Below are 56918 nucleotides of genomic sequence, written 5' to 3' on the forward strand. Positions count from 1 at the left end.
GGTCTGGGCTGGGACATCCAGCGACTTCGCGGCCGATGGTGATGCTCCGGATAAGCGCGCCGCTAGGGCTGTGATCAGTCACTTTTGTCGTACATTTGCCGATCCGGACCCACCTGCCGGGGCCGAGTCCGGGGTTCTGGCCGCCAGTGGGTCCTCGGGCTCTGGCTGCGGCCAGCCCGTCGCGGGCGTGTTCGGACATCAGGGCGAGCGGAACCCGACCCCGTGCTTCCAACTCTGGGAGGTGGATAGCCTCCAGCGAGAACGGACGGCTGATGGGAGTGGACGTGAACATCGAGGAAATGCTGGACCGGCTCGGCTCGGTGATCGGGCCGCCGCCTGTGGGCGGAGTGGTCCCGGTTCCGTGGGAGCTCGGGCCCGAGACGATCGGTTTCCAACTGCCCGCGGACTACCGGGCGTTCGCCGACCGGTACGGGATGGTGAGCATCAGGGACGAGCTGCACATCTACACACCATCAGCAGCGCCCAGCCCCCAGATCGGGGCGCCGCTGGGTTTCGAGGGATTCTTGTACTTCACGACGGAGCCCTACGGATACTGCGCCATGCTGGCCCAGGCCTACCAGGGCGGGGACTACGACGAGTGCCCGTATCCGCTGTTCCCGGCCGAGGGCGGGCTTTTGAAGTGGGGCAACAACTGGAGTTCCGACCAGTTCTTCTGGCTGATGCGGGGCCCGGACTCGGACCGGTGGCCGGTCGCCGCGAAGTTCGACTCGATGCGGGAGTGGGACCTGTTCGAGGGCGGCTTCCTGGAGTTCGTGCTGGCGGCGGTGACGGAGCAGTACCCCTACCACGGGGATGTCGTTCCCGGCGGGACGACGCAGATCGGCGATGGCCGTGCCTATCGCGCTCGGGGTGACTGGTCGAAGCAGTTGTGGCAGTGAGCCCGCGAACATCGACCACCGCGGGTCGGGGCGGCTTCGCGCCGAGCGCGCAGGCGTGAGTGGCAGGCCGGATGCCTGCCATCCGTCAAGGATGCTCCGACGATCCGGCTCGGCACTCCAGCTCAGAGCGCGGGGCGCTCGCGGAACGAGCTGTGGGCGGTGGGATCCGGAGCCGGGGGTCGGCGTTCGTCCGCGCTTTCGCGCCTTGGACACTCGGGTCGGCGGGACGCGCGATGCCGCCGAGCCGGCCCAGCCCCCACAGCATCAGTGCCGACAGGGCGTAGATCGCGCCGACCCAGCAGGAGCCCAGCCATCCCCACGAGCTGTATGCCCAGGTGGTCGTGATGGCGCCGAGGGCGGATCCCAGGGAGTAGAAGGCCATGTAGACGCCGATGACGCTGCTGGCGCGGTTCGGATGGGCGGTGGTCAGCAGGTGCTGGCTGCTCACGTGCACGGCTTGGACGGCGAAGTCGAGCAGGACGATACCGGCGATGAGCGGCCAAAGGCTCGATCGGGCTTGGGCGATGAGCAACCAGGAGCCGGTGAGCAGAGCAAGTGACCAGCCGGTGATCGTTTGCGCGCGACCGGAATCGGCCCACCGTCCCGCACGGGCGGCCCCGAGCGCTCCGGCCAGCCCGGCCGATCCGAACAGCCCGATCTCGGTGGTGCCCAGTTTCCACGGCTCGGCGCCGAGTGGCAGCGCGAGCCCGCTCCACAGGGTCCCGAAGGACGCGAACAGGAACAGGGCGATCAGGCCCCGGCTCAGCATCAGTCGATCTGTGCGCACGAGCCGTCCCATCGATGCCAGCACCTGCGTGTATCGCACCTCGCTCGTCCTGTGGTCCGGGTGCAGCCTCGCTCGGGCGGTGATGGCGAGCACCGCACAGGACGCGGCGAGCAGCGCGTAGACCGCTCGCCAGCCGACCGTATCGCCCAGCGCGCCCGCGAGGACACGGACACCGAGAATGCCGATCACCACGCCCGAGGTGACGGCCCCGATATTGCGGCCCCGCTCGCCCGGCTCGGAGACAGCAGCGACATACGCGACCGTCACCTGCACCACGACTGCGAAAAACCCCGCGATCGCCAACCCCGCCATCACGGAAACACCGTTCGGTGCTGCGGCCGCGATAGCGGTGCCCACCGCGGTGAGTGCCAGATGCGCGGTAATGAGGCGGCGGCGGTTCACCACGTCTCCGAGCGGCACCAAGACCACCAGACCGGCGAAGTAGCCGATCTGTCCGGCGGCGACCAGCCCGCCCAGCGACTGCGGCGACAGCCCCAGATCCCGTCCCGCCGCTTCGGTTACGGGCTGGATCGCGTAGATGGTCGACACCGCCACGGCGCAGATCAGCGCCAGGATCCATCGCTGCGATCGTGTGACTCCGGTCGACACCACACCTCCATCATTGGTAGCAAAATGAAACCATTGAAGCGTAGGCATAATGGTTTCGTATTGCAACCGATAGGGAGGAGTGCGATGACGACGCCGCTCGGTTCCGCACGCGAGTGGACCGACCCCACCTGCCCCGTAGCCCGAACGATCGACCTGGTGGGCGATCGGTGGAGCTTGATGATCGTGCGCGAGGCCATGGACGGCGCGGCCGCGTTCACCGAGTTCCAGCGGCGCCTGGGGATCGCGCGGAACATCCTCGCCGACCGCCTCCGTCGGCTGGTGGATCACGGCATCCTCACCAGCAGCCCGAACCCCGGCGGCAAGCGGCACATCTACGAACTCACCGAAGCCGGGCAGGACCTCTTCACCACGATTGTCGCGTTGCGCCAGTGGGGAGAACGCCACGCCTTCACCGGCAACGAGCCGCGCTCCACACTCCTGGACCTCGACGGCAGCCCGGTCGCCGAACTGCGCCCGCAAACCCCGGCAGGCAAGACCCTCACCGCGGCAACGACCCGAGTCGACAAGGTCGGCTGAGCAGGAGTTGGCGGTACCAGCGGCTCGCGGCGGGTAAGTTCGATCGACCGCCCATCCGAAACAGGAGTCAGCAGTGCCCATCGAGCACGAAGCCAAGATTCTCGACATCGACCCCGGCGCCATCGAACAGCACATCATCGACAAGGGCGGCCGGAAACTCGGCGAGCGATTCATGCGCCGCTACGTCTACGACATCACACCGGGCGATGACTCGAAGTGGATCAGGCTGCGCGACAACGGCAATGGGACCACACTCGCCGTCAAGCACATCACCAGCGACGCCATCGACGGCACCCACGAAGTCGAGGTGAGCGTCGACGACTTCGCCGCCGCCAATGCCCTGCTCGAGATGCTGGGTTTCACCGCGAAGTCCTATCAGGAGACCAAGCGGATCAGCTTCGTCCTCGACGGCGCGCAGCTCGAGATCGATACCTGGCCGCGGATCCCGCCGTATCTGGAGATCGAAGCCGCGACCAAGGACGACGTCATTCGGATCGCCGGACTGCTCGGCTACACCGAAGCCGATCTGACCGGCGAGAACACGATCAAGATCTACGCGCGGCACGGCATCGATCTCAACACTGTCGGCGAACTACGGTTCTGAGTGTTGGGGGTTCTGGTAGTAATCGCGCGAAAAACAACGAAGTTGTCTTCACCAGCGGTGATCGACTGATTCGGACTGCGGCGCAGCATGTTTGGTGCTCGGCTCGGGTGCCGATGAGGTTGGTCGGCGTGGTGGAGGTCGGGTTTCGTGGCGACGCAGGTGTTCGCGGCCGCCCGCAGCCCGAACCGATCACAACGCCATCGCCGCTGGTCCAGCCATATGAGGTGTTTTCCGCGCGATTACTACAAGTGTTGCCTATTGCGGTGGGTGCAAGCCAACTGCGTGAGGTCCAGACGTCGCCACGAGGGCAGAAATCACGGTGCCTGCCAGGGAGATCCATAGGGATCCGCTGCGGCGGGAACTTTCGAGGAGGGCCTGGGTTCTGCTGCGCACACCTCGACCCGTCGGCGAGCGACCTCATGCCTGTTACCGCCACCGGCCCGACCACAAGCTCCGATGCCAGGCTGGGGCTCGCCCGGTGAGCGGCGGCAGCGGCCACTTCAGGTAGGCGAGACGCGCGCTTATGGGCCGACGGTGAACGACTCACCGCAGTCACCTTCCAACCCTGACCTTGCTCGGGAAGCTACTCGGCAGCGCACGAGCAGGGAAACCGCTCATACTGGGCCGGCCGCCGTGGTGTCCGGACCGAGTGGCGGCACCGGCACAGCGAGCGCGAGGCTGGAAGCGCGCCCGGTCATGACGGTTCAGTGGCTGCGGCGGGCAGACTGAGGCTCCGCTCTGACCGGCTAACGCACTGTCATGCCGCATATCGCGCGCCAGGACAGCTTGGCCGGTGCCTCGGAGGCAGGCGCGCTCGTACCAATGTCACATCAGTTCAACCGACTCCAGGCCAGCCACTGCTCGCGGTAGGCGTGCTGTTGCTCGACAGTCGAAACCTTCGACGCGGGCGCGGGCGAAAATATGTACCGGTAGCCGCGACCTCGCGACACACCTGCGATCGCAGTACGAAAAACGTTACGAAGGCCACACCGGTAGCGGGCCCACAACTCGAACCCACCACCCATCCCACTGCTCATCGGGGTCGGCCAATACTCCGGCCGTGCGCCGACAACGAGAAATCGAAAACCACTGCCCTCCGGAAGTTTTCGCACCGCCGCAAACCCATCGAACACATCGTCGCTCTCAGCGACCCATTCCCCGCCGGCCCCATCGGTCAACATGACTCGCCACCGACCTGTGTCAAGGGCTCGCGCTGTCACCGACCAGCGCTGGATGTGTCCGTCGGGCGAACGCACCGCCACCAGATCGCGGCATTCGCCGCGCAACTCATCGGACGTCACAAGTCCCCCTGTCCACCGCCATTTCAACGCTCGGCGACGCACCATTATGCCGTCAAATTGTGTCGTAGGACCGGGTAGTGACAAGCGCACCCGTTGCGCGAAGCGCAATCGCTAGAACTTCCAATTCGCCCCGGTTCCGTTGAGCCCCCGGGTGACAGAGCTCCTCGGCCATCGCAGGGGCTTCGGCGAGGGAGAGCGCTCCGAACTTTCGAAGAGACTGCATCACCGCCACGGGCGTGGCGCTACCCGCGGCAAGCTGCAGATCGGTCGGGCCGTCGGCGGCCAGGATCGTGACCGTGACCTCTATCAGCGACCCGGATTCCGATGCATTCGGTCGTGTAGGTCGCGGATTCGAGCACGGTGTTCACCTGTCGAATCCTGGATTCGACGCTCCACCGGGCGTGCCGAGAACGCACGCTCATGCCGCATGCCGCGCTGCCTGAAGCGGCCAGCCAGTCGGCGGAACGCACGATCATGCTCCGCATACTGCCTACATGTTCGGTGGGCTGGGCCTGCGCATCTCCTTCCCCGGATGACAGTCTGCTATCCGGAGAAGTGTCAGTGCCGTACTGCGGCGATCGGACTGCGACGCAACATGCCCGGTCCCCTTATCCGGGGCAAGCCAGGGGAGTGGGCCGATGGCCGCGACCGTGACCCGGCTGCGCACCCCGCCGGCCCGGGCCCGGCAAGTACCTCGCCGAGCGCGACCTCTGCCTGACACCGGCCCGGCGCAGCTGTCCTACGACCAGGCCCGGCACCTGCTCGACCCTGCCACCGCGATCGAGGGACCCGCAACCGGCTGGGATCTGCACGAACTCCGGCACTCCGGCCTGACGCACCTCGGGGAGTCCGGGCCAGCCTGCTGGAACTGATGGCCAAGTCCCGGCACCGCAAAGCCGAGAACCTGCGCCGCTACTTCAAACCGTCGCCGCAGGCGATGCGCGATCTCACCGCGTTGCTCGGTCCGGGAGCCAACCGCCGCCGCTGAACTGCGCCTTCGCCGTATCCGTTGCTTTTCGCGCGGTTACTACCGGAACCACTGTTGATCTCGTCGCGCGTGGCGACAGTCGCATGACGGCCACGATCTTCGTCTCTGGGGCCCGGGACCACAAAGCGCTGTGGACCCGGGCGTGATGCTCTGGGCCACAGCGCTTTTCGCCGGACTTACTTGACGCTGACCACCTGGCCGGAGGGTTCCTTGGCGTACAGCGCCTCGATCTCCGCGCTGTACTTGGCCGCGATGGGCGCGCGTTTGAGCGACATCTTCGGCGTCAGTTCGTCGCCGCCGGGTTCCCAGACCGCGCCCAGGACGGTGAAGCGTTTGATCTGTTCCACGCGGGACAGTTTGGCGTTGCCCGCCTGGACCGCGGCGAGTACTTCCTCGACGATCTGCGGCCGGGCGGCCAGGGCGGCGATGTCCTCGCCGGTGGCGTCGAGTTCCTTGGCGCGCAGGGCGGCGACGTCGGGGTCGAGCACGATCAGGGCGGCGATGTAGGGCTTGGCGTCACCGATGGCCACGACTTGACCGATCAGCGAGGAGGCGGCCTTCACCGAGTTCTCGATGTTGCTGGGGGCGATGTTCTTGCCCCCTTCGTTGATGATCAGTTCCTTCTTGCGGTCCACGATCCGCAGGTAACCGTCGGCGTCGAAGGTGCCGATGTCGCCGGTGTGCAGCCAGCCGTCGGAGTCGATGGCCTCGGAGGTCTTGTCCGGCATGTTGCGGTAGCCGCGAGTGACGATCGCGCCGCGCACCAGCACCTCACCGTCGGCGTCCAGTCGCACCTCCACGCCGTCGGCCGCGCGCCCGACCGAACCGGGGCGAGGCTTGTCCAGTTCGGTGTAGGTGCCCACGCCGGTGGTTTCCGACATGCCCCACACCTCGCTGACGGTGAAGCCGAGGCCGAGGAAGTACTCCAGGGTCTCCGGCGGGATGGGCGCGGCGCCGGAGGAGGCGACTTTCAGGTGATCCAGGCCCAAGGCGTGGCGCAGCTTGGACAGCACCAGCGTCTCGGCGATCCGATGCTGCGCGCTCAGCAGGGGACTGCGTCCTTTGCCCGCCAGATCGGCGCGTGCGGCGGCGATTCCGGTGCTGATCGCCCAGTTGGCCAGCGCTTTCTTGACCGGGCTCGGTTCTTCGGCGAGTTTGCCCTCGACACCGGCCTTGATCTTCTGCCAGACGCGCGGGACGCCGAAGAAGGTGGTCGGGCGCGCGTCGGGCAGCGCGGCGGCGACTTCGCGCGGGTCGGGGACAGTGGTGATCTGGATGCCGGTGAGCAGGTTGAGCGCGTGGGCGGAGATCCGGTCGGCGACGTGCGCGGCGGGCAGGTAGGACACCACCCGGTCGTCCAGGCCGACCTGCAGCGGGCCGCTGACCAGGACGATGATCTGGGCGAGCACGTTGCGGTGGGTGATCTCCACGCCCTTGGACGGTCCGGTGGTGCCGGAGGTGTAGATCAGGGTGGCCAAATCGTCGGCGCCGACGGCCTGCCAGGCGGCGTCGAAATCGAAGTCGGCGGCGGGCGCGGCCTCCACCTCTTCCAGGGTGACGGTGCCCTCGGCGGGGCCGTCGACCAGGATGATGTGGTCGACCGGCACGCCGGAGGCGGTGATCCGGTCGAGGAAGACCTGTTCTGTCACCACGATTTTGTTGCCCGCGTTGGTGAACAGGTGGGTGATCTGCTCGGGGGAGCTGGTGTTGTAGACGGAGAACGGGGTGGCGCCCAGATGCAGGGCGGCGGTGTCGACGAGATTGAACTCGGGGCGGTTGGTGAGCATGATGCCGACGGTGTCGCCGTGGCCGACGCCGAGCCCGGCCAGGCCCGCGGCGATCGAACGCACCCGTGCGGCGTACTCGCGCCAGGTGTACTGCTGGGTGCCGCCCACCTTGCGCAAGGCGATCTGGTCGGGGCGCAGCCGCGCGGTCTCTTGGAATGCGGCGGGAACGGTGTACACCGTTTTGCCCGACTGATGCGCGTATCCGATTTCTGTTGTCGTCATATCCCTGTTCCCGATAGCGCTGGCGTGAACCGGGCGCCGGTCCGCGCCGACGCCCGATCCAGGACTCGAAGCCGTGACACAGCGCGATGAAGGCGCTGTCAGTCCTACGAGTCGGCGCGCCACATGTGGCGCGGCTCACTCATGGTAGCCACAGGCGGGAAGCCGGGTGGGGCAAACTTCAACAATCCTTCAGGCACCGATCAGATCCGGCGCGGCGCCGGGCCCTGGACGCGGACGGACGTTCTCACCGGGTGCGAGCACGACCGCGTCCACAGCCCCCCGCAGTTCGCCGGTGGGAGCGCTGTCGTGCTCCTCGAACGCCCACGGCGCGGAGTCGGTCGGGATCCAGTGCTTGCGCCGGGTGCGCTTGGCCTCGAGGTACTCGCGGGCGCGTTCGCTCAGCGCCCGGGTACGCAACGGCACGGGGGTGACCCGCAACCCTTCCTGCCGCAGGGCCTCGACCTTGGCGGGATTGTTGGTCAACAGTTGCACCGAACGCAGTCCGAGTTCGGCCAGTGCGCGAGCGGTGGCCACGTAGGTGCGCCCGTCGGCTGGGTAGCCGAGGGCTTCGTAGCTCGAGAAGGTATCCGCGCCCGAGCGCTCGCTTTCCCGGTAGCCCAGCGCTTTGGCGATCAGGCCCGCGCCGCGGCCCTCCTGTTCCAGGTAGACCAGCACGCCCGAGCCCGCGGCCTGGATGAGATCCAGCGCCTTGTCCAGTTCCGGCCCGCAGTCGCAGTCCTGCGACCGCAGCGCCTCTCCGTAGAGGCAGCGCGAGTGCACCCGCACCAGGCAGCCGTCGGCGACCGCGCCGAACAGCAGCAGGTGCCCCTTCTCGCCCTCCCCGGTCAACTCCACCACCCGAACTCGCAGATCATGCCCGTTGCGACGGAACCGATGCTCGGTGTCGGCAGGATCCACAACTTTGGTCAATGCTCCTCCGTAGCGAGTTTGTAAATTCGCTCGACCTCACTCACCAGTGGCATTGCCCCGGGGACATCCCCGATCGATTGCGTCGCCACCATTGCGGCGGTCGCCCAGACGTAGTCGTTGCGTTCGGCGGGGCGGCGCGTCGAAACGAGACGATATACCAGGGCGGCGGAGAAGGCAGCGTGAGCGCCCACCGAGTCCTCCAGCGCCGTCGGGAACGGCTGGAATCGGTCGCTGACCTGGTCCGACCACACCTCGCACCGGAAATCCTGGATCGCGCAGACCGCGCCGACGCCGAGCGCGCGCAGCCGTGTGGCGGTCGGCTCGCCACACCGGGTCGCGTCATCGCCGGCCATCGCCAGCGCTTGCAGGTCCTTGTCGCCGCCGACGAGGTAGTCCACCGCCCCGAGATGCTGATACAGGTACTGCGGGCGTTCCAATCGCGGCGCCGGATGCACCACCACCAGCGGCCGCCGCGGCAGTTCGCGCAGCTGCCCCATGATCTGCTCGATGACGCCGGTGGGTTGCTCGAACGTCAGCAGCACCGCGTCCGCGGTGGCGATCGCCGAACGGATCGCGTCGGTGCGCAATTCCTGCGCGCTCAACCGGATTCGCTCGTCCTTGCAGCCGATCGTGCTCGCCGCGCCGGTGCGGGCCACGATCACCGCGGTCACGGGCGTCGGCGCGAAAGGCACCACTTTGACGAGTTCGGTCTCGACGCGTTCGCTGCGCAGGTATTCCAGGATGCGATCGCCCGCGTCGTCGTCGCCGACCGCCGAGATCAACCGCACCCGCAGCCCCAGCCGGGCCGCGGCCACGGCGCGGGTGAGGCCCTTGCCGCCGGGATGCTCCCGGTAGCTGCCGCGCGCGGTCGCGCCGGAGCCGGGGATACGGTCGACCACGTACATGTGGTCGATGACCGCGTCGCCGATCACCGTGACCACACTGCGGTCGTCCACCGGAACCGTTTCGGCCGCAGCGGTTTCCGTCGCGGCACCGAAGTCGACGACGTGCGCGCCGTCGAACACCGATGCCGTGGCCAGTTGCGCGGCCAGTTCGGTGAACGCCCGGCGCTCGGGGGCGCCACGCAGTGAGCGCACCGTCAGTGTGCCGGGAATCGGTTGCGCCCCAAGGGCTTCGTGCAACACCGCCCATCGCTCGGCGAGATATTCGCGCCGCTCACCCAGGTCCGGCGCGTAGAGCTGGCCGGGATCCACTCCGGCAGGCGGGTTTTCGCGCAACAGCCCCAGTGACAGTTCCGCGTCGACGACGAGCCGGTGGGTGGGGTCCAAGCGCAGCGCCAGTTCGCGCACCAGCGGCAGCACCGCCTCTTCCCGGTCGACGCCCGCACGCCGGGCGTACTGCCGCACAGCCAGCAGATCCAGCAGGGGCAGTACGTCGATCTCGGTGCTGCGCAACCGATCCGAGCTCAGGCCGGAGCGTTTGCACAAGCGGGTGAGGATATTGCGAACGGCAACCATTCCCGAATCCTGCGGGACCATGGCGATGCCACCCTCCTCTATCGGCGCGACACCGGGCCGTCGCGCGCATGTTGGCCACGCAAATCGGGTTTAGCCAGCGGGCAAATTGTCAATTACCAAATTACAACGGCAATTGCGCGCGGGGAACGGCAAATGCCACACTGTATGTGGCGATCCCCATCGCACCACCAGGCACATCGGGAGGGCTGGTGATGAGAATGATTCTTCAGATACGGCAGCCGCGACGGCGACGGCAACACCGCTCCGGCGGATCCGATACCGAGCTGGTGCCCAAGCAGGTGAGGGACTGAACCAGCCGCCGGACGCTCCCCGCGGCAACGCACCGGTCATCACCCGCCTCGCGGCGGCACACCGGTACGCCGACCACACGCCGTAGCGCCCCCGGCCCCTCGGCCCGACGGCCGCTACCCACTCCGTTTCCCGAATCCCACAGCCGTGGCGCCTGCCACCGCGCCGATCCAGCCTCGCACGCCACCCTCGGCGCGCGACGCCCACCGACTCGCCCGATACCGCGGCGCCCCCGGCCGCCGCACAGCAGCGAGCCACCCACTGGACCACCCGGCCCGGCAGCGGACTTCTCCGGCCCGGGCACACCCACCGCGCCCGCCGGACCGGCGGAACACACGATGCGGCGCCTGCACCGCGCCGCACCAGCGGATGCACGACAGGAGGCATTCGTGATCATCGAACTCAGCACCCTGGAGCCGGCCTCACTCCACCTGTTGCACCGGAGACCGCGATGACCATACACACCACCGAATGGACGATGACCAGTGACATAACCCCGGAATCGGCCTACCGCGACACCGACGCGACCGACAGCTGGCGGCTGAGCTGGCTACCGGACCGGCGGCTGACCCGGGGCCAGGCACTGGCCGGGATGTCTTTGGACGAACTGCTCAGCGACCCGCACGTCGTGCACGACCGCATGACCCAGGCCCGCGTCGAGGCCTATGCCGACCAACTAGGCATCTTGCGCGACCACGCGGTGATCCTGCTCGCCAAGCGAATGGCCGCTCGGCTGGGCCAGCAATTGCGGCCGAAGGGAGATCCGACACCGCCGGGGCATCGACCACGATCCCGGCGAGTGCGCACCCGCACTGCCGAACCACCGTTCGTGCTCGGCCAGCTCACCTGATTCAGGCGTGGGCTTTGTGCTCCGCGCCGACGGCCTCACCGATGCTGCGATAGCCCCCGGCACGCAACCGCTGCGCCAGCCCACGATGGATCCTGCGCATCCAGAACGGGCCACCGTAGATGAAACCGGTGTAGCCCTGCAACAACGTCGCCCCGGCCAGGATGCGTTCCCACGCCTGGTCGACGGTTTCGATACCTCCGACCGAGATCAGCACCAGCCGGTCACCCACCCGCCGGTACAGCCGCCGCAGCACCTCGAGCGAACGGTCGGCGACCGGCGGACCGGACAAGCCACCCGCCCCCATGGCGGCCACCTGCGCCGCGTCGGTGCGCAGACCGTCCCGGCGGATGGTGGTGTTGGTGGCCACGATCCCCGCCAAGCCGAGTTCCACGGCCAGATCGGCGACGGCGTCGATGTCCTCGTCGGACAGATCCGGCGCGATCTTCACCAGCACCGGCACCCGCACACTGTCCAGCACCGCCCGCAGCAGCGGCCGCAGCGATTCCACCGCCTGCAGATCCCGCAGGCCCGGCGTGTTGGGGGAGCTGACGTTGACCACGACGAAATCGGCCAGCGGCCCCAGCAGCGCGGCGCTGGTGGCGTAGTCCGCGGCCGCGGCCTCGGGCGCCACGATCTTCGTCTTGCCGATGTTCGCGCCGATCGGCACCCCACCACGCCGGTCACGCAGCCGTTCGGCGGCCGCGGCGGCGCCGTGATTGTTGAACCCCATCCGATTGATCAGAGCGCGGTCGGCGGGCAGCCGGAACAGCCGCGGCGCCGGATTGCCCGGCTGCGGCTGCGCGGTCACGGTGCCGATCTCGGCGAAACCGAACCCCAGCGGCGCCCAGGCATCCACACCGTCGGCGTTCTTGTCGAAACCGGCGGCCAGTCCCAGCGGCGCGGGGAACTCGACCCCGAACGCCTCGGCGCGCAGGATCGGATCGCGGCTGACGAGGACCTTGCTCATCGCCCAGCGCAGCGGCGCGAGCCAGGCGGCCAGCCGCATGACCGCGAAGACCAGGTGGTGGATGCGTTCCGGCGCGACCAGGAACATCAGTCGGAGTAGCAGGGCGTACATCGGCTCACATTCCGGGTTCGGGCTGGGGTAGTAGTGCGGATTTTCGCCGCCGCAGCAGCACCCGCCTGCTGCCGTCGGTGTAGGCGCGCACCCGCGAGAGTTCCCAGCCGCCGAACTCCGCCTGGATCGCCAGCCGCATGGACGCGGTCACCCGCGTGACATCCGGCGGCAGCCGCAACGGCACGTACTCGTAGTCGTCGCTGGTGGTTTCCCAGCCCGCGGGCAGTGCGCGCCCGCGCCCCCGATGTGCTGCCGGTTCGGTAGATGCCGCGGAATCCTCGTCCGCATGTGGTGTCCGAGCCATCAGTGCCCTCTCTTCCGATCGTCCGCACCGATCCGTTGCAGACCGTCGCCGGTCGCGGACCCCACGAACAGATCACCGGTGCGTTGCTCGACAGCCACCGAGTTCGGTTGCCTGACGGTGGCGTAGCGGCCCACTTCCTTCGGTATACCAGTCGACAGGTCGAATCCGACGACCTCGTTGCGCTGCGTGCACGTCACCCACACGGTGTCCGACCGCTGGTCGTAGGCAAGTGCGTAAGGCGAAGATCCTACCGGGAAACGCTGCCGCAACACGAGTGGTCCCGCGGTGTAGACCAGCAGTTCGCCGCCCGCGGTGTCGGTGACCACGAACCGTCCGCGCGTGTCGCCGATCAGCTGCGTGGCCCCGTCACCGGCGCGCAGCGCCAATCCGGGGCGCTGTTCGCCCGGGTCGAGTTCGAAAACGGCGGTCTGATGCCGGTCGAGCACGGTCAGGTTCCCGTCGGCTTCGGCCAGCACGTCGGCGGAGACGAGCCCGGACACCGTGCGGGTCACCGCACCGTCGGGTGCCAGGTCCAGCACCCGGCCGTCGGCGGTGCCGACCAGCAACCCGCCGTCGGGGCGTGCGCGTACCGACCGCACATCGCCGTCGACGGCCACCGCGGACACCGCCCCGGAGGCGAGGTCCACCCGCAGCACCCGCCCCGGTGCGGCCGCCAGCATCTCACCCGGCTTGCCCGGCGTGAGACCGCCCGCGCGATCGGGCAACGTCACCGTGCGCACCACCGGCGCGGCGGCGGCGGGATCGAGCACGGTGAGGACCGAACCGTCCAGACCGGCCAGCAACCCGCCGCCGGAATCGGCTTGCAGCTCGGCCAGCGGACCGGCGGGCAGCACCCGCCCGACCGGCGGCGTCGTCACCGCAGGCGCGACCGCGGGGGTGGCCGGTTCCCTGGTCGGCAGATCAGGGCCGCCCGAGCCGGAGGAGCAGCCGGCCAGCAACACCAGCACCGCCGCACCCGCGAACACCGAGACGAGCGAGCCGCGAGGACGCATCCACCGAACTCCTTCTACCGACGAATTTTCCGCAACCTCACCATCTGACCATGATGCGGCAACCAACCGACCGACCGGGGTGGCGGCTCGAGCGGAATGTCGGCGGCGGCGGCTACGGTGGAGACCACACTGTCCGATACAGGGAGATCCGGGTTGAAAGCCGACCATACGTCGGGATTTGTCATCGACGACATCACCGTAGGCCCCCACGCGCACGGCTTCGGGACCACCGCCGAGGGCCACCCCTTCGCGTTCCGCACCATCCGCGCCACCCTGACACTGGAGATCTACCGCCGCGATCTGGGCGATGCCGTCCCCGGCCCGGAGGACGTGCTCGCCACCGCCGACGCCACGGTCACCGACATCGACCTCGACGACGAGCGCAGTGTCGCCGCCCTGGTGCGGGATATGATCCCCGACACCGCGACGATCGAGGCCGCCGCGGGACGGGACGTCACGACCGTGCGTGCCCTGCTGGGACGGATCAGCTCCGTCATCGAAGGTATGTAGGAAGTGATGACCCACACACCACTCGCCCGCGCCGCGCTCACCGCCGCCGGTCTGCTGCTGACGGCGGTCGTCGCCGCGTGCGACACCGGAACCGACGAGGCCGCCGTCGATGCCGCCAGGTCCTCGGCGAACGCGTCGCTGTCGTCCTCGATCGCCGTGTCCTCCCGTGCCGCCCACCCGCCGCTGCCCACCGCCGCCGACCTGGACGCCCAGATCAAGCGGGCACTGGACCCTGCGCTGCCCGACAGCGAACGCACCGCCCTCATCGAGGACGGGGAATCCTTCCGCCGGGCCATCCCCGACATGTACAAGGCGCTGCAGGACAACCCGCGCGCCGTCTACGGCGTCACCGACCCGGTGTTCGACAACCACGACGGCACCCTGACCGCCACCATGCGGCTGGACAAGGACGGAACCGGCGCCGCGGTCCGCACCACCGTCGTGCACTTCGTGCTCGTCGACGGCAAGTGGAAGATCTCGCGCACCGACCTGTGCGGCATCCTGCGCTCGGCCGACTACCGCACCCCGGCCTGCGGCTGACCCGCGACGCGATGCGCCGTTCCGGATCACTGCGGTGGGGGCGGTGGGTCCACCGCAACCGCTACCTCGTTCTCGCCCTGTTCGTACTGTTCGTGCTGGTCTCCGGCTGGTACGGCCGCGACCTGGCCGGGCGGCTGACCCAGGAGGGCTGGTTCGACGAGAGCAGCGAATCGGTGGCCGCGGCCGAACTGGCCGACCGCACCTTCGGCCGCGACACCGACAGCGACCTGATCCTGCTCTACACCGCACCCGACGGCGCCACCGTCGACGACCCGGCCGTCCGCGGCCCGGTCACCCAGCACCTGGCCGGATTGCTGGCCGCCTACCCCGACCGCATCCAGAAGATCGACAGCTACTGGGACAGCCCGTTCTCCGCCCAGGCCACCGACGCCACGCACACCCACGCCTTCGCCAGCGTCGGCCTGCGCGGTTCGGGCACCGCGACGGTGCAGAACTACGCCGCGATCGAAGACCATCTCGGCGCCGGACACGCAGGCGGCGGCCCGGGCGGCACGACCGTGCAACTGGCCGGATTGCAGCCGATCGTCGAAGGCATCAACACCGGCATGCAACGCGACATCAAACGCGCGGAAATGATCGCCCTGCCGTTGGTGGCGATCCTGCTGTATTTCGTGTTCGGCGGCGTGATCGGCGCGCTGCTGCCGGTGCTCATCGGCGGCATGACCATCCTGGGCACCCAGGGCGCGCTGCGGGCGCTGACCGACCACCTCGACGTCAACGTCTTCGCCAGCGCCGTGATGACCCTGGTCAGCCTGGGCTTGGCGATCGACTACGGCCTGTTCACCGTCACCCGCTTCCGCGAGGAACTCGCCGCGGGCCACACCGTCGAAGAGGCCACCGCCCGCACTGTCGCCACCGCCGGGCGCACCGTGCTGTTCTCCGCGGCGATCATCGCCCTCAGCCTCGGGGCGCTGTTCATCTTCCCCAACGGGGTGCTGCGCTCGGTGCCGCTGGGCGGTATCAGCTCGGTGCTGCTGGCGGCGCTGCTGTCGGTGACCGCGCTGCCCGCGGCGTTGAGCATCGTCGGACGCCGCATCGACTTCCTGGGGTGGAAACGCTTCTCCCGCAGCAAGACCGAGGCCCAGATCGACGCCGGTTTCTTCTCCCGCCTGGCGCTGTGGGCGATGCGCCGCCCCCTGGCGGTGGCCGTGCCGATCGTGCTGGCCCTGCTGGCGTTGAGCATCCCGATACGTCACATCGAATTCGGCGGCCTGAGCGAACGCTATCTGTCCGACGACAACCCGGCGCGAGTGGCGCAGGAACGTTTCGACGCCCTGTTTCCCAGCTTCCGCACCGAGCCACTGAAACTGGTGGTGCTCGGCGCCGACCCACAGCAGTTGAGCGACATCCGCTACGCCGCCAACCAGATCCCCGGCCTGACCGGACGCTTCGAACCCGCCGCACCCACCAAGGACGGCATCAACGTGCTCGCCGCCGGGCTGACCGACAAACGCGACGCCGACCGGGTGATCGCCGCACTGCGCGCCATTCCCGAACCGCCCGGCACACAGGTGATGGTCGCGGGCGTGCCGGCCCTGGAACGCGACAGCATCAACGGCCTGCTCGACGGCCTGCCGGTCCTGCTGGCCATCCTGGTCGCCGCGGCACTGGCGCTGATGTACGCGGCGTTCCGCTCGCTGGTGCTCGCGCTGAAAGCGGTGGCCATGAGCGCGCTCAGCCTCGTGTCCACCCTCGGCATGCTGACCTGGATGTTCGTCGAGGGGCACGGCGCGGGGATCTTCCAGTTCACGCCAGGACCGCTGATGTTCGCGGTGCTGGCGCTGATCGTGACGGTGGTGTTCGGGCTGTCCACCGACTACGAGGTATTCCTGCTGTCGCGGGTGTCGGAAGCGCGTGCCGCCGGCGCGGACGCACCCGAGGCCATCCGCTACGGCATCGCCCACACCGGCGGCGTGATCACCTCCGCCGCCGCGATCCTCATCGTGGTCACCGGTGCGTTCGGGTTCTCGGATCTGGTGCTGATGAAATACATCGCCTACGGCATGATCGCCGCCCTGATCCTGGACGCCACCGTCATCCGCATGCTGCTGACACCCGCGGTGCTGAAACTGATCTGGCGGTAGGACACCGGCAATCGTTTACGCTCTCGGGCATGTCCGGCACGTTGATCGGCTACGCCCGCTGTTGCACGGGCACAAAGGATCTCACCGCTCAGCGCGACCGGTTGTGTGAGCTCGGCAGCAGCGGGCAACGCAGCTGTCCCGTCCACGGATCGACAGGCACCAACCGTCAGCGTCCCGGACCCGACCAGACGCGCGCGGCGGCCCGCGCCGGGGACGCTTTCGTGGTCCCGGTACTCGACCGGCTCGCCCGCTCGGTCCCGCCCGCGCGAGCGGTCGATGACGACCCCGCCGCCCGCGGCCTCCGGGACGCGACGACCAGATCTCCCTGACGGCAGCTTTGGGCTCGACCCGGCTGTATCCCCGGCACGGCTGACGGTCGCGAACACAGGACCACACGGACGTCGGCGACGGTGCCGGGAGAAGACGAGGAAGCTGCGGTGATCGAGCCGAGGGCGTTGACTTGCTGACCAGATCCGAGGTGATCGCACGGGCATACGCCCGATTCGCCCAGCACTTGAGCAACGAGATCAGGAGATTGGCCAGAGCTGATGCCGAACACGGCGTCAGGCCCGTCGCTGGTGAAGCCGCGGCGGCAGCCCGAGTATTTTCCGACGCCGACAGAGGTTTTCGCCATGCTTTCGATACCGGCGACCCGTCGTTCCCGCGTCCGCTGCTGGAACCCGGTTCCGCGCCGCCGGATCGTTTCTACAACGGAGCACGCCTGTGGCAGGTCGACCAAGTTTTTCCCCGAGCTTTCCGTGGACCAGAAACCACAGCCGAGGAAGGCTATATCCGCACAGCGTCGCACAGCACCGCCGGAGACGTTGTCTACCTGACCGACGGCCCCGATATCGCCGGCGTGTACGGAACGATCACGAGCTGGACCGATGTCCGCGACGGCACGATGCGGTTCCATCCCGCGGGCATGGTACTGGGTATCGACGCCACCCGCATCCGGGTGAATCCGATGGCCGCAGAAGGGCATTCGGCGGCCGATTACGTCGAAGGCGTCAGCGACCGCGTATTCACCACACCGGGTCGAGTCGACACATCCAAGATCGTCAGCGTGGAATTCCAAACCTACGACGACATCATCACCAACCCCGAGGTAAACCTGGTCGCCGACGGGTTCCCCGGCTTCGACGGCCTTGGGCAGGATTCGTTGCGCGACCCCGCAGTAGTCGCCGATCGACTCACCGGCATCGCCGAGGCCGTGCGCAGAAACTACCCGACGATCGACGTCACCATCAGTGCCAACCACCTCTCCAGCGACGAAGCCATCAGAACCTTCCTGGCGACATGAGCACTGCAACAGCGGTGGTCACGGTTCGTCATGTACCCGAGGACACGATCCCTGACCGCACCCCCGGCAGGCGGTGCCGCTGCCGCGGTCAGCGGCGCACCGGCAGCACCAGTTGTGCCCCGGTGACCGGGTGGTCGAGCACTTCGACCGGGTGCTGGTAGACCCGCGTGAGCAGTTCGGTGGTGAGCACCTCACGGGGTGGACCGTCGGCGGCGATGCGACCTGAGTCCAGGACCGCGACGCGGTCGGCGTAGGCGGCCGCGACACCCAGATCGTGCAAGACGACCACCACCGCGGCGCCGTCGTCGGCGCGCTCGGCGGCCAGACGCAGCACGGCCTCTTGATGGCCGAGGTCCAGCGCGGCGGTCGGCTCGTCCAGCAGCAGGGTGGCGGTGTCCTGCGCCAGCACACGCGCCAACGCCACCCGGGCGCGTTCACCACCGGACAGAGTCGGGAACGATCGCGTGGCCAGATGAGCGACATCGGTGGCGGCCATCGCGGCGGCGATCTGTTTCTCGTCGTGTTCGCGGCGTTCGGTGCGCACCCACGGCGCGCGGCCCATCGCCACCACTTCCCGCGCGGTGAAGGGAAACCCGACGGTGTGGGTCTGCGGCAACACCGCCCGCCGCCGGGCCATGTCCAACGTCGTCCAGTGCGCCAACGGCTGCCCGTCGAGCTCCACCGTCCCCGCACTCGGCGCCAACTCACCGGCCAACGCGGCCAGCAACGTCGACTTACCGGCCCCGTTGGGCCCGACGAGAGCGACGACCTGCCCCGCCACCGCCTCGAAATCCACACCGTCGAGCACCCGCCGCGCCTGCCCGCCCCCGCGCCGCTCCACACTCACCCCCGACGCCCGCACCGTCACATCGCCCCGACGCGGCCACCCCGGCACCTCGTGCACAACCCGCACCTTCACCCCACATCTCCCGTCGAGTGGCACACCATCGAGAGGTCTTCTCGGCGTTCACCGCAGCCATGCGCCACTCGGCGCGGCCCGCTCATGCCCAGCCTCCGGCCCGGGCGCGGGTGCGGCGCAGCAGGTAGAAGAAGACCGGGCCGCCGATGAGGGAGGTGAGCATGCCCAGCGGCAGGTCGGCGTTGTCGACGAGGGAACGGGCGGCGACGTCGGCGGCCAGCAACACCACCGCGCCGACCACGGCGCTGAGCGGGATCAGGATCCGGTGGGCAGGGCCGACCAGCATCCGCACCAGATGCGGCACGATCAGACCGACGAACAAGATGATGCCGGTGAACGCGACACCGGCGGTGGCCAGGATCGCCACCACCACGATCACGTTGCGCCGCAACCGCTCCACGTCGACACCCAGATGGCGGGCCGCCGACTCTCCGAGCGCCAGCAGATCCAGCCGCGGCGCCAGCAGCACCGCCGCCGCCACCCCGACCGCGGCCAGCGGCGCGACCACACCCACCGACTCCCAGGTGGCCCCGTTGAGCGACCCCAGTTGCCAGAACACGATCTGATCGCGCGCGGCGGGGGAGGCCACGAACAGCAGCAGCGCGATCAATCCGCCCGCGAACGCGTTGATCGCGACACCGGTCAACACCAGCGTGACGACCTCGGTGCGCCCGCCCGAGCGCGCCAGCAGATACACCAGCAACGTGGTCGCCAGCCCCGCCACGAACGCCGCCGCGGCCACCGACCACGCCGCCACGAACGCCCCACCCACCACGATGACCGTGCCCGCACCGACCGCGGCCCCCGCCGACACCCCGATCACGCCCGGCTCGGCCAGCGGATTGGCGAACACACCCTGCAACAACGCACCCGCTGTCGCCAGCGCCGCACCGACCAGCATCGCCAGCACCACCCGCGGGAACCGCACCTGCCACAACGTCACCTCACCGGCAGGATGCGCGGGCATCGGCCCCACATCCAGCCCGATCCGGTGCAATACGCTGCCCGCGACCTCGGCGGGCGTCGTCGGCACCTGACCGATCGCCGCCGACGCCACCGCCAGCGCGACCAGCCCGGCCACCGCCACCGCGAACACCAGCAGCACCCGCGATCGGCCCCGCGACTTCGGCAGCGGCGGCACCGGCGGCCGCGCGGTGTCCGTCTCCGAGACGCTCATGCGTGCCCGGTGCCGTACACCGCCGCGCTCAACGCCGCGATCACCCGGCCGGTGTTCGGCCCGAAACTCAGCAGCACCGCATCCGACATGTCCACCACACGCCGGTCGCGGCCCGCCGGGGTCTGCGCGATCCCCGGCACCTTTTCCAGCCCCTCCACACCGCCGACGGACTTCAACCCGTCCGACATCACCAGCAGCACATCCGGCGCCGCGCCGATCATGGCCTCACTGGTGATCGCCGTGAACGGCTCCTTCACCCCGGCCACCGCGCCCGCGTCCCGCGCCCGCAGCGCCGCGATCAACGCGTCCGCACCCGACCCCGGGCCGGCGAGCATCGTGATCGCGGTGGAACGCAGATACAGGAACGCGATGGTCAGCTGCGGGTCCTGCGCGGGCACCGCGGCGCTCGCGGCGGCGATCTCGTCGCGGGTTCGCTGCGCCAGCGCCTGTCCCCGCTGCGCCACCCCCAGCGCGCCCGCGACCGCCTCGATCTGCGGCACCACCCCGTCCATCGTGCGCTCCGGATCGAAGTACACGACCGTGACCCCCGCCGCACGCAACTGCTCACGCACCGCGGGCGCCGCGCTGGTGGTGTCGGTCAAGAACACCGACGGCCGCATCGCCAGCACCGACTCCACATTCAGCGACCCGTTGCCCCCGGCCACGTTCGGCACATCCCGCACCGCGGGAAACGCCGCCGAGGTGCTGCGGCCCACCAGCTTGGGCCCCAGCCCCAGCGCGTACACGATCTGGGCGAGGGTGCCGTAGCGATCCACGGCGATGATGCGGGAGGCGTCGGTGACGGTCACCTCGGCGCCGTCGAACGAACGCACCGTCACCGGCAGCGTGGGCGTGGGCTCCGGCCCGATCGGCACCGGATCCAGATCGGTCAGCGTCGCCGTCGTCGGCCCGTGCCCGCCGTGCGAGGACCCGGCGTCGCTGCCACACGCGACCACCACCGCCAGCAAGCTCACCGCGAACAACATCGGCAGGGCGCGCCGCCATCCGGTTCGGATCCGACTCCCACCCCTGGCCGCTGCAGTGCTCATGCAGGCAAGGCTAATCTGTGTCACTCCGCGCGTGCACTGACGTCGTCCAGGGCCGCGGCGATCGCCCGCGGCAACTCCAGGGTCTCGGCGGCCAGCACGCCGGTGAGCTGCCCGATATCGCGGGCGCCGACGATCATGCTCGCCACACCCGGCCGGTCCCGGATCCAGGCCAGCGCCACCGCCAGCGGCGAGGTGCCCAACCCGTCCGCGGCGGTCACCAGCGCATCCACCACCCGGGTGGCGCGGTCGTCGAGACCACTGCGGATCTCCGCCGCGGTCGCCTCGTCGGCGCCGCGCGAATCAGCGGGAACACCGTCGCGATACTTGCCGGTGAGGATGCCGCCCGCCAACGGCGCCGAGGCGATCACCCCGACACCGTGGAACCGCGCGGCGGGCACGACATCGGTCTCCGCCCCCCGCGCCAGCAGCGAATACGGCGTCTGCGCCGCGGTCACCGGCGCCACCGCGGCCAGACTGGCCAGCTGCCAGGCCCCGAACCCGCGCACCCCCGCGTAACGCACCCGGCCCGAGCGCACCACCTGCTCCAACGTCGAGGCGACCTCCTCCAACGGCGTCCGCGGATCCCACACCGCGACATTCCAGATGTCGAGATGGTCGGTGCCGAACTCCAGCAGCGTGCGGTCCAGCTGCCGCAGCAGCGCCCGCCGCGAGGTGTCCACGGTGACCTGCGCCGCCTCCGGCATCCCCGCCGCGGCGAATCCCCACGGCGCGATCCCGGCGCAACCGCTGAGTACCAGCTCGTCGCGGGAGACCAGGTCACCGAGCAATTCGGCCAGGATCCGCTGCGCGGCCCCGCCCGCGTAGGCGGGGGAGGTGTCCACCAGTGTGCCGCCCGCCTCGACGAACGCCACCAGTTGCCCCGCCGCGTCCTCGGCGTCGGTGTGCGCACCCCAGGTATGGGTCGCCAGGCCCATCCGCGACACCCGCAGGCCGCTGCGGCCCACCGTCCGCTGTTCCATCACCGTGTCCGCGCATTCGTCACGGCGCCAAGCCTAGAGTGTGGATACGCGACTCGGCGGCCACCAGCACAGTGGGTCGCGCTCGGGTGCGGCGAGCACACCCGCGACCCGCGCGGCGGCGGCAGCGCCACGGCCGGGCACGCCGCCGCGGCCTCGACACTGTACTGTCGCTGCGTGATTGGCGCGGTGGTCAGGAAGAATCGACCGATCGCCGCACCAATGCCCAGGTAGCAACGCGTATTCCGCGCGGAAGTGGAGGATGGTTCGTGGTCGGCGAGTCGATGACCTGGGTGCAGGCCTTGGTGCTGGGTCTGGTGCAGGGACTGACGGAGTTCCTGCCGATCTCCTCCTCGGCGCATCTGCGCATCGTCTCGTCGGTCTTCTTCGGCGACGACGCGGGCGCCTCGTTCACCGCGGTCACCCAGCTGGGCACCGAGGCCGCGGTGCTGGTGTACTTCGCCAAGGACATCTGGCGGATCCTGTTGGCCTGGTTCGCGGGTCTGCGCGAGCAACTGACCACGCGCGGTCGCCAGCAGATCCCGCTGCACGATCAGCCCACGACGAGACTTCCGGTCATCACCGCCGACCACAAGCGCGTCTTCGACGAACAGGCCCAGCGCGAACTCGACTACCGCATCGGCTGGTATGTGATCATCGCCACCATCCCGATCGGTGTGCTGGGATTCTTGCTCAAAGACGAGATCCGCACCGGCGCCCGCAATCTGTGGCTGGTGTCGTTCATGCTGATCTTCTTCGCCCTGGTCATCGCCGCCGGTGAACACTTCGGCCGCAAGGATCGCCCGATCGAGCAACTGACCACCCGTGACGGGCTGGCCATGGGTTTCGCGCAGTGCCTGGCGCTGATCCCCGGTGTCTCGCGCTCGGGCGCCACCTCCACCGCGGGCCTGTTTTTGGGCTTGGAGCGCGAAGCGGCCGTACGGTTTTCGTTCCTGCTGGCCATCCCGGCCGTGACCGCCTCGGGCCTGTTCAGCCTGCCGGACGCGTTCGAACCCGCTGGTGAGGGCCTCAACGCCAGCGGACCGCAACTGCTGGTGGCCACCGTGCTGGCGTTCGCGGTCGGCTACGCGTCGGTGGCGTGGCTGCTGCGTTTCGTGGCACGGCACTCGCTGTACTGGTTCGTCGGCTACCGCATCGTGCTGGGCGCGATCCTCATGGGTCTGCTGGCGGGCGGGGTGGTCTCGGCGACATGATCGCTAGGCTGACCGCATGACGGTGATCCTGTTGCGGCACGGTGTGTCGACCTCGAACACCGCCCGCACCCTGGCCGGTCGCAGCACCGGCGTCGAGCTCACCGAGCGCGGCGAGGAGCAGGCGAGGGCCGTGGCCGAACGACTGGCCGGGCTGCCGATCGAACGAATCGTGCACTCCCCGCTGCTGCGCTGCCAGCGCACGGTCGCGCCGCTGGCGGAAAAGTTCGGGCTGGAACCGGTATTCGACGACCGGCTGGTCGAGGTGGACTACGGCGAGTGGACCGGGCGGCCCATCGCCGAACTCCTGGAGGAACCGCTGTGGAAGGTCGTGCAACGGCACGCCTCCGGCGCGGTGTTCCCCGGCGGAGAAGGGCTGGCGCAAGTACAAGCCCGCGCGGTCGCCGCGATCCGCGAACACGACCGCGCCCTGGCCACCCAGCACGGCCGCGACGCGCTGTGGGTGGCGTGCACCCACGGCGACGTGATCAAGTCGGTACTCGCCGACGCCCTGGGCATCCACCTCGACGGCTTCCAGCGGATCCTCGTCGAACCGGCCTCGCTCAGCGTCGTGCGCTACACCCCGACCGCACCGTACGTGTGGCGGCTCAACGACACCGGCGCCGACCTGTCGGCCCTCGCCGCCTCCGGCGCTCAACAGCAAGCGGCGTCGTCGTCGACGCCGGGACCCGAGGTCTCCGGACCAGTCCCCGGTGGCGAGCTCGGCAATAGCGCAAGTGCGGATAATGGGAATGCGGAGCGTCGAGATTCCTTGTAAACAACCGAGCGGTCGTTGTATGGAATCCCCGCGCCGCGGGTAGTCGATCAGGGTCATATCAGGAGGTGCATGTGTCACGCGCAATCCATGTATTCCGCACCCCCGATCGTTTCGTCGCCGGGACCGTCGGTGAGCCGGGCGATCGCGCGTTCTATCTGCAGGCCGTGCAGGAACCGCGCGTGGTCAGCGTGCTGCTGGAAAAGCAGCAGGTCAAGGTGCTCGCCGACCGGATGGGTCTGCTGCTGGACGAGGTCGCGCGCCGCTTCGGCGCCGAAGTGCCCCCGCAGGCCGAGGACGTCGCCGACAACGCACCGCTGGTCACCCCCATCGACGCCGAGTTCCGTGTCGGCACCATGGGCCTGGGCTGGGACGCCGACGCGGGCGCGGTGGTGGTGGAATTGCTGGCGATCACCGAGACCGAGGTCGACGAGTCGGTGGTCCTCGACGACACCGAAGAGGGGCCCGACGCGGTGCGGGTGTTCCTCACCCCGATCCAAGCCCGCGAATTCGCGCTGCGCTCCACCCGGGTGATCGCGGCGGGCCGCCCGCCGTGCCCGCTGTGCGGTGAGCCGCTGTCGGCGCGCGGGCACATGTGCGTGCGCACCAACGGCTACAAACGCGGTGAGATCTTCGGCGCGGCCGAAATGGAGGAGTGATTCGGTGGCCGAGGCCGGGGACGGATTCCACAACGGTGAACTGACCGTGATCGGGCGGGTCAGCACCGCCAGCAACGTCACCCTGGTCTGCGACGTGAACGACACCGCCACCGGCGAGACACCCCTGCGGGTGGTCTACAAACCGATCCGCGGCGAACGACCGCTGTGGGATTTCCCCGACGGCACCCTGGCCGGACGCGAGGTGGCCTCGTATCTGATCTCCGAGGCGATCGGCTGGGGCGTGATCCCCGAAACCATCTTGCGCGACGGCCCTTTCGGCTTCGGCATGGTGCAACGCTGGGTCGTGGGCGTCGACAACCACACCGACCGCGGCGACCGCCTCGACCTGATCGACCTGTGCCCGGCGGGCGCGGTGCCCGACGGCTTCCGCGAGGTGCTGCGCGCGGTGGACGACGTCGGCAACGAAGTGTCGCTGATCCACGCCGACGATCCGCGGTTGCAGCGCATGGCGGTGCTGGACGTCCTGCTCAACAACGCCGACCGCAAGGGCGGGCACGCGCTGGAAGGGGTGGACGGGCAGGTCTACGGCGTCGACCACGGCATCTGCTTGCACACCGACCACAAACTGCGCACGGTGCTGTGGGGCTGGGCCGGGCAGCCCATCGACGACGGGCTGATCGCCGACATCACCGCCTTCGCCAAGCAGTTGCCGGGCGCGTTCGCCGACACGCTCGGCGAGCACATCACCGACGCCGAGATCGACGCGTTGATCGAACGCACCCAGCAGGTGCTCGACGACCCGGTGATGCCGCTGCCGCGCACCTCCCGGCCCATTCCGTGGCCGGCGTTCTGATCGCGACCGCTGCCGTGCGCGGGGTTTCCTGGCACAGTTGAAGCTTCGAGCGCTCGGCGCGACGACGAGGAGGACGCGATGCCCCACTCCACTCCCGATCGCGCGGCACCGGTGGTGCGGGTCGCCGTCGGCGCGCCGACCTACCGCATCGCATTGCACTACGTGCACCTCTACGACAAGAAGCCCTACCCCGACACCGACCTGCACCTCTACGACAACGGCGTCTACTGGCTGAGCTCGGCGGGGGAGAACCACTTCGGCGTCTACGTCATGACCGAGGGTTCGGTGGACTCCGGGCGGTTCACCATGCGGTTCATCTCGTTGCCTTCCGCGGACTGGGGCGATACGGTCGCCTATCACGAACTCGAGTTCGACGTCGCGCGCGGCGAATTCACTCAGCTCGCGCTCGCCGACACCGATCCCGACATCCCCGAACTGGACGGGACGTTCGCGATCGGCCCCAACACCGTCACCGATCCCACCCGCGGCACCGACAGCTGATTCAGCGAAACCGTAATTATTGACATCCCACGATTTGCTGGAAGACGCAGGTCGCGGCAGGCGACCCTACCGGCCGCATGGGCGCGGCGACCGGGCCGGGGCCCGATGACCTCCACCACACCTTTACCCTCGTAAGCATGCAGTCCTGGTCCGATACCGTCCTCCCCACCGTCCCCGGAGCAGGACCGCCGTTGCGGTTGTACGACACCGCCGACCGTCTGGTGCGCCCGGTCACCCCCGGCCCCACCGCCACCATGTACGTCTGCGGCATCACCCCCTACGACGCCACCCACCTCGGGCACGCCGCCACCTACCTGACCTTCGACCTGGTCAACCGGCTGTGGCGCGACGCGGGCCACGACGTGCACTACGTGCAGAACGTCACCGACGTCGACGACCCGCTGTTCGAACGCGCCGCCCGCGACGGCGTGGACTGGCGCGACCTCGGCGCGGCGGAGACCGACCTGTTCCGTGAGGACATGGCCGCGCTGCGGATCGTGCCGCCCCGCGACTACGTCGGCGCCGTCGAATCCGTCGACGAGGTCGTCGAATTCGTGCAGAAACTGCTGGCTTCCGGCGCCGCCTACGTCGTCGACGACGCCGAGTACCCCGACATCTACTTCCGCGCCGACGCCACCGACCAGTTCGGTTACGAATCCGGCTACGACCGCGCCACCATGCAGCGGCTGTTCGCCGAACGCGGCGGCGACCCGGACCGTCCCGGTAAACGCGACACCATCGACGCGCTGCTGTGGCGCTCGGCGCGGCCCGGCGAGCCGTCCTGGCCCGCCCCCTTCGGCCCGGGCCGACCCGGCTGGCACATCGAGTGTTCGGCGATCGCGTTGAACCGCATCGGCCCGGAATTCGACATCCAGGGCGGCGGCAGTGACCTGATCTACCCCCACCACGAATACTCCGCCGCGCACGCCGAGTCGCTCATCGCCGGCCGCCGCTTCGCCCGCCACTACGTGCACGCCGGCCTGATCGGGCTGGACGGGGAGAAGATGTCGAAGTCCCGCGGCAACCTCGTGCTGGTGTCCACGCTGCGCCGCGGCGGCGTCGACCCGTCCGCCATCCGCCTCGGCCTGCTGGCCGGCCACTACCGGCAAGACCGGATGTGGACCGACGCCCTGCTCGAGCGGGCGCAGCAGCGCTTGGAGCTGTGGCGCGAAGCCACCGCGTTGCCCGCGGGCCCGTCGGCCACCGACACCGTCGCCCGCCTGCGCCAGCACCTGGCCGACGATCTGGACACCCCCAAGGCGCTCGACGCCCTCGACAACTGGGCCCGCCAGGCACTGGACTACGGCGGCCAGGACACCGACGCCCCCACGCTGATCACCACCGCCGTCGACGCCCTGCTGGGCGTACGCCTGTAGCCGGTCTCTTGCCCGCATCCCCCGCACGTGATGGGGTACGGGGGTGTGCAAGCTTCCCGGCCTCGGCCTGTTCGGCCCCGGCGGCAAACTGACCTCCCTCAGCGCAGGCGTCTTGCGGCCGGCGGCCGATCCCGCCGACCCGCGCACGATCGCCGCGCGCGCCCGCTTCTTCGGCGCCGACACCGTCGACCCGCAGACCGGCGCCCTGCGCACCGACCGGGTCGTGCTGTCGTGGGTCGGCTGCACCACCTTCGCCCTGGCCATCGGCGGTTCGGTGTTCCTGCTCGACGCGTGGGTGCCCCGGCTGACCAGCACAGGTTACGTCCCCGCCACCCCGCAGGACCTGGTGGACCTGGCACCCGCGGCGATCTTCATCGGCCACGGCCACTTCGACCACGCCGCCGACGCCGGACGCATCGCCCAGGCCAGCGGCGCGGTCGTACACGGCACCGCCGAGCACTGCGCGAGCATCGCCGCACAGGTCACCGATCCAGCGTTCCCCACCGCCGTGCACGGTGACGCGGGCACCGCGATCGGCACCCGGGAGGATTTCGCTGTGGGCGCGGTCGAGGTGACCGTCGTGCGGCACCTGCACTCCGCACGCACCCCGTCCGATCCCGTCGGCGGATCACCGCGCTTCTTTCCCCGCCCGCAACCGGGCATCGTGCTGACCCACCCGCCGACGCTGAGCGGTCTGCTGCAAGGTGTGCCGCGGCTGCGCGACCCCGAAGGAGGGGTGCTGCTGTACCAGTTCCGGGTGCCGGGCTTGTGCCTGGTGTGGCACGACTCGACCGGACCGCTCACCGAACGCGCCCCGCAGGTCTTCGACACCCTCGCCGCGCTCCCGGCCACCGACGTGCAGATCGGCGCGGTGCAGGGCTACAACCAGATCAGCAACGGGCTGCGCGATCCCCGCACCTACATCGAAGCCCTCACCCCCGCGCTGTTCGTGCCGAGCCATCACGACAACTGGCTGCCCGGACTCACCGCGAGCGCGGCGACCTACGACGCACCGTTGCGCGCGGAACTGGAACGGATCACCGCGCCACGGCGACCGGAACTGCGCACCCTGCACGATCCGGCCGACTACGTGCGCCCACAGCGGCTCACCTTCCAGCTGTGAGCGTGTCCGCGCCGCCGGCGCGGGATCGCTGCCCGTCGGGTTCGTGCACGGTCGCGGCGAGGTCTTCGGCGTAGAGCTGTGCGATCTGTTCGGCGTACTTGTCGGCGATCGGCTTGCGCCGCAACTTCATCGTCAAGGTGACCTCGTCGCCGCCGGGCTCCCAGAACACCGGCAGCACGGTGAACCGTTTGATCTGCTCGACCCGCGACAACGTGGCGTTGCCCGCCGCCACGCCGCGCGCGATCGCGGCGATCACCCCGTCCTCGGCCGCCAACGCCGCCGCCGAGGCATCCGGCAGCGCGTGCTCGGCGGCATACAGTGCCGCGGTCTCGGCGTCGATGACGATCAGCGCCGTGTTGTACGGGCGCGCGTCCCCGATGGTGGCGATGGCGCCCACCAGCGGCGTCGAGGCCTTGATCGCGTTCTCGATGTTGGCCGGGGACATGTTCTTGCCCGCCGAGTTGATGATCAGCTCTTTCTTGCGGTCGACCACCCGCAGATACCCCTCGGCGTCGACGGACATGATGTCGCCGGTGTGCAGCCACCCGTCCGGGTCGAGCGCTTCGGCGGTCTGCCGCGGCTGTTTGCGGTAGCCCTTCATCACCAGTGGCCCGCGCACCAGGAATTCCCCGTCCTCGGCGATCCGCCACTGCATTCCCGGCAGCATCCGGCCCACCGAACCCAGCCGCGCCTGCTCCGGCGAGCAGGCGCTGGCCACGCAGGTCAGTTCGGACATGCCCCAGATCTCCGAGATCGGGATGCCGATGCCGAAGAAGAACCCGAGGGTCTGCGGTGGAATCGGCGCGGCGCCCGACATCGCCCACTTCAGTCGGTCCAGGCCGATTCCGGCGCGCAACGCCGACAGCACCTGCTCGTCGGCCCGCGCCCATTCGGCCGCCAGCTGGTCATCGATCGGTTCGCCACGCAGCTGGGCGTCGGCCTTGCGCGCCGCCACGTCCAGCGCCCACCGCAGCGCACCGCGCCGGGCGTCGTCGGGTTCGGCGGCGACGGAGAACTCGATGGCGGCCTTCAGTTTCTCCCACACCCGCGGCACCGCGCCCCAGATGGTGGGGTGCACGTCGGCCAACGCGGCCGGCAGCAGCGACCGGTCGGGCACCACGGTGATCTGCGTGCCGTACACCTGCTGCAGATACAGCGAGCAGAACCGGTCGGCCATGTGCGCCGAGGGCAGGTAGGAGGTCTGCCGGTCGCCGAACTCCACCGGCAGCACCGCGTGGAACGCTCGCGCTTCGGCCAGCAGATTGGCGTGGGTGATCTCCACACCCTTGGGGTTGCCGGTGGTGCCGGAGGTGTAGACGAGGGTGAGCACGTCGTCGGGCCGCACGCCCCGCCAGGTCGCCTCGAAGTCGAAATCGGGGCGGCCCATGGCTTTCAGTTCGTCGAGCCCCACGGTGCCCTCGGGCGTGGCGTCGATGCAGACGATGGTCTCGATCGGCGTGCCGCAGGCACGGATCCGCTCGAGGTACTGCTGCTCGCAGATCACCACCCGATTGCCCGCGTTGGCGAACACGTAGGTCAGTTGTTCGGGCGAGAGGGTGTTGTACACCGAGAACGAGGTCGCGCCGGTGTGCTGCGCGCCGACTTCCAGGGGATAGAACTCCACCCGGTTGCCCATCATCAACGCCACCGTGTCGCCGCGGCCGACACCCAGCGCGGCCAGGCCCGCCGCGACCGCGCGCACTTCTTCGGCGTACACCCGCCAGGTGAGCGTTTGTCCGCCGCCGATGGACCGGACGGCCACCGCGTCCGGATCGATCGCGGCGCTGTGCTGGAATGCGGCGCAGGACGTGTTCGGTTCGGTCATCGCACAACCCCGTTCGGTACACCCGGCTTTCCCAGACCGTAGGTGTCCGACCGTGCTCGGCGGGGCGTTTTCGCCCGTTTCCGGATCCACGACCGGTTCGTCCGCGCACGACCGAACCACTTCTCCGGCAACGGGATCGGCGGTTCCGGCCGTGCGGATTGCGCTGCCCGCCGCGCCGGGCGATGGGGTCGCGGACCGACCGCCGCGGCGGGGCGGGTCAGGCCGCGCTGCCGCTACCGGCTTGGAACACGGCGGTCATGAGGTCGGCGAGAACTGTCAGCAATTCCACGATCGCTCCCTTTCAGTAGAAAACACGAAGTCAGCAGCGTGTATGACGCGATCGTCTTTCTCGTGAACGAGGAATGAATAAACAGAAACCGGCCTGCACCGGGCGGGGTGACCGCCGGTGTTCCACCTCTGATACGCGCTGAGCTGGGATTTATCGCCATCTCTCCGGCTTCGGCCATCACCCGGTCCGATGACAAGATTCCCGCTCCCACCGTGCCGCATTCCGTCGACGACTTCACCGTGAAGCCGAGGAAAAGGCGTGACACAGCAATCCATCAGGAATTACCAACCCACGGAATGAGGGAGAATTCTTGCGACGCAGCAATTTCGAGTGCGCCCCGCACGGTGGCCGGAGCGCTAGGTGGTCAGTCCCGTGACGGCGGCGGCGGCGTACATGGTGTTCTCGATCGCACCGAGAGTGCCGGGGGTCCTTGCCGCCCAGCGGGGCCAGCAGCGCTACCGCGGCGTCGACGCCGCCGAAGCGGCGGCCGGTGGTCATCGAGGCGACGGCGCTTTTCGGGGTGAGCTCGACCTGGATCAGCGCGGCCATCGCGGGGTGAAGGGAATGGTGAAGACAGGGGTCAAAGGGGTGGGGGAGCGACGGCGAGTACGGCCCGCACGCCGCTGCCGGGCACCTCGCTGAGCAGATCCGCGCGCGATCCACCCACGCGCGCTAAATATTTCAGCAGGTAACAGGTACCGAAGCGTCTTCTCGGCGTACGCATCGGTACTTCCCGAGGTCGGTCCAGCCGACGCTACGATGGGGTACTGTTCGGTCCCTCCCCCTGACCGAACGAAGAGAACGGCGCGCGTATGTCACGAGTGGTCACCAAGGAGCAGTACTTCGACACCGGCTTGGAAGTGCTCGCCGAACTCGGCTTCAAAGGTCTCAACATCGGCGTCCTGTGCCGGCAGCTCGGCGTCACCAGCGGATCGTTCTACCACCACTTCGGCAGTTGGCAAGGATTCGTCGACGCCCTGCTCGAACACTGGGAGAACCGCCAAGTGCGCATCCTGGGCACCATGCCGTTCAACCAGGGCAACCCCGATGACGACATCCGCGCCATGTCCGACCTCGCCGCCGGACTGCACCATTCCGCCGAAGCCGCCATCCGCGCCTGGGCGGCCAACGACGAATCGGTCAACCTCGCACTCAAGCGCGTCGACGAATCCCGCAGGCGCACCGTGCACAAAGCGATCAAGGGGGTCGTCGGCGACGACGACACCGCCGCCGTGGTCACCTCACTGGGCATGGCGATGCTCGTCGGCTACCAGCAGATCGCCGCGGGCGGGGAGAACCTGTCACTGGACCAGCTGCTGGCCGAATACGCGCGCCTGATCTACTCCCACGCGCAGCGCTGACCCACTCCGGCTAACCGAGCAGCTCGTCGACATAGCACCAGCGCCACGCCTCTCCCGGCTCCACACTGCGCATCACCGGATGCCCGCTGGCGCCGTAGTGCTTGGTCGCGTGATTGCCCGGAGAAGAGTCGCAGCAGGCGATGTGCCCGCACGACAAGCACATCCGCAGATGCACCCACGCCAGTCCCTCCGCGAGACATTCGCCGCATTCGTCCGGCCCGCCGTGCGCACGCACCAGCGGCGCGTCCCGCAGATGCGCGCAAGCGTCGTCGGCCCCCGCCGCCGCCAGCGGTTCGACCCGTTCTTCCTCGGTCTCGTCGTAGCGATCGATGATCGACTCCTCGAGATCCAACTGCGCCAGCACATGCTGCAGGATCTCGTAGTCGACGGCGCCCGAATCCCGTACGCGCAAGACGGTTTCCCGTTCGGCCTGCAACATCGCCAACCGCAGCCGCCGGTACTCCGCGGTGGGTGTCACCAGCTCCGACTCCGCCCGCCCCAACCGCTCCCAGGCGGCGTTGGCCTTCCACAGGACCCGATCACGCAACGTCTGCACCACCCCCGGCGGCGTGTCCGGCGTAACTTCCCGCTCGAGAGCGGCCAAACCGGCCGCGGTCGCCTGCTGCAACACGTTGGCCTTCTGCAACGCGTCCTCGGCGCGACTGGGCGCGCGCAACCGCAGCCACCGCACCAGCCACGGCAACGACGTGCCTTGCACCAGCAGCGTTCCCGCCACCACCACCAGCGCCAGCAGCCGCAGCACGGCCAGCAACGGAGTGTCCTGCGGTAGCAGCAGCACCGCCGCCAACGTCACCACCCCCCGCATCCCCGCCCACGACACCACCACCAGATGACTCACCGGCACCGCCTCGCCACCACCGAGACTGCGCGACAACAACGACGACCCGAACACCCAGACCGGACGCGCCAGCATCGTCGCGGCCAGCACCGCCACCGCCGACCACAGCAGGGTGGCGTGGTCGAGCTCGCTGTGCCAAGCACCCTCCACGATGCCGCGCACCTGCAACCCGATCAGCACGAACACCGCGCTCTCCAGGATGAACTGGATCGTGCGCCAATTGATGCGCTCGGCGATCCGCGACGCGGCGCTCTGCCACACCGGCGCGTTGTGTCCGAGGATCATCCCGCACACGACCACCGCGATCACCCCCGAGGCGTGGATGCCCTCAGCGGGCAGATACGCCGCGAACGGCGCCAGGAACGACAACGTCGTGTCCATCACCGGGTCGGTGATCCGCCGCCGCAACATCGCCAGCAGATAGGCCACCACCACTCCCACCGCCGCGCCGCCACCGGCCGCCAGCGCGAAATCGGCGCCGGCCGCCCACACCGACACCGTGCCCACCATCGCCGCCAGCGCCGTCCGCAACGCCACCAGCGCGGTCGCGTCGTTGAACAGCGACTCGTCCTCCAGGATCGTCACGATCCGCCGCGGCATCCCGATCCGCCGCGCCACCGCCGTGGCGGCCACCGCATCCGGCGGAGCCACCACCGCACCCAGCGCGACAGCGACCGCGAACGGCACCGGCAGCAGCCACCACACCACCACCGCCACAGCGAAGGTCGTGAACAACACCAACCCCACCGACAACAACCCGATCGTGCGCGCATTCGCCCGGAAATCCACCAGCGACGTGCGGATCGCGGCGGTATACAGCAAAGGAGGCAGGAAACCGAGCAGAATGATCTCCGGCTCCAAATGGATCTCCGGCACGAACGGCAGATACGACGCCGCCACCCCGCCCACCGTCAGTACCAGCGGTTCGGAGATCCCGAACCGTCGCGCCAGCGCCGCCAACGCGGCCGCCGACGCGACGAGAACAACCAGGCCGATCGCGACATGCACGGTGAAATTCTCGCAGAGCGCACGATCGGCTATCGGCCGGCGCGGTAGATGACACGTGCACGGCCGACCGAACTACTGTGCCCGGGCGCACACACGCGCCATGCTTGTCGACGACAAGGAGGTAGACATGGAGGAGTTCGCGTCCTGGCGGGCGAACGGACGACGCCACACTCATCGCGGCCACCAGATCTTCTGGCGCGACGGAGGCGCAGGCACCCACGGGACGCTGGTGTGCATCCACGGATTTCCCACCGCGTCCTGGGACTGGCATCGGATCTGGCCGGGCCTGTGCGAACGATTCGCCAGGGTCATCGCCCCCGACATGATCGGCTTCGGCTGGTCGGCCAAACCCCGCCACTACGACTACCGCATCACCGACCAAGCCGACATCCACGAGAACCTGCTGCGGGAACAGGGCATCAGCCGGTACCACATCCTCGCCCACGACTACGGCGACACCGTCGCCCAGGAGCTTGTGGCCCGCGACGCCGAACGCCGCGCCGCCGGCGACGAATCCCTGGTGATCGAGTCGGTGTGCCTGCTCAACGGCGGCTTGTTCCCCGAAACACACCGCCCCCGCCCGGTGCAGCGGCTGCTGGCGAGCCCGCTCGGCCCGCTGGTCGGCGTCCTGGGCAGCGAACGCACCTTCCACCACAGCTTGGCCGCGGTATTCGGGCCCGACACCAAACCCACCGACATCGAACTGCACCAGTTCTGGCTGCTGTGGTGCAGCAGGCACGGCAAGAGCAACGGCCACAAACTCATCCGCTACATGGCCGAACGCCGCAAGCAGCGCAAGCGCTGGGTGGGCGCACTGCAGCAGGCCCAGGTCCCCGTCCGGCTCGTCGACGGCCTGTCCGATCCCGTCTCCGGCGGCCACATGGTGCACCGCTACCGCGAACTGATCACCGACCCCGATGTCGTGGAACTGTCGCGAATCGGCCACTACCCGCAACTGGAGGCACCCGAGCAGACCCTCGCGGCATTCCTGGAATTCCACGACACCCGCGTCCACAAGCCCACGGCCTGACCGATGTTGCGGACCGGCCCCGCCGGTCCGCAACATTAGGGTGTAGTCCACGACTGCGCTGGACCGCTTCCGAAACGCGTTCGCGTGGAACCGTTCTCGCGTCCCGACCGCCGATATGCGCACCGAAGGAGCCGCCGATGTCCGCCGCCGACCTGCCCCTGGAAACCATCGAACTCGACCAGTCCGGGCGGGTACTCACCGCGCGTGTGGTCGCGCCCCCGTGGAACTTCGTCACCACCGCGGTCGTCCGCGACCTCGACCTTCTCACCGCCGCGGTCGATATCGACGACACCGTGGGCGCGGTCGTGCTCACCGGAGGACTGCCCGGCCGCTTCCTCACCCATGCCGACCCCGCCGCCCTCGGCGGCATGATCGAGAAACCACGCCCCTTCGTCCCCGCTCGCGCCGCCGCACCGTTCCTGCGCGCCGCCGCTGCCGTCCTGCACGTTCCCGGCGCCACCGACCTGGTCGAACGCCACGGAGGCGGTCTCGGTGCGGGCCTGGTCTGGGGTTACCGCTGGAAACGCACCACCTTGCGGATGAACCGCTCCGGCGTCGCCTACCTCGCCGCCATCAACGGACCCGCACTCGGCGGCGGGCACGAGATCGCGCTGGCCTGCGATCTGCGCTACGCCGCCGACGCCGACCACGTGCGCTTGGGCCAGATCGAGACGCTGGCCAACCTCATTCCCGGCGGCGGCGCGACCCAACGCCTCACCCGCCTGCTCGGCGCCGCCAAAGCCATCGAGGTCACCCTCGAAGGCACGCCGTTCACCGCCCAGGAAGCGCTGCGTCTCGGCCTGGTGAACCGCGTACTGCCGGCCGAGGACCTGCTCACCGAAACCCAGGCCACCGCGGCCCGGCTGGCCGCCCGCAACCCGGTCGTCGTCGCCGAACTCAAACGCGCCGTCTACTTCGGCTCCGATAAATCCCTCTCCCGCGGCCTCGACGCCGAACAAGCCGGATTCGTCTCCGTCGGCACCACCACCGCGGCCGCCCGCACCACCAAAGCCTTCTTCGAAGACCTCGACCGCCTCGCCGACACCCCGTTCCTGGCCGACCCCCAACCCTGGCTGGACGGCACCCGCGTCGACCAGGTGAGCAAATGACCCACCTCGCGCAGGTCGCCTCCCGTGCGCAGAGGGAAAACCATGCCGGTCGACCGGGAAAGCGGCGACTGCTCGGGCTCTACCGCATAGAAAGTGCCGCACGACCAGCCCCATAGCGGGCAGATACTGCTCGAGCGGGGGCGGAGGGTTTGCCTATTTCACCGCCGCCCCGCCCGCATATGGCACATTCCATCACCTGGACGGTGACCGGCATCGGTTCTGCCTCGGCAGCGCCAGGAAGCAACAGTGCCAGACCATCCCATCGGCAGATGGCGCCAGCCAACGGCGATGACGCTGCCGAACAGACGGTCCACACTCGTCAAGCGGTCGGCGCGGGTTCGCGCTCGCTGAGGTCCACACGCTCCCCGGAGTCGACCGACGCCCGCGTCACCGTCACCCACGTGTTGTTCACCGCCGCCGTCCCCGAGAACGTGTCGGTCACCGCCGGATCGTGCAGCAGGTTCACATTCGCGCCCGGCAGCGACGCCGCCACCGTCCACCCGACACCCGGCTCCTGATGTCCCCACCCGTGCGGGATCGCCACCGTCCCGGCCCGGATGTCGTCACTGACCTCCAACGGCACCACGATCGCCCCGGTGCGAGAACGCACCGTCACCGGCTCACCGTCGCGCAACCCGCGCGCCGCCGCATCCTGCGGATGCATCAGCGCCGTGCAACGATCGCGCCCCTTCACCATCGACGGCACATTGTGCAACCACGAATTGTTGCTGCGCAGATGACGGCGACCGATCAACTTCAAGTCGTAGCCGTCGGCGGGCGCGGTCACCGCCTCACCCCGCCGCGCGGCCGCGAGAACCTCACGCGCCGCCGCCACGAAATCCTCCGGCGCCACATGCACCTTCCGATCCTTCGTCCCCAGCAGCGACCGCAGCCTCGGCCGCAACGGACCCAGATCGATACCGCCCGCCGCCGCACGCGCCTTACCCACCGTCAAACCCTTGCGACCCCGCCGCAACACCCCATACGGCCCCGCCGCCACCCCCAGCGCGGCGATCCGCACGGGGCTGACCCGATCGAACACCGCGTTGAGCACCCGCGCGGTGAGCCGCCGCGCAGGCAACGGCACCATTTCGGTGACCAACCGCGCCATGATCTGCCAATCCTCCAGCCCATCGGCGGGCGGCTCGAACACGCGCGCGTCGAAACGCAGATTGTTGCGCACACTGAACACCGGGAACAGGATGTTGACGTCCTCGCGCTCCAACGGCGAGATCGGCGGCAGGATGATGTCCGCGTGCCGCGTCGTCTCCGTGACGTACATGTCCACGGCCACATAGAAATCCAGCCCGTCCAGCGCCGCCCCCAACCGGCCGCGCTGCGGCGTGGACAACACCGGATTGCCCGCATACGTGATCATCGCGCGGATCCGGCCCGGCCCCTCGGCCGACATCTCCTGCGCCAGCGCCGCCACCGGCAACTCCGAGCGGAACGACTTGTAGGTCCCGGAGCTGTCGGTCCACGCCCCATACCCCATCGGCAGGTACTTCGCATACCGCGGCGCATCGATCGGCGGCGTCGCGAACATCTGCCCACCCGCCCGATCCAAGTTGCCCGTCACCGCGTTGATCGTGTTCACCAGCCAATGCGTCAACGTGCCGGTCACCTGCTGGCACACCCCGATCCGCGCGTACAGCACCGCCGAGCGCGCCGCCGCGTGCTCCCGAGCCAGCCCGCGAATCGTCTCCGCGTCCACTCCCGCGTACTGCGCCATCTGCTCCGGCGACGCCTCGGCCACCAGCGCACGCAACCGCTCCCAACCGGTGCTCGACGCGCGAATCGCCCCCTCGTCACACAGATCCTCGGCGACCAGCACATGCAACATCGCCAGCAACAGATACACATCCCCGCCCGCAGCCACCGCGACATACTGATCGGCCAGCCGCGCCGTCTCGGTCCGCCGCGGGTCGATCACCACGACCTTCCCACCACGCCGCCGCACGTCCCGGATCCGCTGCTTCGCATTCGGCATGGTCGTCACCGACCCGTTCGACACCGCCGGATTCGCCCCCAGGATCACCAGGCGGTCGGTCCGATCGATATCGGTCACCGGCATCAGCACATTCGAGCCGAACATCCGCCACGCGACGAACTCCTGCGGGAACTGATCGATCGACGACGCCGAGAAGAAGTTCCGCGTCAGCAGCACCGACCGCAGCAACACCGCGTACAGCACCGACGAGCTGTGCGCGGCCGGATTCCCCAGATACATGCCGATCGCGCTGTTGCCGTGCTCGCGACGCACCTCGCGCAACCGCCGACCGATCTCGTCGAATGCCTCGTCCCAGCCGATCGGCTCGAACGACGAACCCACCCGCCGCACCGGCGTCCGCAACCGATCCGGGTCATGGTGCAACCCGCCCATCGCCGTCGCCTTCGGGCAGATGTACCCCTTCGACAGCACGTCCTGCGGATTGCCCTCGATCCGCGTCACCTGGTCACCGGAGACCGTGACGAGAATTCCGCAGTGCGCCTCACACAACGTGCACTGCCGGGCAATGGTGGTAGCACTCATGAATTTTCACCTTCTGCCGGATCGCTTCCCACAGGCTATCTGGGACAGCTGCTTCCGTACAGGGATCTATGCCGGGCGGAGGCGGGCATGCAAATGCATGTCGTGCCAACCGTCCGCGTGCAACCCAGCACTGCGCCGGACACCCTCCGGCGCGAATCCCGCCTTCACCGCCGCCCGGCAGGACGCGGCATTACGCACCGAGTGCGACACCTCCAGCCGATGGAAACCCACCTCGAACGCCCACCGAGTCACCGTCTCGACCGCGGCGGGCGTCACGCCGCGGCCCCGCCATCCCGGAGCCGTCCAGTACGCGATCCCCGCCACGCCATCCGCGGGTGCCATATGCCGCAACCCGACCCTGCCCGCCACCACGTCACCGACGACGACAGCCCACTGCGGGCCGTCACCATTGCTCCACCCCGCCTGCCAGCGGGCGATCAACTCCCGCGCCTCGGCCTCGGAGACGACATCGCGAACATGCCAGCGTTGGATATCCGGATCCTGGTAGACGGCCTGGATCACCGCCGCGTCGGCGTTCGTCCAAGGCCGCAACAACACCGTCTCACCCCTCAAAGCGGGCTGCGTCCCGGCTGCGAACACTTCGGCGGCGACCACATCGGGCATCAGAGCGGACACATCCGGATTGTCACTCACACGCGCGCTCTGCCGCCACGCATTTCGTCGACCGAATCGCCGAAGACTATTCGCACCAACCTGTTTCGCACGTGACGACGCCGCGCGGCCGCCCACAGTACCCACCGGCAGGATATGCGCCGTCACCAGGCGAGGTACGGCCAGCCGCACGCCTGCGCCCGAAACGTGCTCATATCGACCCGAGCACCCCGACGGACAGCGTCTCGTTTCCCATCGTGCCCGGCCGTGGCCACTCGGTGCGCCCCACGCGGTGAGACGGCGCGGGACGTCGTGCCGGATCCGCAGCACCGCGCGGTTGCTACGTCGTGCTCTGCGCGGCGCGGTCGCTCGCTACCGGTACACCGGAGTCGAGCAGAATCGAGGCGAGCAGGTGGCGGGAGCGCGCCAGATCCGAGGCGAGCGCGTCCATTCGGTCGATCTCCGACTTCAAGATCGCTACCACCTCGGCACACGGCTCGAACCGCGGAACGGTGTCGCGGGCGCATGGCAGTACCCGCCGGATGACATCGGTGGGCAACCCGGCTGCCAGAAGAGCACGGATACGAAGAACGGTCTCGACGGTGGAGTCGTCGAATCTGCGGTAGCCGTTGCCGCCACGCGCTGCCGTCAGCAAACCCTGCCGCTCGTAATAGCGCAATGCCCTCGTGCTGCAACTAGTGCGCTGCGCTAGTTCACCGATCCGCATTCCACTCACCTCGACCTTGACCTTGACGCTGGCGTCAATGTTTACCGTAGCCCAATGCAGATCGGAATCTTCACCGGCGTGACCGACGAAAGCATCGGCCCGGCCGACCTCGCCCGGGCAGTGGAAGACCGCGGCTTCGAGTCGCTGTTCGTCGCCGAGCACACACACATACCGGTCACGGTCACCACGCCATACCCCGGTGGCGACGAGATCCCACACGACTACCACCGCAATCTCGACCCGTTCGTCACATTGTCGTTCGCAGCCGCCGCGACACAACGGCTACGGATCGGCACGGCCGTGACGCTGGTCGTCCAACGCGATCCGATCATTCTGGCCAAGGAAGTGGCGAGCCTGGACCTGGCCTCGGGAGGACGGTTCGAACTCGGCGTCGGCGTCGGCTGGCTGCGTGAAGAGATGCGCAACCACGGCACCGATCCCAGAACACGAGTTGCGCTACAGCGCGAACGACTCCTCGCGATGACAAACATCTGGACCCACCGACAAGCCGAATTCCACGGCGACTTCGTCGATTTCGACCCGCTGTACTCGTGGCCGAAGCCAGTCCAGCAGCCGCGCCCCCCGGTGTGGCTCGGCGGCTGGGGACCATCCACACACCAACGCATCCTCGACCACGCCGACGGATGGTTGGCCCCCGTCGGCCTACCACTCGACGAGCTGGCGAGGGGGATCCACGAACTACAGGCCCTCGCCGACCGCCACGGTCGAGCGCCGGTGCCGGTGATCGCGACACTGTTCCAACCACAGCGCCACCAACTGGAATACCTGGCGGAGTTGGGAATTCACCGCACATTGCTGGGCATCGTTCCAGTTCTGCCACACGATGCGGCGCTTCACGAGTTGGACCGGCTCGCCGAGGTGAGCGTCGGACCACACCGCTGAACCGACATCGAAGTCACGCCCTGTCGTCACTGTGACGATTCGAAGACGCTTCGAAGAGGAGTAGGGGAGTCGAGCTACCCGGCCGGAACTTCCACCGCGTCACCGCCGACGGCAAGCACCGGCTTCGACGGCGAAAACCCCGGCAGGAATCGGTTCACGGCAGGGATCATCAGGTGGATCAGCGGTCCGATCCCGAAGGCGTAGACCAAGGTCCCCACACCGACGCTGCCGCCGAGAACCAATCCCGTCGTCAACACCGTCACCTCGATCGCCGTGCGCACCACCCACACCGATCGCCCGGTGCACCGGACCAGTCCAGTCATCAGTCCATCCCGCGGGCCCGGACCCATACCCGCGCCGATGTACAACACACTCGCCACCGCGTTCAACACGACAGCGGCCCCCATGGCACCGGCCCGCACCGCCAGCGCATCCCACGACGGCAGCCAGGCGAGCCCGGCATCGACCGACACGGCGATCACCACGACATTGCTCACCGTGCCCAGACCCGGCAACTGTCGCAGCGGAATCCAAGCCAACAGCACCGCGACACCGGTCAGTGCCGTGACGGCACCGAAACTGATCGGCACGTGCCGCGCCACACCTTGATGAAACACATCCCACGGATCCAGCCCGAGCCCCGCCCGCACCATCACCGCCATCGAGAACCCGTACAACCACAATCCGACATACAACGCGACCAACCGACGAACCAGCACCGACCCAGCGTGCCTGCAACTGGCCCCCACAACCAGAGCCAATCACCAATCACTGGACTGTGCGACGACAGCCATCCAGCAACACCACGCGGTTACACCCGCCGCACTTCCTCACCATCCCGGTCCACCGAGCCCGCCGCTAGCCCCAACGAGCCCGATCTAGGAAAATTCCAAGACTCGTCAACCAACCCACTCCAACCATCCGGGGGTAGGGGCAGGTCCGCAACGATGCGGTCGACGTCGCCCAACCGTTCGTTCCACGACGTCGCCGACCAACCATCCACTGCCGCAGAGCGTCATACGTCGACGGCATATTTGCCAAGTTCTTCGTATCGGCGCGCACCTGGCTACGCAATACGTCACAGTGACAAAATGGCGGTGCGCAATCTGTACGCAGCAGGTTACGCAATCAGGTCACTCCCGGAATCGCAGCAGAAGCCCGACAGCCCTTGAACTCACCGAATCGTTCTCGCCTTACCGGATCGGACAGACAGACAACGAATACGCCGCACAATCACTGCTGCGAACCGCCCCAAAATTGCGCCGATAATCAACATTATGTCAACTAGAGGACTGGTAACCACTCCTCCGGTTCGAAGAACCCTCATCTCCCCGGCGCATCCAAGTGAGACGTGTCGGCAAGGCTGAGCATCGCGCGGTTGCGAACGGCACGAAACCGCCACCCTCCACCGGCAGCATCATCCACGTGGTGATGACGAAGGCCAGCGCGTAGCCGTGCGTTACGACGATGTGGTCGTGGTCGGTGTCCGCGCCGGTTCGCGGCTCGGCGCCGGGCCCAACCCCGAAATATGACCCGGCGTCGAGGAGGCGGATTCAAGCCAGCAAGTCCGCGAGTTCCGCGTGCAGATCCAGCAACGTGGAAATCTGACCGGCCGGACGGCGGCCCATACCGCACTCGGTGGCGATGCCGAACTCGCCGACCACCGAGCGGGCAGCTTCGATCCGTGCCAGCGCGCCGGCACGGCCGTCGGTCGCGTGCACCAGCCCGAGGTGCAAGTCCGTTCCAGATGGCAAAACAAGATCGGCGAGAGGCTTGAAATAGTCGGCATCGGTACGCGAGCGCGGAACCGGCAGGTGAATCCAGTCGACCCGCCGCTCCAGCCCGCCCAGGATACGGCCGGCGACCGCAGCCAGCTTGCCGGTATCGGCGGGTTCGGCGAAGTGCCGGTGACCGAAATCGCCATAGCAGAGGTGATAACCAAGATCTACCGACTCGGGCACAGCACCGCCCAACCGAACGAGCCGCCGCCCCACTTCCTCGAGCTGCGTCGGGTAGTCGGAGCCGAACCACGACGGGAAGACGCCCTCGAAGATGGCGAACTCCACCGCGGCATCCCACTGCACCGCAAGATCTTCCGCCGGGATCGTGCCGAGGATGACGGCGAGTTCGTCGAGCAGCCGCGCCTCGTACCTGCGCTCCAACTCGCCCTGCGGACCCGCGACGAACGCACCGATCACCGCGATAGGCGTTGGCAAGCTCACCTGGAACCGAATGCCCGCGGGGATCGTCCCGTCCTCACGCAGCCGGTGGAAGACTCGCCAGGATTCCAGCGCCGCCTCCGCGTAACCCAAGGGACCGAAGTCGATCGACGCCGGGTCCACGCCGGGCTTGGGCCGCACCCGCTCGCTCGGCCCGTACTCGGGGCTCGGCGGCGGAATGGTTTCCAGGTCCGGATGCGCCTGCATCTTGGGCAACTGCCACACTACCCAGTTGTCCCGAACTCCGGTCTCCCCATCCGGAATGCGCTTCAAGTGCTTGCCGATTCGCCGCGCCGCCTCGGTGAAGACTGTTTCCGCATCCGCCAACGGCACACTGCCGCACAGATGAACTCCGCGCCCCTCACCCACCACAACCTCCTCCGCAGGGCCTACCACTGGTTGAGCCGAACTGATCGAAACCAGACATTTGCCACGCTCCGTCCAGACGTCCGGATCGAGATATAGCTATCGATCATCTAGCGCTATGCGATGCAGCGTATGCGCGGAGTGCGAAGTGAGATCCCCAGGTCTGGGAACCATCGGCGATAGGTTCACTGGCCGAACACTCCTCCTTCCGGCTTGCCGGTCATGGCGCTGCGCAACGAGAATCAGGCCCGCCGACTTGTTCTTCTCGATCGCCCCGGAGGTTCGTCGCCATCTGCGAACTACTCGTTCTCGTCAACGGACTACCAGGCTCCGGGAAGTCCACCTTGGCTCCGGCGCTGGCGCTCGAACTCGGTGCGCACTTGATCACGCGGGACGCCATCAAAGAGGCGCTGGGCTCAGGGCTCGATCACACCGCGGTACTACCGAATATCGGGGCGATCGCGACAGAGGCCGCCTGGGCGCTGGCCGCCGCGCTTCCCGGTGTCGCGCTGATCGACTCGTGGTGGTTCAAACCCCGAGATGCGCGCTACGCCGCCAACGGCATCGTGAAGTCGGGCGCGACGCGAGCAGTGGAGGTCTGGTGCTCGGTTCCGCCGGAGCTCGCCCGCGACCGATACCGCGGCCGTACACGTGCCGCCCTGTACCACGACGACGCGCACCTCGCGCACGACTGGGACCACTGGGCGCGCCTGGCCGAACCGCTCGCGCTCACGCCGGTCGTCGCCGTCGACACCACCGGCCCGGTCGACGGATCCGACCTCGCGCGCCGGATCATGGCCGCAGCGACTGTTGCCATCGGCGACGTCCTCTAGAACTGGATTCACATCACGCCTGGTCCCCCGGCCTCGATGCTGCTCTGGTTTGAGTCCGGCTGGGTCGGAACTTCGGTGGTAGGTGGGAATGATGCATATATACGCAAAGGAACGTATCGCAATTTTTTTCCTCACGCGCTAATGCACGTGCACCACGGATCGTTTCAAGCGACGCTGATGATGTCGCGAGGTATGCATGAACGGTTCTCACGCCCGCATCCCGCGCTGAACCGGATTGTCCACCTACAGAACGTTTTACGCATCGCCACGACTCTTACCAGCACTCCCCTACCTCATTTCCGCGCAAGCCCGAACGCCGGACACGCTTCCCGCACGACTTCCGACCTCGCACAGCGGCATTCGCGAACCGATAGCAAGCTGAACTAACGTTCGAATCGTGCTTGGACATTCACATGCGACCAGTGGCGCGTTGGCCTGGTCGGCGGCAGCGGCGACGCTGCCGGTCACGATCTTGACGTTTCCGGCTCTCCAGGATGCGACGGGACATCTCGGTACCGTCGATCTGCTGCTCGGCGTCTTTCTCACGGCCGGGGCCGCACTGCTGCCAGACGCGGACCACCCCGACGGGACCATCTCGCACACTTTGGGTCCGATCACGCACACCGCATGCAAGCTCATCTCCTGGGCCTCCGGCGGCCATCGCGGCGCCACGCACTCCCTGGCCTTCGTCGCGGCCGCCGCCTACGGCACGTGGGCCGGCGAGCACTGGCTCGGGCACTGGTTCACCCTGAGCCTGGTCTTCTTCCTCCTCGCCCTGGCTGTGCGCGCACTGCATCTGTGCCCGTCCGGCAACAACTTCAAGGCATGGGGACCGATCGTCGTGCTCGCCTCCGCGGGCACGTTCGCCATGGAACATTGGATCGCCGACAAGCCGGTCTGGCTGCCGTTCGCGGTCGGACTCGGCGCACTGGCCCACCTGCTCGGCGACTGCCTCACCGAGCGCGGCTGCCGCCTGTTCTGGCCCTTCGGCCTACGAGTCAGCCTTCCCGTCATCGAGCGCACCGGGAACAAGGTCGAAACCTTCATCGTCGCACCGCTTTTCACGGTCGGTACCCTGGCAATTCTCTGGTACACCATCACCCACCAGCCCTGACGTCTCGATGCCGCTGCCCAGGCCGCCGCGCTCCCGGCGGCGCGATTGCCGCGACAGGCGGCCTGGGCAGCAGCGTGAGAGGCCGCCCGTTCCGCTCCGCGTAGTCGTCGCCGATCTCGGGCGCTCCCCTCCCCCTTCAATGCTGCTTTGGTCTGTTCGGGTTGAGTGAGTCTGGCTGGAACGATGAGGATAACATTCGTAGATGCGCATATCTACGTATCGACATGGTTCTACGCAGTCCGTACGCATCCGTCCTTGGCACCTCCGCCTCCGCCCATAAGCGGTCCCCGACCGCGCACCGTTTCTCGGAGACCTCCGCACTCCCCCGGCTACCCTGATGCCATGCTCGCCTCGACCATGCAGCCGCAACGCTGGACACCACCGCGCTCCCCCGCACGAGCGCATCAAACTCGTAGTGCTCCACCTCTTCCCGACATCCGGCGCCTCGAGCTGCCTGGTGCCGGCCCGGAAGATGTCGTCCTCTCCCCCGACGGCAGGATCATCGCGGGCGTCGAAGGCGGTGCGGTCCTCAGCATCGATCCGGCGACCGGCGACGTCCGCGAACTCGCGAACACTGGAGGCCGCCCGCTCGGTCTGCACGCCGACACCGACGGGCGCGTGCTGATCTGCGATTTCGAACGTGGACTGCTGGAGCTGGACGCCGAGGGCGGGCTGAACGTCCTGGTCGACGAAATCGACGGCGAGCGACTACGGTTCGCCAGCAATGTGGTGCGCGATGCCGACGGCACGATCTACTTCTCGGCGTCGTCGCGCCGGTACTCGCTCGACGAGTACATGGGTGACATCCTGGAGCACTCCGGCACGGGTCGCCTGTTCCGCCGGGACCCCGCGGGCAACGTGGAGACGCTCATCGACGATCTGCAATTCGCCAACGGCGTGGTCCTGGCACCCGATCGCTCCAGCGTGGTCGTCGCGGAGACCGGCGGCTACCGTCTCACGCGCTATTGGCTGACCGGCCCGAAGGCGGGAAAGCAGGAACGTTTGATCGAGAATCTGCCCGGATTCCCGGACAACCTCGGCCTCGGCAGCGACGGCCTGATCTGGATCACGCTTCCTTCGCCGCGTAATCCGTTGCTGGATCGCCTGCTTCCGCTGCCTGGCATTCTGCGGCGCATCGTGTGGACGCTGCCGAAGTGGGTGCAGCCGAAGCCTGCGCGGACGGTGTGGGTGCTGGCGGTCGATTTCGACGGCAACGTCGTGCACGACCTTCAGGTCGAGGGCACCGACTATTCGATGGTGACCGGCGTGGTCGAGCAGGACGGCGTGCTGTATCTGGGCAGTCTCACCGAGGCGGCGGTGGCCGTGTCGCGGGTGCCGTAGGGTTCATTTTTCAGTGCACACTTGTACACTGAGGTTGTGACGGAGGATGTGCCCCAGCGGCAAGCGGAGGTCAGGGCGCTGGCCCGGCTGGCCGGTGACGAACTCGGCGGTGCGGTCGACGGGATCGCGGCCGTGCACCGGGCGATCGCGCAGCGCGTGTTCGCGGCGGTGCGGTGGGGCGTGGGGCCTGCGGCGGCTCCGGTCGAGTTGATGCACGATGCGATCGCGGAGAGCGTCTACCGCGTGGTCGGTGGATCCGCGGTGGCGGCGGGCATGGTCGCGGAACGGGCAGCGGATCTGCCCGGCGTCGCACCGTCACGCACGGTGTACGGCTCGGGATTGCTGGCCGCGCTGCAGGGTTTGATCGGTGATGATCTCGAACGGACGCGGCCGATTCTGGCCGGGCCGATGACGTTCCGGATCGACGGCGCTCCCGTGCCCGCGGAGCTCGTCGGTGCGCGCGTTCAACGGCCCGCCGCGCACATCGTGGTGTTCTTGCACGGCTTGGTGGAAACCGAGCACGCGTGGGGTCTGGGCGGCGGGCCGACCTATGCCGAGCGTCTGGAGTCCGATACGGGATGCACGTCGTTGCAGGTCCGGTACAACACCGGTCTGCATATCTCGGAGAACGCGGCGCAGTTCAGCGAGCTGATGCAGGGCTTGGTCGACGGGTGGCCGGTGCCGATCGAGCGGGTGTCGCTGGTAGGTCATTCGATGGGTGGGTTGGTCGCCCGGGGTGCGTGCTTTGTGGCGAGTGAAGCCGGGGTGCCGTGGGTGCGGCGGGTGCGCCACGTGGTGTGCCTGGGTTCACCGCATATGGGCGCGCCGCTGGAGCAGTTGGTGCATTACGCGTCGGCGGCGCTGGTGCGGTTTCCGGAAACTCGTCCGTTCGGGCGGCTGTTGCGTCGCCGCAGCGCGGGTATCCGGGACCTTCGGGACGGCTCCCTGGTGGACGAGGATTGGCGTGATCTGGACGCCGATGCGCTGCGTCGCCGGGCGGTTCGGGAGGTTCCGCTGCTGCGGGACGCGGAGCATTATTTCGTTACCGCCACGGTCACGAGGAATTCGCGGCATCCGCTGGGGCGTGTGATCGGTGACGGGCTGGTTCTCACACCGAGTGGTGGGGGCCGGGCTCGGACCCGGCGCATCGGGTTCGATGTCGACAAGGGTATGCATGTCGCGTCGGCGCATCACTTCACGTTGCTCAATCACGCGGCGGTCTACCGCGCGTTGCGTACCTGGTTGGCCTCGGAATCGGCTGGGTCCGATGAAGTTTCTCGCTGAACTCCCGGCGGGGCAGGGCGTGGCCGTGCCCCGCCTCGGCGTTCAGAGAAGGTCTTCGGGGTCGGCGTCGGCTTCGAGGCGCACGTCTTCGGCGAAGCGGCTTTCGGTTTCGGCGTCGTCGTGCTCGGTGTGGGCGGCGTAGAGCAGCAGGCAGCCGCGGATACCGTCGAGGAGGTCTTCCAAGAGGTCGAGAGCGGGGCGGGCGGGGTCGAGTCGGCTGATGCGGAAGCTGGTGAGCATTGCTTCGCGGGTGTCGGCGTCGACGCCGAATCGGTGGGCTTGGGCTTCGATGTCGGCGACGCGGGCGACGAGGCTCCAGGGGGCCGGGACGCGGCCTTCGTGGACGGCCATCGCTTCGGCGATCAGGTCGAGGACGACTTCGGTCGGGGTGTCGCCTGCGGCGAGTCGTTCGAGGACGAGGGTGGGTGTCTCGACTTGGAGTGCTTCGATGTCGTCGGCTTCGGCGACGACATCGGTGGTGGCTACGTTCGCGGCCTCGCCTGCGACTTCGGCGGCGGCGTAGAGCCAGTGTGCCGCGGCGACGGAGGCGGAGGCGGGGTCGAGTTCGGTGAACAGTTCGATGCTGCCGAGTGGGTCGTTGCGCAGGAGTGCGTCGGCGGCGTGGACCTGGGCCGGGGATACGTCGGGGCGGGACAGTTCGACGGCTTGGCGGGCGCGGCCGGAGAGGTCGCCGCGTTCGGCGGATTCGATGGCTTCCTGTTCGGTGCGTACCTCGGCGGCGACGGTTTCGAGCAGGGCGGCGTGGTCGATGTCGTGCAGGGTGCGGCCGATGCGGTGGGCGGATTCGACGACGCCGCTGTAGGAGACGAGCAGTCCTTCGTCGGTGGGCAGGTGGGGATTGCGCAGTCCGGCTTCGACTTCTTTGAAGTTGCGGCGTTCTTCGGCGCGGCGCCATGCTTCGCTGTTGGGGACGTCGGGGTCGCCCGCGGCGCTGGCGGGGTGGGTGTAGGTGCGCCATTGGAACCGCGAGAGGGTGGTGAGGTTCGACGCCAGATCGGTTGCCTGGTCCGTGGTCACCTGCGGGGGCAGGGTGGCCACCGTCTGGGCGAGGTCGCCTCGTCCGGTCGCCCAGGTGGCGACGAGGGCGGCGCGGTCGGCATCGAATGCGTATCTGGTCACCTGGGCAAGTCTGGTCGATCGGCGGCGGATGCGCTCGGTCAATTGATTCGCTTGTGTGATGTTGTGCGGCGTTTCCTGGGGACGCGCTGGGAGGATGGGGCTATGACTGTCGATCATGGTGATCCGGGCGGCGGCTCTTCGGCAGCCGAGGCGGCGAGAACTATTGCGGCCGGGTCGAATACCGCGAGGTCGGCGAGTGCGGCGGAGGATGGTTCGCCGTGGGCGTGGAGTTGACGCGGCGGTCGGGGTCGGGGTCGGCCCGGATTGTGACGGTTGTGGGATCTACGACACGCGAGTTCTTCCCCCGATCGCCAGCAATCTCACAGTTACGCTACGGCGATGCGTACACGCACTCACCGGCGCGGGTTCGCCGCGTTGTCGGCCGCTGCGGCGATGCTGATGGCTTCGGGGGTTTCCGCTGCTCAGCCGGGCCGGGAGTTGCCCGCGTTCGGTAGGGATTTCTTGTGGGGCGTGGCGTCGTCGGGGTTTCAGTCCGAGGGTCATGCGCCGGACAGCAACTGGTCGCGTTTCATCGCGTCGGGTGGGACGGCGGATCCGTATCTGGATTCGGTGGACTTCGCTCGCCGCTATCTCACCGATATCGATCTGGCGGCGCGGCTGGGTGTGCGGGTGTATCGGGTGGGTATCGAGTGGGCGCGGTTGCAGCCGGCGCCGCATGCCTGGGATGAGGCGGCGTTCGGGTTCTACGACGATGTGATCGCCCGGATCGTCGCGGCGGGGATGCGGCCGATGCTGACGTTGGATCACTGGGTGTATCCGGGGTGGGCGGTGGATCGGGGCGGGTGGCGCGATCCGGGCATGGTGGAGGATTGGCTGGCGAACATGCGCAAGGTGGTGCAGCGGTATGCCTCGCGTGATCCGCTGTGGGTGACGTTCAACGAGCCTGTGGCGTATGTCGGCACCGAGTTGCGCACGGGCGGGATCGGTGTCGATGAGGCGCCGGTGATGCTGGATCGGATCGCGCAGGCGCACAACGAGATCTACGACGTCATCCACGGTTATCGGCCGGGTGCTCAGGTGACCAGCAATCTGGGGTATGTGGCGGGTGCGGAGACGGAGGTGAATCAGCCGATCGTGGACCGGATTTCGGCGAAGTTGGACTTCATCGGTCTGGACTATTACTTCGCTCCGTTGCCGCAGACCGTGGAGGCGGCGCAGGGCGGTGCGGAGGGGGGTCCGCCGATGTGGGAGCTGCCGGTGCATCCGGAGGGTATCTACTACGCGTTGCGGCATTACGCGCGCCAGTTTCCGGGGCGGCCGCTGTATGTGGTGGAGAACGGGCTTCCGACGGAGAACGGGCAGGTGCGCCCGGATGGGTATACCCGCGCCGATCATCTGCGGGACACGGTGTATTGGTTGCAGCGGGCGAAGGCCGATGGGATGAATGTGGTCGGCTACAACTATTGGAGTCTGACGGACAACTATGAGTGGGGTTCCTACGCGCCGCGGTTCGGGCTCTATACGGTCGATGTGCTGACCGATCCGACGTTGGCGCGCCGCCCGACCGATGGGGTCGACGCGTATGCCCGGCTGATCCGCGCGGGTGGTGTGGCGCCGGATTATCGGCCGACGCGGGCTCCGGTTCCCTGTGTCCACATCGATGCGGCGGAGACCTGTGTCGGGGAGGATCCGGCCTAGCGCGGTTGTCGCCGGGTGGTGGTGGGGTTCCGGTAACGTCGGGCGGAAGTGCACGTGTTCGCGGGTGGGGCACGCTCCGCCCGGAGAGGTGATTCATGACGACCGATAGTCACCTGCCGCTCGGCTTGCGGTACCCGGCGGCGTCCTTCTCGGAGTATCTGCGCCGGTATGCGCCGCGGTTGTTGCCGGATCCGGATTTCGGCGGTGGCGCGAGTGGTGTCGCGCCGCACGGGACGACGATCGTCGCGATCGGTTATCGCGGTGGTGTGCTGGTGGCGGGTGATCGGCGGGGCACGATGGCGCATCTGGTGTCGACGCGCGATATGCAGAAGGTGTTCATCACCGACACGTATTCGGCGGCGGGTTTCGCGGGCACGGTCGGGATGGCGGTGGAGATGATCCGGTTGTTCGCGGTGGAGCTCGAGCATTACGAGAAGATCGAGGGAGCGTCGCTGACGTTCGACGGCAAGGCCACGAAGTTGTCGGCGATGGTGCGGGCGAATCTGCCTGCGGCGCTGCAGGATATGGCGGTGATCCCGGTGCTGGTCGGCTACGACCCGGACGCTGCGGAGCCGGAGCGGGCGGTGCGGATCGTGTCGTATGACGCGGTGGGTGGTCGGCAGGAGGAGCGTTTCGGTTACACGGCGGTCGGTTCGGGGTCGGTGTTCGCGAAGTCGTCGTTGAAGAAGACCTATCACCGTGCGATCGATGCGGAGGCGGCGTTGCGTCTGGCGGTGCAGGCGCTGTTCGACGCGGCCGATGACGATACCGCGACGGGTGGCCCGGATCTGTTGCGCGACATCTATCCGACCGCGGTGCTGGTCGATGCCGACGGCGCGGTGGAGGTGCCGGAGGAGCGTCTGGCGCGGATCGCCCGGGCGGTGGCGGATGCGCGTGCGGCCGCGGAGGGGCACTAGCGGCGGGATGTCCGCTTCGGGCGGTGCTGCGGGGAATGCGTTCGGGCGGCGGGGATTCGCGAATTTCCGGCCGTGTCGAGTTCGTGCCGCGTGAATTTTGTGACCGACGTCCTAGTGCTGTCTTGTTAAGCGTGTCACAGCAATCGGGGCGCGGCGCGTTGGGCATCGTCGCGGTGAAATCTGTGAATGTCGAGTTCAACGCCGTGCGCGAAAAGTTACTCGCCGGTTGGGTCACTCTTCGTCGGTAGGCCGTGGGAGCTGCGGCGATGCGTGGGAGATCGATCACGCTTGCCTGCTGTCGCGCAGCTGCTTACGGTGATTTTCGTCGATGGCCGATGATGCCCGATCGAATTCATCTTATCGATGTGCCGCGATATTCGGCTTCTGGGGCAATTCCACTGTTATCGCTCTGGGCGGCAGAGTTATTCATGCGGCACCGGCGAAACTGGAGCAATGGTACAACCAACCCCCTGGCAGGCAAGCAAGACGCGCGACCGTCGGAGCCGTGGCTCCGGAGGCACCGGACGCGGGGCGACGCCACCACGGGGTGTGGATTGGGGCTTCTTGTTCGCCGCGACCGCGAGCGCGGTCGGCTTCGCCTTGCTGTTCCAGCCGTGGCTTTCGGCGTCGGGTTCGGGTGGCGAGGCGCGCTCCGACGCGTTCGGCCGGGTGACCGGGGCGACCAATGGTTTCGACGAGTGGTCGGTGTCGAAGTTCCGTGACGTGAACATCAGCGGCGCCTGGGGTCTGCTGGCCGCGGCAGCGATGGTCGTCACCGTGTTCGCGGTGGTGGCGCAGCTGCGGTTGCGGACCCGCGGGTTCGCGCACCTGGTGGTCGGCTCCAGTGTGCTGGCGGCGATCGTGGTGCTGAGCGCCTTGCTGTACCTGGATGCCAGGGGGCCGGAATTGCGGATCCTGGTCGATCCGGGTGAAGGTCTCGGCGCGGGGTTGCTGCACCGTATCTTCGGCGAGGGCGGGTCGGGCAGCGGGGAACGGCGTATGGCCAGCGCCGGACTCACGCCCGTGGCGTTGGTCGCCGGCGTGCTGAGCTGCGCCGCCGCGGTGGCCGCGATCGCGCAGGGCGCTCGCCGCTACAGCCTCAGCCCGATGCGGGCCCTGTCGTGGTTGGTGACGCCGCCGCCCGCCGAGCCCGAGCAGACCGCGGCCGTCGCGGCGACGCCGCGGCCGGCGGTACAGCCGACGCCGGACGCCGCCGAGCGGCTGCTGTGGGACGAACTGGTCTTCGATGACGACTTGGTCGCCAACGTCACGTGGGTGCGGAACACGAACCCGCCGCGGCCGGAAACCTCAGGGCATCGGTCGACGCCGGTCCTCACCCGCTAGCGCCCGATGCTGTGGTCCGGTCCCAGTACGCGCGCTCGTGTCTCGGGCGACCACTGCACATATTCCAGCTCGGCTCCGTCGGCATGCCGGACGTAGACGAATGTCCCGGTGGCGCTGGTGAGTGGTCCTGCGATGAGTTCAGCGCCGCAGTCGGTCACCGTCCGCAGCAGAGCGTCGAGATCATCGACGATGACCGGGCCGACGGTGGTCCGGTAGCGCTCGACATCGTCCGGGTGGCCCGCGATCAGCAGGAAGTCGCCGACGGCGGCGAGTTCGGCGCGCTCGAAGCCGAAACGGAGATCGGCCTTCGCTCCGGCCAGCCGTTCGTAGGTCGGCAGGGCGGTGTCGAGGTCGGTGACGAAGACTCTGGCATAGGTTTTCAGGATGCGCACCGGTCCGACGCTAGGCGCGGATCGGCACGACCGGCAGTACGCACTCGAAGGTGAGTGGTGAGGGTGTCCGAGACCGAGGAGCAGCAGGCCAGGGCGGTCGCCCGGCGTGTTTTCGCGGCGCTGTCGACGAAGTGGGCGTTGCGGGTGCTCGAGGAGATCGGGGACGGCGAACGCCGTTTCGGCGAGTTGCATCGGGAGACGAGTTGCTGCGGCTGGTGCACGGTATGTGCGCGTGGTCGCGCGCCCATCTCGCCGAGTTGATGTGACAGCGGCTGCGTGCCGCACGTGTCAGTCCGGTAGCGGGGGTAGTTCGAGGTTTTCGCGGAAGGTCGCGCCGACGTAGTCGGAACCGGTGATGCCGCGGCGGCGTAGTTCGGGCAGCAGTCCGTTGACGACGAAGTCGCGGGTGCGTTCGTCGGCGAGTCCGCCGAGGGAGATTACATCGAGAACGCCTGCGTCGTAGCGTTCTTCGATCGCGTCGGCGAGTTGTTCGGGGGTGCCCGCGACGGCCCAGTGGCCGGTGTCTTTGGCGGCGATGATCAGCTCTCGCAATGTCTTTCCCGACCGTGCGAAGTTGCTGAAGATCTCCACGCGGCCGCGTCGGCGGTGCACGGAGGCCACGTCGGGGAGCACGTTGTCCGCGAGGGGCTTGTCCAGCGGCAGGCCGGACAGGTCGACGCCGCCGCCGAGCATGTCGGCGAGGGCGGCGCGTCCCGCTTCGAAGTCGGTCGCCTCGGCCTGTTCCCGCGCGAGGCGCTTCGCTTCGGCTTCGGTGGCGCCGTAGGTGGCGTGGAACGAGCTCATGATCAGCGGCAGGCCTTCGGCGCGGCCGAGTTCGCTCGCGCGTGCGCGAATGCGTTTGGTGTAGGTGACCGCGTCTTCGAGCGTCGGCAGTGAGGTGAACACGACCTCGGCGAATCGCGCGCCCAGTTCGATGCCGCCCGCCGATTGCCCGGCCTGGAATTGCACGGGTCTGCGCTGCGGTAGGGGCGGGATGTTCAGCGGTCCACGGACGGTGAAGTACCGCCCGGCGTGATCGATGGGCCGCACGCGGTTGGCGTCCAGGATCGCGCCGCCGCGCCCGTCGGGAGTCAGCGCGCCGGACTGCCAGCTGTCGAACAGGGCGTTGACCACCTCGAGGGATTCGGTGGCGCGGGCATACCGGTCTTCGGGGCTCGGCAGATCCTGGTCGCCGTAGTTCTCCTCCCCCACCGAGGAAGTCACCGCGTTCCATGCCGCGCGGCCGTTGCTGATGTGGTCGAGGGTGCCGAAGAGCCGGGCGAGGTTGTAGGGGTGGTGGAAGGTGGTGGTCACCGTGGCGATGAGGCCGACGTGCGAGGTGACGGCGCTCAGCGCGGACAGGAAGATCAACGGTTCCTGGGCGCCGATGGCGCCTTGTGCGCCGAAACTGAGCAGGTCGGCGGCGAAGAGGGCGTCGAATTTGTGTTGTTCGGCGATTTTCGCGATCTCGATCGATGACGCGATCGTCGTGGCGGACGGATCGATGGCCGCCGCGTACACGCTGACCGCACCGCTGACTCCCGTGACGGTCTTCAGGGGCCGTCGTCGCCCACCAACTTTGCCCATTGCGGCGACGCTACCGGTGCGCACCGCTGTCGTAACGGGTTGCGATCAGCGAGATGTTTTCTGTCCGAGCGGAATTTGCGGGGCGGTGCCACAGAGGTGATGTGGCATGGCTTCGTACACCGGGGCCGATCCTAGGCCTGTTCTCGCCCGTCGCCGTGGTCCTCGGCGGGTGTCCGGTCCGCGCGCGGCACCCGTACCACTCCGGTGTCGAGATCGATGTCGAACCGCGGTGTATGGGTCTGCCCGTCGCTGTCCTCGCTGCCCTCATGGTTCAGCTTCTTGCCAGGAAACAGCTCCCCGATGACGCCCATACGATCACCATACGCGCGAGCGGTATCCGACCGAGTCCGGCACGGCGCATCCCCGCCGATGGCGTTCGGTCGACGAGTGCGGACGTGATCGCCAGGCGATAGCGGTCGAACGGTTCCGTTTCGGCGACCGAGGGGCTGAGGCTCGGTTAGCATCATGTTCTGCTCCGATCGGCCGAGGACCGCGGCACGGGGAGCGCTGGGCGACCGATACAGGAATCGAACGACAGATCGGCCTACCGAATGGAATACGACGCCGACCTCGCCCAGGCTCGGGTCTTCTTGGAGTTGCTGACCCGGCAGGCCCGGACGTTGGCGCGGGACATCGAATCCACTTACCGCCACGATCCCGCCGCGCGGCACGCGCTGTACAGCGAATTGTGCGTGGTGCGCCGCTATATCGACCGACTGCACCGACGGTTCCCCGATACCGCGGGGCCGCAAGTGCGTCGGCAGCTGGTCGTCACCCCGGGTACACGGCCGGTGCTGGGTTGAGGGGTGCCGTTGTCAGTGCCCCGGCGCGGTGGCCGTGCGCTCGGGGACGGGCACGGTGAGCATGGCGACGATCATGTCCACGATCTCCGCGGCGTCCCCGGGGTGGGCGGTGCGCACCCCTGCTTCCAGGGTGCGTTCGTAGTCGGCGATCAACGCGAACATGACGGTGGCCATGGTTTCCAGGCGTTGCCTGCGCAGCCGCCGCGGCAGAGCGGTCAGCGCGGCGTCGAGGCGGGTGGCGATGATGCGGACGGCGGCGCGGTCGGCGTCGGCGAGACGGTGCGCGTCCGCCACGACGGGATGGGTGCGTACCGCTTCCAGGAACCGGCCCAGATGGGTCACCCGGTCGTGGCCGAGCAGTTCGAGGATCGGGGTCGCGAGCATGGCGACGAGGGTGTGCACGTCGTTGGTGCGGCCGTCGGCCTCGTGGGCGGCCAGCAGCTGCATGCGCCGCTGTTCGAGCCAGTTCATCCGGCGCTCGACGATGGCCTCGATCAGTCCGGTGCGCGAATCGAAGTAGTAGTGCACGGCGGAGTTGTTGCGCTGGCCCGCGGCGGCGGCGATGTCGCGCAGCGGCACGTCGAGGCCGCGTTCGGCGATAAGGCGTTCTCCGGCGTCGAGCAAGGCGGTGCGCGATTCGTCGCTCGGCATGCACGCACTCTACTAAACACGAGTATTGACGATGTTAAACACAGATGATTAATTAAACGGCGTGGATAATGTGGCGGTGGTCACCGGTGCCGCGTCCGGCCTCGGCGCCGCGCTGTGCCGCCTGTTGGCCGCGCGGGGCGTCGCGGTGGTGGCCGCCGACATCGACGCCGCCGGGCTGGTCGGGCCGGCCGCCGATACCGCGATCCACACCCAGGTCGTCGACGTCTCCGACGACGACCAGATGCGCCGCTTGGTGCACGGCGCCGTGGCCGAGCTG

The 56918-nt window shown here is 68.3% G+C and carries 54 protein-coding genes and 2 pseudogenes (1 of these 56 only partly in view); 31 read left to right on the plus strand and 25 right to left on the minus strand.

Translation table 11 applies throughout. From position 1 onward, the window contains the following. Nucleotides 1-284: 284 nt before the first annotated feature. Entirely contained in the window at nucleotides 285-899 is a 615-nt protein-coding gene (locus ACIHAX_RS08025) for a hypothetical protein (RefSeq protein ID WP_364435088.1), read from the plus strand. A gap of 85 nt (nucleotides 900-984) precedes the next feature. Here ACIHAX_RS08025 and ACIHAX_RS08030 read toward each other — a convergent pair whose 3' ends face one another. Next, nucleotides 985-2295 carry an MFS transporter gene (locus ACIHAX_RS08030; protein WP_397276462.1) on the minus strand — a complete coding sequence of 437 codons (1311 nt, stop codon included), beginning with the start codon at nucleotides 2293-2295 and terminating at the stop codon, nucleotides 985-987. Nucleotides 2296-2379: 84 nt separating this feature from the next. Between ACIHAX_RS08030 and ACIHAX_RS08035 the strand changes: the two genes are divergently transcribed. Then, the gene (locus tag ACIHAX_RS08035) at nucleotides 2380-2832 is read left to right on the plus strand and encodes a winged helix-turn-helix transcriptional regulator (protein ID WP_397276464.1); all 453 of its coding nucleotides are present in this window, start codon (nucleotides 2380-2382) and stop codon (nucleotides 2830-2832) included. A 73-nt stretch (nucleotides 2833-2905) separates the two neighbouring features. Next, on the plus strand, nucleotides 2906-3436 hold the full coding sequence (locus ACIHAX_RS08040; protein ID WP_397276465.1) for a class IV adenylate cyclase: 531 nt from the start codon (nucleotides 2906-2908) through the stop codon (nucleotides 3434-3436). Between the two features lie 830 nt (nucleotides 3437-4266). Here ACIHAX_RS08040 and ACIHAX_RS08045 read toward each other — a convergent pair. Further along, nucleotides 4267-4737 carry a hypothetical protein gene (locus ACIHAX_RS08045; RefSeq protein ID WP_397276467.1) on the minus strand — a complete coding sequence of 157 codons (471 nt, stop codon included), beginning with the start codon at nucleotides 4735-4737 and terminating at the stop codon, nucleotides 4267-4269. A 638-nt stretch (nucleotides 4738-5375) separates the two neighbouring features. Here ACIHAX_RS08045 and ACIHAX_RS08050 point away from each other — a divergent pair. Continuing rightward, on the plus strand, nucleotides 5376-5609 hold the full coding sequence (locus ACIHAX_RS08050; RefSeq protein WP_397276470.1) for a hypothetical protein: 234 nt from the start codon (nucleotides 5376-5378) through the stop codon (nucleotides 5607-5609). Nucleotides 5610-5901: 292 nt separating this feature from the next. On the opposite strand, the gene ACIHAX_RS08055 is transcribed toward ACIHAX_RS08050, so the two are convergent. The 3 genes from ACIHAX_RS08055 to ACIHAX_RS08065 form a co-directional block, all read right to left on the minus strand. Next, nucleotides 5902-7734, minus strand: coding sequence for an AMP-dependent synthetase/ligase (locus ACIHAX_RS08055; protein ID WP_397276472.1), 1833 nt, complete (start codon nucleotides 7732-7734; stop codon nucleotides 5902-5904). Nucleotides 7735-7923: 189 nt separating this feature from the next. Beyond that, nucleotides 7924-8664 (minus strand): GTP cyclohydrolase II RibA, encoded by a 741-nt coding sequence (gene ribA / locus ACIHAX_RS08060; protein WP_356966117.1) that lies wholly within the window; start codon nucleotides 8662-8664, stop codon nucleotides 7924-7926. After that, nucleotides 8661-10142 carry a PfkB family carbohydrate kinase gene (locus tag ACIHAX_RS08065; RefSeq protein WP_397276474.1) on the minus strand — a complete coding sequence of 494 codons (1482 nt, stop codon included), beginning with the start codon at nucleotides 10140-10142 and terminating at the stop codon, nucleotides 8661-8663. The genes ribA and ACIHAX_RS08065 overlap by 4 nt, the downstream gene beginning before the upstream one ends. A gap of 760 nt (nucleotides 10143-10902) precedes the next feature. Here ACIHAX_RS08065 and ACIHAX_RS08070 point away from each other — a divergent pair. Further along, entirely contained in the window at nucleotides 10903-11301 is a 399-nt protein-coding gene (locus tag ACIHAX_RS08070) for a hypothetical protein (protein WP_397276476.1), read from the plus strand. A 1-nt stretch (nucleotide 11302) separates the two neighbouring features. Here the strand turns inward: ACIHAX_RS08070 and ACIHAX_RS08075 are convergent, their stop codons facing one another. Genes ACIHAX_RS08075 through ACIHAX_RS08085 form a run of 3 tightly spaced genes read right to left on the minus strand, consistent with a single transcriptional unit; the run spans nucleotide 11303 to nucleotide 13696 of the window. After that, complete coding sequence (locus ACIHAX_RS08075; RefSeq protein ID WP_355077996.1) at nucleotides 11303-12379, minus strand: quinone-dependent dihydroorotate dehydrogenase; 1077 nt, start codon at nucleotides 12377-12379, stop codon at nucleotides 11303-11305. A gap of 4 nt (nucleotides 12380-12383) precedes the next feature. Continuing rightward, entirely contained in the window at nucleotides 12384-12683 is a 300-nt protein-coding gene (locus tag ACIHAX_RS08080) for a DUF5703 family protein (protein ID WP_355077997.1), read from the minus strand. After that, nucleotides 12683-13696, minus strand: a complete 1014-nt coding sequence (locus ACIHAX_RS08085; RefSeq protein ID WP_397276479.1) for a YncE family protein — start codon at nucleotides 13694-13696, stop codon at nucleotides 12683-12685. The genes ACIHAX_RS08080 and ACIHAX_RS08085 overlap by 1 nt, the downstream gene beginning before the upstream one ends. A gap of 153 nt (nucleotides 13697-13849) precedes the next feature. On the opposite strand from ACIHAX_RS08085, the gene ACIHAX_RS08090 reads away from it, so the two are divergent. The 5 genes from ACIHAX_RS08090 to ACIHAX_RS08110 all read left to right on the plus strand — a co-directional run bounded on the left by ACIHAX_RS08090 (nucleotide 13850) and on the right by ACIHAX_RS08110 (nucleotide 18154). Continuing rightward, the gene (locus ACIHAX_RS08090) at nucleotides 13850-14206 is read left to right on the plus strand and encodes a hypothetical protein (protein WP_397276481.1); all 357 of its coding nucleotides are present in this window, start codon (nucleotides 13850-13852) and stop codon (nucleotides 14204-14206) included. A 6-nt stretch (nucleotides 14207-14212) separates the two neighbouring features. Then, complete coding sequence (locus ACIHAX_RS08095) at nucleotides 14213-14746, plus strand: hypothetical protein (RefSeq protein WP_397276483.1); 534 nt, start codon at nucleotides 14213-14215, stop codon at nucleotides 14744-14746. Nucleotides 14747-14757: 11 nt separating this feature from the next. Further along, nucleotides 14758-16851, plus strand: a complete 2094-nt coding sequence (locus ACIHAX_RS08100) for an MMPL family transporter (protein WP_397276696.1) — start codon at nucleotides 14758-14760, stop codon at nucleotides 16849-16851. 29 nt (nucleotides 16852-16880) lie between these two features. Then, a complete protein-coding gene (locus ACIHAX_RS08105) occupies nucleotides 16881-17180 on the plus strand; it encodes a recombinase family protein (RefSeq protein WP_397276485.1) in 300 nt (99 codons plus the stop codon). A 185-nt stretch (nucleotides 17181-17365) separates the two neighbouring features. Continuing rightward, the gene (locus ACIHAX_RS08110) at nucleotides 17366-18154 is read left to right on the plus strand and encodes a hypothetical protein (protein WP_397276487.1); all 789 of its coding nucleotides are present in this window, start codon (nucleotides 17366-17368) and stop codon (nucleotides 18152-18154) included. Nucleotides 18155-18242: 88 nt separating this feature from the next. On the opposite strand, the gene ACIHAX_RS08115 is transcribed toward ACIHAX_RS08110, so the two are convergent. The 4 genes from ACIHAX_RS08115 to ACIHAX_RS08130 form a co-directional block, all read right to left on the minus strand. Further along, nucleotides 18243-19073: a heme ABC transporter ATP-binding protein gene (locus tag ACIHAX_RS08115; protein ID WP_355078003.1), complete on the minus strand. Its 831-nt coding sequence runs from the start codon at nucleotides 19071-19073 to the stop codon at nucleotides 18243-18245. An 82-nt stretch (nucleotides 19074-19155) separates the two neighbouring features. Next, nucleotides 19156-20250: a FecCD family ABC transporter permease gene (locus ACIHAX_RS08120; protein WP_379252481.1), complete on the minus strand. Its 1095-nt coding sequence runs from the start codon at nucleotides 20248-20250 to the stop codon at nucleotides 19156-19158. Beyond that, nucleotides 20247-21236: a hemin ABC transporter substrate-binding protein gene (locus ACIHAX_RS08125; protein ID WP_397276698.1), complete on the minus strand. Its 990-nt coding sequence runs from the start codon at nucleotides 21234-21236 to the stop codon at nucleotides 20247-20249. Before ACIHAX_RS08125 ends, ACIHAX_RS08120 begins: the two co-directional genes overlap by 4 nt. 83 nt (nucleotides 21237-21319) lie before the next feature. Continuing rightward, on the minus strand, nucleotides 21320-22279 hold the full coding sequence (locus ACIHAX_RS08130) for an aldo/keto reductase (RefSeq protein WP_355078005.1): 960 nt from the start codon (nucleotides 22277-22279) through the stop codon (nucleotides 21320-21322). Between the two features lie 281 nt (nucleotides 22280-22560). On the opposite strand from ACIHAX_RS08130, the gene ACIHAX_RS08135 reads away from it, so the two are divergent. The 7 genes from ACIHAX_RS08135 (at nucleotide 22561) to ACIHAX_RS08165 (ending at nucleotide 28735) form a co-directional block, all read left to right on the plus strand. After that, nucleotides 22561-23490 (plus strand): undecaprenyl-diphosphate phosphatase, encoded by a 930-nt coding sequence (locus ACIHAX_RS08135; protein WP_355078058.1) that lies wholly within the window; start codon nucleotides 22561-22563, stop codon nucleotides 23488-23490. A 16-nt stretch (nucleotides 23491-23506) separates the two neighbouring features. Further along, on the plus strand, nucleotides 23507-24265 hold the full coding sequence (locus ACIHAX_RS08140) for a histidine phosphatase family protein (RefSeq protein ID WP_355078006.1): 759 nt from the start codon (nucleotides 23507-23509) through the stop codon (nucleotides 24263-24265). Between the two features lie 71 nt (nucleotides 24266-24336). After that, the gene (locus tag ACIHAX_RS08145) at nucleotides 24337-24921 is read left to right on the plus strand and encodes a DUF3090 domain-containing protein (protein WP_355078007.1); all 585 of its coding nucleotides are present in this window, start codon (nucleotides 24337-24339) and stop codon (nucleotides 24919-24921) included. Between the two features lie 4 nt (nucleotides 24922-24925). Next, complete coding sequence (locus tag ACIHAX_RS08150; RefSeq protein WP_356966099.1) at nucleotides 24926-25735, plus strand: SCO1664 family protein; 810 nt, start codon at nucleotides 24926-24928, stop codon at nucleotides 25733-25735. A 78-nt stretch (nucleotides 25736-25813) separates the two neighbouring features. After that, complete coding sequence (locus ACIHAX_RS08155; RefSeq protein ID WP_355078009.1) at nucleotides 25814-26236, plus strand: hypothetical protein; 423 nt, start codon at nucleotides 25814-25816, stop codon at nucleotides 26234-26236. A gap of 137 nt (nucleotides 26237-26373) precedes the next feature. Further along, entirely contained in the window at nucleotides 26374-27612 is a 1239-nt protein-coding gene (mshC, locus tag ACIHAX_RS08160) for a cysteine--1-D-myo-inosityl 2-amino-2-deoxy-alpha-D-glucopyranoside ligase (protein WP_397276491.1), read from the plus strand. A gap of 43 nt (nucleotides 27613-27655) precedes the next feature. Then, nucleotides 27656-28735, plus strand: a complete 1080-nt coding sequence (locus tag ACIHAX_RS08165) for an MBL fold metallo-hydrolase (RefSeq protein ID WP_364435040.1) — start codon at nucleotides 27656-27658, stop codon at nucleotides 28733-28735. On the opposite strand, the gene fadD11 is transcribed toward ACIHAX_RS08165, so the two are convergent. Together fadD11 and ACIHAX_RS08175 are read right to left on the minus strand one after the other, a co-directional pair. Further along, nucleotides 28719-30560, minus strand: coding sequence for a fatty acid--CoA ligase FadD11 (gene fadD11, locus ACIHAX_RS08170; protein WP_397276493.1), 1842 nt, complete (start codon nucleotides 30558-30560; stop codon nucleotides 28719-28721). The genes ACIHAX_RS08165 and fadD11 overlap by 17 nt on opposite strands. A gap of 645 nt (nucleotides 30561-31205) precedes the next feature. Then, a pseudogene (locus ACIHAX_RS08175) lies at nucleotides 31206-31404 on the minus strand (enoyl-CoA hydratase/isomerase family protein); the annotation flags it as partial. A gap of 257 nt (nucleotides 31405-31661) precedes the next feature. On the opposite strand from ACIHAX_RS08175, the gene ACIHAX_RS08180 reads away from it, so the two are divergent. Then, nucleotides 31662-32210 carry a TetR/AcrR family transcriptional regulator gene (locus tag ACIHAX_RS08180; RefSeq protein WP_355078013.1) on the plus strand — a complete coding sequence of 183 codons (549 nt, stop codon included), beginning with the start codon at nucleotides 31662-31664 and terminating at the stop codon, nucleotides 32208-32210. A 10-nt stretch (nucleotides 32211-32220) separates the two neighbouring features. On the opposite strand, the gene ACIHAX_RS08185 is transcribed toward ACIHAX_RS08180, so the two are convergent. Then, complete coding sequence (locus ACIHAX_RS08185) at nucleotides 32221-34077, minus strand: Na+/H+ antiporter (protein ID WP_356966090.1); 1857 nt, start codon at nucleotides 34075-34077, stop codon at nucleotides 32221-32223. A gap of 127 nt (nucleotides 34078-34204) precedes the next feature. Here ACIHAX_RS08185 and ACIHAX_RS08190 point away from each other — a divergent pair, with 127 nt between their 5' ends. Continuing rightward, complete coding sequence (locus ACIHAX_RS08190; protein ID WP_364435032.1) at nucleotides 34205-35107, plus strand: alpha/beta hydrolase; 903 nt, start codon at nucleotides 34205-34207, stop codon at nucleotides 35105-35107. A gap of 137 nt (nucleotides 35108-35244) precedes the next feature. Further along, nucleotides 35245-36216 carry an enoyl-CoA hydratase-related protein gene (locus ACIHAX_RS08195; RefSeq protein WP_355078016.1) on the plus strand — a complete coding sequence of 324 codons (972 nt, stop codon included), beginning with the start codon at nucleotides 35245-35247 and terminating at the stop codon, nucleotides 36214-36216. Between the two features lie 319 nt (nucleotides 36217-36535). Here the strand turns inward: ACIHAX_RS08195 and ACIHAX_RS08200 are convergent, their stop codons facing one another. From ACIHAX_RS08200 to ACIHAX_RS08210, 3 genes are all read right to left on the minus strand, one after another. Then, on the minus strand, nucleotides 36536-38749 hold the full coding sequence (locus ACIHAX_RS08200) for a molybdopterin oxidoreductase family protein (RefSeq protein WP_397276496.1): 2214 nt from the start codon (nucleotides 38747-38749) through the stop codon (nucleotides 36536-36538). A 66-nt stretch (nucleotides 38750-38815) separates the two neighbouring features. Beyond that, nucleotides 38816-39385, minus strand: a complete 570-nt coding sequence (locus ACIHAX_RS08205) for a GNAT family N-acetyltransferase (protein WP_364435022.1) — start codon at nucleotides 39383-39385, stop codon at nucleotides 38816-38818. A gap of 316 nt (nucleotides 39386-39701) precedes the next feature. Next, complete coding sequence (locus ACIHAX_RS08210) at nucleotides 39702-40088, minus strand: MerR family transcriptional regulator (protein ID WP_397276499.1); 387 nt, start codon at nucleotides 40086-40088, stop codon at nucleotides 39702-39704. Between the two features lie 54 nt (nucleotides 40089-40142). On the opposite strand from ACIHAX_RS08210, the gene ACIHAX_RS08215 reads away from it, so the two are divergent. Next, entirely contained in the window at nucleotides 40143-40991 is an 849-nt protein-coding gene (locus ACIHAX_RS08215) for an LLM class F420-dependent oxidoreductase (protein ID WP_364435017.1), read from the plus strand. A gap of 74 nt (nucleotides 40992-41065) precedes the next feature. Here ACIHAX_RS08215 and ACIHAX_RS08220 read toward each other — a convergent pair whose 3' ends face one another. Together ACIHAX_RS08220 and ACIHAX_RS08225 are read right to left on the minus strand one after the other, a co-directional pair. Next, the gene (locus ACIHAX_RS08220) at nucleotides 41066-41710 is read right to left on the minus strand and encodes a YitT family protein (RefSeq protein ID WP_397276502.1); all 645 of its coding nucleotides are present in this window, start codon (nucleotides 41708-41710) and stop codon (nucleotides 41066-41068) included. 834 nt (nucleotides 41711-42544) lie between these two features. Beyond that, entirely contained in the window at nucleotides 42545-43579 is a 1035-nt protein-coding gene (locus ACIHAX_RS08225) for a hypothetical protein (RefSeq protein WP_397276504.1), read from the minus strand. A gap of 287 nt (nucleotides 43580-43866) precedes the next feature. Between ACIHAX_RS08225 and ACIHAX_RS08230 the strand changes: the two genes are divergently transcribed. The 4 genes from ACIHAX_RS08230 (at nucleotide 43867) to ACIHAX_RS08245 (ending at nucleotide 48148) form a co-directional block, all read left to right on the plus strand. Then, entirely contained in the window at nucleotides 43867-44409 is a 543-nt protein-coding gene (locus ACIHAX_RS08230) for an AAA family ATPase (RefSeq protein WP_355078059.1), read from the plus strand. 397 nt (nucleotides 44410-44806) lie between these two features. Further along, entirely contained in the window at nucleotides 44807-45523 is a 717-nt protein-coding gene (locus tag ACIHAX_RS08235; RefSeq protein WP_397276506.1) for a metal-dependent hydrolase, read from the plus strand. A gap of 342 nt (nucleotides 45524-45865) precedes the next feature. Further along, nucleotides 45866-46864, plus strand: a complete 999-nt coding sequence (locus ACIHAX_RS08240) for an SMP-30/gluconolactonase/LRE family protein (protein WP_397276508.1) — start codon at nucleotides 45866-45868, stop codon at nucleotides 46862-46864. A gap of 36 nt (nucleotides 46865-46900) precedes the next feature. Next, nucleotides 46901-48148, plus strand: coding sequence for an alpha/beta fold hydrolase (locus ACIHAX_RS08245; protein WP_364435004.1), 1248 nt, complete (start codon nucleotides 46901-46903; stop codon nucleotides 48146-48148). A 42-nt stretch (nucleotides 48149-48190) separates the two neighbouring features. On the opposite strand, the gene ACIHAX_RS08250 is transcribed toward ACIHAX_RS08245, so the two are convergent. Further along, nucleotides 48191-49288 (minus strand): hypothetical protein, encoded by a 1098-nt coding sequence (locus ACIHAX_RS08250; RefSeq protein WP_355078027.1) that lies wholly within the window; start codon nucleotides 49286-49288, stop codon nucleotides 48191-48193. Nucleotides 49289-49627: 339 nt separating this feature from the next. Between ACIHAX_RS08250 and ACIHAX_RS08255 the strand changes: the two genes are divergently transcribed. From ACIHAX_RS08255 to ACIHAX_RS08265, 3 genes are all read left to right on the plus strand, one after another. After that, the gene (locus ACIHAX_RS08255) at nucleotides 49628-50947 is read left to right on the plus strand and encodes a family 1 glycosylhydrolase (RefSeq protein WP_397276511.1); all 1320 of its coding nucleotides are present in this window, start codon (nucleotides 49628-49630) and stop codon (nucleotides 50945-50947) included. Between the two features lie 95 nt (nucleotides 50948-51042). Beyond that, nucleotides 51043-51864: a proteasome subunit beta gene (gene prcB, locus ACIHAX_RS08260; protein ID WP_397276513.1), complete on the plus strand. Its 822-nt coding sequence runs from the start codon at nucleotides 51043-51045 to the stop codon at nucleotides 51862-51864. 564 nt (nucleotides 51865-52428) lie between these two features. Next, nucleotides 52429-53208 (plus strand): hypothetical protein, encoded by a 780-nt coding sequence (locus ACIHAX_RS08265; protein ID WP_397276515.1) that lies wholly within the window; start codon nucleotides 52429-52431, stop codon nucleotides 53206-53208. Here the strand turns inward: ACIHAX_RS08265 and ACIHAX_RS08270 are convergent. Next, the gene (locus ACIHAX_RS08270; RefSeq protein WP_397276517.1) at nucleotides 53205-53600 is read right to left on the minus strand and encodes a VOC family protein; all 396 of its coding nucleotides are present in this window, start codon (nucleotides 53598-53600) and stop codon (nucleotides 53205-53207) included. The genes ACIHAX_RS08265 and ACIHAX_RS08270 overlap by 4 nt on opposite strands. Before the next feature lie 63 nt (nucleotides 53601-53663). Between ACIHAX_RS08270 and ACIHAX_RS08275 the strand changes: the two genes are divergently transcribed. Next, complete coding sequence (locus ACIHAX_RS08275) at nucleotides 53664-53861, plus strand: hypothetical protein (protein WP_397276519.1); 198 nt, start codon at nucleotides 53664-53666, stop codon at nucleotides 53859-53861. A 27-nt stretch (nucleotides 53862-53888) separates the two neighbouring features. On the opposite strand, the gene ACIHAX_RS08280 is transcribed toward ACIHAX_RS08275, so the two are convergent. Together ACIHAX_RS08280 and ACIHAX_RS08285 are read right to left on the minus strand one after the other, a co-directional pair. Then, nucleotides 53889-55187 (minus strand): NtaA/DmoA family FMN-dependent monooxygenase, encoded by a 1299-nt coding sequence (locus ACIHAX_RS08280; RefSeq protein WP_397276521.1) that lies wholly within the window; start codon nucleotides 55185-55187, stop codon nucleotides 53889-53891. Between the two features lie 131 nt (nucleotides 55188-55318). After that, complete coding sequence (locus ACIHAX_RS08285) at nucleotides 55319-55498, minus strand: hypothetical protein (protein ID WP_355078034.1); 180 nt, start codon at nucleotides 55496-55498, stop codon at nucleotides 55319-55321. A 240-nt stretch (nucleotides 55499-55738) separates the two neighbouring features. On the opposite strand from ACIHAX_RS08285, the gene ACIHAX_RS08290 reads away from it, so the two are divergent. Next, nucleotides 55739-55990, plus strand: coding sequence for a hypothetical protein (locus tag ACIHAX_RS08290; RefSeq protein WP_397276524.1), 252 nt, complete (start codon nucleotides 55739-55741; stop codon nucleotides 55988-55990). 12 nt (nucleotides 55991-56002) lie between these two features. On the opposite strand, the gene ACIHAX_RS08295 is transcribed toward ACIHAX_RS08290, so the two are convergent. Then, nucleotides 56003-56641: a TetR family transcriptional regulator gene (locus ACIHAX_RS08295; RefSeq protein WP_364434978.1), complete on the minus strand. Its 639-nt coding sequence runs from the start codon at nucleotides 56639-56641 to the stop codon at nucleotides 56003-56005. A gap of 76 nt (nucleotides 56642-56717) precedes the next feature. On the opposite strand from ACIHAX_RS08295, the pseudogene ACIHAX_RS08300 reads away from it, so the two are divergent. Further along, nucleotides 56718-56918, plus strand: a pseudogene (locus tag ACIHAX_RS08300) (SDR family NAD(P)-dependent oxidoreductase); it runs 386 nt beyond the window's last position.

The sequence above is a fragment of the Nocardia sp. NPDC051929 genome (assembly GCF_044548645.1).
GTDB lineage: Bacteria > Actinomycetota > Actinomycetes > Mycobacteriales > Mycobacteriaceae > Nocardia > Nocardia sichangensis.

What these genes read in the sequence shown, in the direction of transcription:
- ACIHAX_RS08035 (WP_397276464.1), top strand. Translation starts at nt 2,380, where the DNA reads ATGACGACGCCGCTCGGTTCCGCACGCGAGTGGACCGACCCCACCTGC.
- ACIHAX_RS08050 (WP_397276470.1), top strand. Translation starts at nt 5,376, where the DNA reads ATGGCCGCGACCGTGACCCGGCTGCGCACCCCGCCGGCCCGGGCCCGG.
- ACIHAX_RS08055 (WP_397276472.1), bottom strand. Translation starts at nt 7,734, where the DNA reads ATGACGACAACAGAAATCGGATACGCGCATCAGTCGGGCAAAACGGTG.
- ACIHAX_RS08065 (WP_397276474.1), bottom strand. Translation starts at nt 10,142, where the DNA reads ATGGTTGCCGTTCGCAATATCCTCACCCGCTTGTGCAAACGCTCCGGC.
- ACIHAX_RS08070 (WP_397276476.1), top strand. Translation starts at nt 10,903, where the DNA reads ATGACCATACACACCACCGAATGGACGATGACCAGTGACATAACCCCG.
- ACIHAX_RS08075 (WP_355077996.1), bottom strand. Translation starts at nt 12,379, where the DNA reads ATGTACGCCCTGCTACTCCGACTGATGTTCCTGGTCGCGCCGGAACGC.
- ACIHAX_RS08080 (WP_355077997.1), bottom strand. Translation starts at nt 12,683, where the DNA reads ATGGCTCGGACACCACATGCGGACGAGGATTCCGCGGCATCTACCGAA.
- ACIHAX_RS08085 (WP_397276479.1), bottom strand. Translation starts at nt 13,696, where the DNA reads ATGCGTCCTCGCGGCTCGCTCGTCTCGGTGTTCGCGGGTGCGGCGGTG.
- ACIHAX_RS08095 (WP_397276483.1), top strand. Translation starts at nt 14,213, where the DNA reads ATGACCCACACACCACTCGCCCGCGCCGCGCTCACCGCCGCCGGTCTG.
- ACIHAX_RS08100 (WP_397276696.1), top strand. Translation starts at nt 14,758, where the DNA reads ATGCGCCGTTCCGGATCACTGCGGTGGGGGCGGTGGGTCCACCGCAAC.
- ACIHAX_RS08105 (WP_397276485.1), top strand. Translation starts at nt 16,881, where the DNA reads ATGTCCGGCACGTTGATCGGCTACGCCCGCTGTTGCACGGGCACAAAG.
- ACIHAX_RS08120 (WP_379252481.1), bottom strand. Translation starts at nt 20,250, where the DNA reads ATGAGCGTCTCGGAGACGGACACCGCGCGGCCGCCGGTGCCGCCGCTG.
- ACIHAX_RS08125 (WP_397276698.1), bottom strand. Translation starts at nt 21,236, where the DNA reads ATGTTGTTCGCGGTGAGCTTGCTGGCGGTGGTGGTCGCGTGTGGCAGC.
- ACIHAX_RS08130 (WP_355078005.1), bottom strand. Translation starts at nt 22,279, where the DNA reads ATGGAACAGCGGACGGTGGGCCGCAGCGGCCTGCGGGTGTCGCGGATG.
- ACIHAX_RS08135 (WP_355078058.1), top strand. Translation starts at nt 22,561, where the DNA reads ATGACCTGGGTGCAGGCCTTGGTGCTGGGTCTGGTGCAGGGACTGACG.
- ACIHAX_RS08140 (WP_355078006.1), top strand. Translation starts at nt 23,507, where the DNA reads ATGACGGTGATCCTGTTGCGGCACGGTGTGTCGACCTCGAACACCGCC.
- ACIHAX_RS08155 (WP_355078009.1), top strand. Translation starts at nt 25,814, where the DNA reads ATGCCCCACTCCACTCCCGATCGCGCGGCACCGGTGGTGCGGGTCGCC.
- mshC (WP_397276491.1), top strand. Translation starts at nt 26,374, where the DNA reads ATGCAGTCCTGGTCCGATACCGTCCTCCCCACCGTCCCCGGAGCAGGA.
- fadD11 (WP_397276493.1), bottom strand. Translation starts at nt 30,560, where the DNA reads ATGACCGAACCGAACACGTCCTGCGCCGCATTCCAGCACAGCGCCGCG.
- ACIHAX_RS08180 (WP_355078013.1), top strand. Translation starts at nt 31,662, where the DNA reads ATGTCACGAGTGGTCACCAAGGAGCAGTACTTCGACACCGGCTTGGAA.
- ACIHAX_RS08190 (WP_364435032.1), top strand. Translation starts at nt 34,205, where the DNA reads ATGGAGGAGTTCGCGTCCTGGCGGGCGAACGGACGACGCCACACTCAT.
- ACIHAX_RS08195 (WP_355078016.1), top strand. Translation starts at nt 35,245, where the DNA reads ATGTCCGCCGCCGACCTGCCCCTGGAAACCATCGAACTCGACCAGTCC.
- ACIHAX_RS08200 (WP_397276496.1), bottom strand. Translation starts at nt 38,749, where the DNA reads ATGAGTGCTACCACCATTGCCCGGCAGTGCACGTTGTGTGAGGCGCAC.
- ACIHAX_RS08210 (WP_397276499.1), bottom strand. Translation starts at nt 40,088, where the DNA reads ATGCGGATCGGTGAACTAGCGCAGCGCACTAGTTGCAGCACGAGGGCA.
- ACIHAX_RS08215 (WP_364435017.1), top strand. Translation starts at nt 40,143, where the DNA reads ATGCAGATCGGAATCTTCACCGGCGTGACCGACGAAAGCATCGGCCCG.
- ACIHAX_RS08240 (WP_397276508.1), top strand. Translation starts at nt 45,866, where the DNA reads ATGCTCGCCTCGACCATGCAGCCGCAACGCTGGACACCACCGCGCTCC.
- ACIHAX_RS08255 (WP_397276511.1), top strand. Translation starts at nt 49,628, where the DNA reads ATGCGTACACGCACTCACCGGCGCGGGTTCGCCGCGTTGTCGGCCGCT.
- prcB (WP_397276513.1), top strand. Translation starts at nt 51,043, where the DNA reads ATGACGACCGATAGTCACCTGCCGCTCGGCTTGCGGTACCCGGCGGCG.
- ACIHAX_RS08280 (WP_397276521.1), bottom strand. Translation starts at nt 55,187, where the DNA reads ATGGGCAAAGTTGGTGGGCGACGACGGCCCCTGAAGACCGTCACGGGA.
- ACIHAX_RS08285 (WP_355078034.1), bottom strand. Translation starts at nt 55,498, where the DNA reads ATGGGCGTCATCGGGGAGCTGTTTCCTGGCAAGAAGCTGAACCATGAG.
- ACIHAX_RS08290 (WP_397276524.1), top strand. Translation starts at nt 55,739, where the DNA reads ATGGAATACGACGCCGACCTCGCCCAGGCTCGGGTCTTCTTGGAGTTG.
- ACIHAX_RS08295 (WP_364434978.1), bottom strand. Translation starts at nt 56,641, where the DNA reads ATGCCGAGCGACGAATCGCGCACCGCCTTGCTCGACGCCGGAGAACGC.